This window comes from Cupriavidus sp. 05T41 (assembly GCF_056396525.1).
Window position 1 is genome coordinate 52816 of the sequence record NZ_JBFTLQ010000007.1, and the last position, 54207, is coordinate 107022.

At 65.1% G+C, this 54207-nt stretch carries 60 protein-coding genes, 5 tRNA genes and 1 pseudogene (2 of these 66 cut by a window edge); 27 read left to right on the top strand and 39 right to left on the bottom strand.

The window, feature by feature from the left end; translation table 11 throughout:
• Window positions 1-224: the 3' end of a SulP family inorganic anion transporter gene (locus AC1DKV_RS06210; protein WP_441616250.1), read on the top strand. 1624 nt of this gene lie to the left of the window's left edge; 224 of the gene's 1848 nt are visible here — the last part of the coding sequence; its start codon lies beyond the left edge, outside the window; it ends in the stop codon at window positions 222-224.
• A 122-nt stretch (window positions 225-346) separates the two neighbouring features.
• Here AC1DKV_RS06210 and AC1DKV_RS06215 read toward each other — a convergent pair whose 3' ends face one another.
• Complete coding sequence (locus AC1DKV_RS06215) at window positions 347-610, bottom strand: DUF1488 family protein (protein ID WP_441616252.1); 264 nt, start codon at window positions 608-610, stop codon at window positions 347-349.
• Between the two features lie 266 nt (window positions 611-876).
• Between AC1DKV_RS06215 and AC1DKV_RS06220 the strand changes: the two genes are divergently transcribed.
• Window positions 877-952 (top strand) — tRNA-Lys (locus tag AC1DKV_RS06220).
• Between the two features lie 411 nt (window positions 953-1363).
• Here the strand turns inward: AC1DKV_RS06220 and AC1DKV_RS06225 are convergent.
• Both AC1DKV_RS06225 and AC1DKV_RS06230 read right to left on the bottom strand, forming a co-directional pair.
• Complete coding sequence (locus tag AC1DKV_RS06225) at window positions 1364-2752, bottom strand: 8-oxoguanine deaminase (RefSeq protein ID WP_441616254.1); 1389 nt, start codon at window positions 2750-2752, stop codon at window positions 1364-1366.
• Between the two features lie 150 nt (window positions 2753-2902).
• Window positions 2903-3811 (bottom strand): LysR substrate-binding domain-containing protein, encoded by a 909-nt coding sequence (locus AC1DKV_RS06230; protein WP_441616256.1) that lies wholly within the window; start codon window positions 3809-3811, stop codon window positions 2903-2905.
• A gap of 301 nt (window positions 3812-4112) precedes the next feature.
• On the opposite strand from AC1DKV_RS06230, the gene AC1DKV_RS06235 reads away from it, so the two are divergent.
• From AC1DKV_RS06235 to AC1DKV_RS06255, 5 genes are all read left to right on the top strand, one after another.
• Complete coding sequence (locus AC1DKV_RS06235; protein WP_441616258.1) at window positions 4113-5444, top strand: DUF2252 family protein; 1332 nt, start codon at window positions 4113-4115, stop codon at window positions 5442-5444.
• Window positions 5445-5596: 152 nt separating this feature from the next.
• A tRNA-Lys gene (locus tag AC1DKV_RS06240) sits at window positions 5597-5672 on the top strand.
• 428 nt (window positions 5673-6100) lie between these two features.
• Window positions 6101-7075 (top strand): Bug family tripartite tricarboxylate transporter substrate binding protein, encoded by a 975-nt coding sequence (locus AC1DKV_RS06245; protein ID WP_441616260.1) that lies wholly within the window; start codon window positions 6101-6103, stop codon window positions 7073-7075.
• Window positions 7076-7375: 300 nt separating this feature from the next.
• Window positions 7376-7738: a hypothetical protein gene (locus AC1DKV_RS06250; protein WP_441616262.1), complete on the top strand. Its 363-nt coding sequence runs from the start codon at window positions 7376-7378 to the stop codon at window positions 7736-7738.
• A gap of 167 nt (window positions 7739-7905) precedes the next feature.
• The gene (locus AC1DKV_RS06255) at window positions 7906-8079 is read left to right on the top strand and encodes a hypothetical protein (RefSeq protein WP_441616263.1); all 174 of its coding nucleotides are present in this window, start codon (window positions 7906-7908) and stop codon (window positions 8077-8079) included.
• 84 nt (window positions 8080-8163) lie between these two features.
• Here the strand turns inward: AC1DKV_RS06255 and AC1DKV_RS06260 are convergent, their stop codons facing one another.
• Entirely contained in the window at window positions 8164-9675 is a 1512-nt protein-coding gene (locus tag AC1DKV_RS06260) for an acetyl-CoA hydrolase/transferase family protein (protein WP_441616265.1), read from the bottom strand.
• Between the two features lie 372 nt (window positions 9676-10047).
• Here AC1DKV_RS06260 and AC1DKV_RS06265 point away from each other — a divergent pair, with 372 nt between their 5' ends.
• Both AC1DKV_RS06265 and AC1DKV_RS06270 read left to right on the top strand, forming a co-directional pair.
• Window positions 10048-14943, top strand: a complete 4896-nt coding sequence (locus AC1DKV_RS06265; RefSeq protein WP_441616508.1) for an NAD-glutamate dehydrogenase — start codon at window positions 10048-10050, stop codon at window positions 14941-14943.
• Between the two features lie 147 nt (window positions 14944-15090).
• On the top strand, window positions 15091-15684 hold the full coding sequence (locus AC1DKV_RS06270) for a DUF2939 domain-containing protein (protein ID WP_441616267.1): 594 nt from the start codon (window positions 15091-15093) through the stop codon (window positions 15682-15684).
• A gap of 3 nt (window positions 15685-15687) precedes the next feature.
• Here the strand turns inward: AC1DKV_RS06270 and AC1DKV_RS06275 are convergent, their stop codons facing one another.
• The 9 genes from AC1DKV_RS06275 to AC1DKV_RS06315 form a co-directional block, all read right to left on the bottom strand.
• Complete coding sequence (locus AC1DKV_RS06275) at window positions 15688-15942, bottom strand: hypothetical protein (RefSeq protein ID WP_441616269.1); 255 nt, start codon at window positions 15940-15942, stop codon at window positions 15688-15690.
• Between the two features lie 233 nt (window positions 15943-16175).
• Complete coding sequence (locus AC1DKV_RS06280; protein WP_441616271.1) at window positions 16176-16544, bottom strand: hypothetical protein; 369 nt, start codon at window positions 16542-16544, stop codon at window positions 16176-16178.
• 74 nt (window positions 16545-16618) lie between these two features.
• The gene (locus AC1DKV_RS06285) at window positions 16619-16870 is read right to left on the bottom strand and encodes a hypothetical protein (protein ID WP_441616273.1); all 252 of its coding nucleotides are present in this window, start codon (window positions 16868-16870) and stop codon (window positions 16619-16621) included.
• A gap of 73 nt (window positions 16871-16943) precedes the next feature.
• A complete protein-coding gene (locus tag AC1DKV_RS06290) occupies window positions 16944-17186 on the bottom strand; it encodes a hypothetical protein (RefSeq protein WP_441616275.1) in 243 nt (80 codons plus the stop codon).
• 32 nt (window positions 17187-17218) lie between these two features.
• A complete protein-coding gene (locus tag AC1DKV_RS06295; RefSeq protein WP_441616277.1) occupies window positions 17219-17500 on the bottom strand; it encodes a hypothetical protein in 282 nt (93 codons plus the stop codon).
• 249 nt (window positions 17501-17749) lie between these two features.
• The gene (gene andAa, locus AC1DKV_RS06300) at window positions 17750-18970 is read right to left on the bottom strand and encodes an anthranilate 1,2-dioxygenase system ferredoxin--NAD(+) reductase (RefSeq protein WP_441616279.1); all 1221 of its coding nucleotides are present in this window, start codon (window positions 18968-18970) and stop codon (window positions 17750-17752) included.
• On the bottom strand, window positions 18960-19271 hold the full coding sequence (andAb, locus tag AC1DKV_RS06305; RefSeq protein WP_441616281.1) for an anthranilate 1,2-dioxygenase ferredoxin subunit AndAb: 312 nt from the start codon (window positions 19269-19271) through the stop codon (window positions 18960-18962). Before andAb ends, andAa begins: the two co-directional genes overlap by 11 nt.
• A gap of 97 nt (window positions 19272-19368) precedes the next feature.
• On the bottom strand, window positions 19369-19842 hold the full coding sequence (locus tag AC1DKV_RS06310) for an aromatic-ring-hydroxylating dioxygenase subunit beta (RefSeq protein WP_441616283.1): 474 nt from the start codon (window positions 19840-19842) through the stop codon (window positions 19369-19371).
• Window positions 19843-19845: 3 nt separating this feature from the next.
• Entirely contained in the window at window positions 19846-21102 is a 1257-nt protein-coding gene (locus tag AC1DKV_RS06315; protein WP_441616285.1) for an aromatic ring-hydroxylating dioxygenase subunit alpha, read from the bottom strand.
• Window positions 21103-21249: 147 nt separating this feature from the next.
• Between AC1DKV_RS06315 and AC1DKV_RS06320 the strand changes: the two genes are divergently transcribed.
• A complete protein-coding gene (locus tag AC1DKV_RS06320; RefSeq protein ID WP_441616287.1) occupies window positions 21250-22152 on the top strand; it encodes a LysR family transcriptional regulator in 903 nt (300 codons plus the stop codon).
• A gap of 31 nt (window positions 22153-22183) precedes the next feature.
• Here AC1DKV_RS06320 and pdxR read toward each other — a convergent pair whose 3' ends face one another.
• The gene (pdxR, locus tag AC1DKV_RS06325) at window positions 22184-23710 is read right to left on the bottom strand and encodes a MocR-like pyridoxine biosynthesis transcription factor PdxR (protein WP_441616289.1); all 1527 of its coding nucleotides are present in this window, start codon (window positions 23708-23710) and stop codon (window positions 22184-22186) included.
• A gap of 113 nt (window positions 23711-23823) precedes the next feature.
• Between pdxR and AC1DKV_RS06330 the strand changes: the two genes are divergently transcribed.
• Window positions 23824-24561 carry an NAD-dependent epimerase/dehydratase family protein gene (locus AC1DKV_RS06330; RefSeq protein ID WP_441616291.1) on the top strand — a complete coding sequence of 246 codons (738 nt, stop codon included), beginning with the start codon at window positions 23824-23826 and terminating at the stop codon, window positions 24559-24561.
• 280 nt (window positions 24562-24841) lie between these two features.
• A complete protein-coding gene (locus tag AC1DKV_RS06335; protein WP_441616293.1) occupies window positions 24842-25075 on the top strand; it encodes a DUF2188 domain-containing protein in 234 nt (77 codons plus the stop codon).
• Window positions 25076-25224: 149 nt separating this feature from the next.
• Here AC1DKV_RS06335 and AC1DKV_RS06340 read toward each other — a convergent pair whose 3' ends face one another.
• Window positions 25225-25509, bottom strand: coding sequence for a hypothetical protein (locus AC1DKV_RS06340; RefSeq protein ID WP_441616295.1), 285 nt, complete (start codon window positions 25507-25509; stop codon window positions 25225-25227).
• 634 nt (window positions 25510-26143) lie between these two features.
• On the opposite strand from AC1DKV_RS06340, the pseudogene AC1DKV_RS06345 reads away from it, so the two are divergent.
• From AC1DKV_RS06345 to AC1DKV_RS06355, 3 genes and pseudogenes are all read left to right on the top strand, one after another.
• Window positions 26144-26410: pseudogene (locus AC1DKV_RS06345) on the top strand (SOS response-associated peptidase family protein); the annotation flags it as partial.
• A gap of 499 nt (window positions 26411-26909) precedes the next feature.
• Complete coding sequence (locus AC1DKV_RS06350) at window positions 26910-27545, top strand: type II TA system antitoxin MqsA family protein (protein WP_441616297.1); 636 nt, start codon at window positions 26910-26912, stop codon at window positions 27543-27545.
• A complete protein-coding gene (locus tag AC1DKV_RS06355) occupies window positions 27514-28062 on the top strand; it encodes a hypothetical protein (protein WP_441616299.1) in 549 nt (182 codons plus the stop codon). Before AC1DKV_RS06350 ends, AC1DKV_RS06355 begins: the two co-directional genes overlap by 32 nt.
• Before the next feature lie 86 nt (window positions 28063-28148).
• Here AC1DKV_RS06355 and AC1DKV_RS06360 read toward each other — a convergent pair whose 3' ends face one another.
• From AC1DKV_RS06360 to AC1DKV_RS06370, 3 genes are read right to left on the bottom strand one after another with little or no spacing between them, the layout of a single operon-like run.
• Window positions 28149-28661: a DUF2514 family protein gene (locus AC1DKV_RS06360; protein ID WP_441616301.1), complete on the bottom strand. Its 513-nt coding sequence runs from the start codon at window positions 28659-28661 to the stop codon at window positions 28149-28151.
• A complete protein-coding gene (locus AC1DKV_RS06365) occupies window positions 28658-29128 on the bottom strand; it encodes a glycoside hydrolase family 24 protein (RefSeq protein ID WP_441616303.1) in 471 nt (156 codons plus the stop codon). Before AC1DKV_RS06365 ends, AC1DKV_RS06360 begins: the two co-directional genes overlap by 4 nt.
• Window position 29129: 1 nt before the next feature.
• The gene (locus AC1DKV_RS06370) at window positions 29130-29540 is read right to left on the bottom strand and encodes a hypothetical protein (protein WP_441616305.1); all 411 of its coding nucleotides are present in this window, start codon (window positions 29538-29540) and stop codon (window positions 29130-29132) included.
• 123 nt (window positions 29541-29663) lie between these two features.
• Between AC1DKV_RS06370 and AC1DKV_RS06375 the strand changes: the two genes are divergently transcribed.
• Window positions 29664-30281, top strand: a complete 618-nt coding sequence (locus AC1DKV_RS06375; protein WP_441616307.1) for a hypothetical protein — start codon at window positions 29664-29666, stop codon at window positions 30279-30281.
• Here the strand turns inward: AC1DKV_RS06375 and AC1DKV_RS06380 are convergent.
• From AC1DKV_RS06380 to AC1DKV_RS06395, 4 genes are read right to left on the bottom strand one after another with little or no spacing between them, the layout of a single operon-like run.
• Window positions 30241-30573: a hypothetical protein gene (locus tag AC1DKV_RS06380; RefSeq protein ID WP_441616309.1), complete on the bottom strand. Its 333-nt coding sequence runs from the start codon at window positions 30571-30573 to the stop codon at window positions 30241-30243. The two genes, AC1DKV_RS06375 and AC1DKV_RS06380, sit on opposite strands and share 41 nt — an antisense overlap.
• A 1-nt stretch (window position 30574) precedes the next feature.
• On the bottom strand, window positions 30575-31918 hold the full coding sequence (locus tag AC1DKV_RS06385; RefSeq protein ID WP_441616311.1) for a phage head spike fiber domain-containing protein: 1344 nt from the start codon (window positions 31916-31918) through the stop codon (window positions 30575-30577).
• Between the two features lie 12 nt (window positions 31919-31930).
• On the bottom strand, window positions 31931-32530 hold the full coding sequence (locus tag AC1DKV_RS06390) for a phage tail assembly chaperone (protein WP_441616313.1): 600 nt from the start codon (window positions 32528-32530) through the stop codon (window positions 31931-31933).
• A gap of 7 nt (window positions 32531-32537) precedes the next feature.
• Entirely contained in the window at window positions 32538-33272 is a 735-nt protein-coding gene (locus AC1DKV_RS06395; protein ID WP_441616315.1) for a phage tail protein, read from the bottom strand.
• On the opposite strand from AC1DKV_RS06395, the gene AC1DKV_RS06400 reads away from it, so the two are divergent.
• The 7 genes from AC1DKV_RS06400 to AC1DKV_RS06430 all read left to right on the top strand — a co-directional run bounded on the left by AC1DKV_RS06400 (window position 33273) and on the right by AC1DKV_RS06430 (window position 38075).
• On the top strand, window positions 33273-33449 hold the full coding sequence (locus AC1DKV_RS06400) for a hypothetical protein (RefSeq protein WP_477137510.1): 177 nt from the start codon (window positions 33273-33275) through the stop codon (window positions 33447-33449). It abuts the gene before it with no gap.
• A gap of 100 nt (window positions 33450-33549) precedes the next feature.
• Window positions 33550-33690 carry a hypothetical protein gene (locus tag AC1DKV_RS06405; protein ID WP_441616389.1) on the top strand — a complete coding sequence of 47 codons (141 nt, stop codon included), beginning with the start codon at window positions 33550-33552 and terminating at the stop codon, window positions 33688-33690.
• Window positions 33691-33782: 92 nt separating this feature from the next.
• Window positions 33783-34682: an ATP-binding protein gene (locus AC1DKV_RS06410; protein ID WP_441616391.1), complete on the top strand. Its 900-nt coding sequence runs from the start codon at window positions 33783-33785 to the stop codon at window positions 34680-34682.
• 30 nt (window positions 34683-34712) lie between these two features.
• Window positions 34713-35402 (top strand): 3'-5' exonuclease family protein, encoded by a 690-nt coding sequence (locus AC1DKV_RS06415; RefSeq protein ID WP_441616393.1) that lies wholly within the window; start codon window positions 34713-34715, stop codon window positions 35400-35402.
• 56 nt (window positions 35403-35458) lie between these two features.
• The gene (locus AC1DKV_RS06420) at window positions 35459-35962 is read left to right on the top strand and encodes a hypothetical protein (RefSeq protein ID WP_441616395.1); all 504 of its coding nucleotides are present in this window, start codon (window positions 35459-35461) and stop codon (window positions 35960-35962) included.
• 2 nt (window positions 35963-35964) lie between these two features.
• Window positions 35965-36288: a hypothetical protein gene (locus tag AC1DKV_RS06425; RefSeq protein ID WP_441616397.1), complete on the top strand. Its 324-nt coding sequence runs from the start codon at window positions 35965-35967 to the stop codon at window positions 36286-36288.
• Complete coding sequence (locus AC1DKV_RS06430; RefSeq protein WP_441616399.1) at window positions 36285-38075, top strand: DNA cytosine methyltransferase; 1791 nt, start codon at window positions 36285-36287, stop codon at window positions 38073-38075. The genes AC1DKV_RS06425 and AC1DKV_RS06430 overlap by 4 nt, the downstream gene beginning before the upstream one ends.
• Before the next feature lie 20 nt (window positions 38076-38095).
• Here the strand turns inward: AC1DKV_RS06430 and AC1DKV_RS06435 are convergent, their stop codons facing one another.
• The gene (locus AC1DKV_RS06435) at window positions 38096-38776 is read right to left on the bottom strand and encodes a hypothetical protein (protein ID WP_441616401.1); all 681 of its coding nucleotides are present in this window, start codon (window positions 38774-38776) and stop codon (window positions 38096-38098) included.
• 34 nt (window positions 38777-38810) lie between these two features.
• On the opposite strand from AC1DKV_RS06435, the gene AC1DKV_RS06440 reads away from it, so the two are divergent.
• Window positions 38811-39671 carry a DNA adenine methylase gene (locus AC1DKV_RS06440; protein WP_441616403.1) on the top strand — a complete coding sequence of 287 codons (861 nt, stop codon included), beginning with the start codon at window positions 38811-38813 and terminating at the stop codon, window positions 39669-39671.
• 14 nt (window positions 39672-39685) lie between these two features.
• Here the strand turns inward: AC1DKV_RS06440 and AC1DKV_RS06445 are convergent, their stop codons facing one another.
• Window positions 39686-39907: a hypothetical protein gene (locus AC1DKV_RS06445; RefSeq protein WP_441616405.1), complete on the bottom strand. Its 222-nt coding sequence runs from the start codon at window positions 39905-39907 to the stop codon at window positions 39686-39688.
• A gap of 171 nt (window positions 39908-40078) precedes the next feature.
• On the opposite strand from AC1DKV_RS06445, the gene AC1DKV_RS06450 reads away from it, so the two are divergent.
• Genes AC1DKV_RS06450 through AC1DKV_RS06460 form a run of 3 tightly spaced genes read left to right on the top strand, consistent with a single transcriptional unit; the run spans window position 40079 to window position 41405 of the window.
• Window positions 40079-40306 (top strand): DUF4224 domain-containing protein, encoded by a 228-nt coding sequence (locus AC1DKV_RS06450; protein WP_441616407.1) that lies wholly within the window; start codon window positions 40079-40081, stop codon window positions 40304-40306.
• Window positions 40303-40707, top strand: coding sequence for a hypothetical protein (locus tag AC1DKV_RS06455; RefSeq protein WP_441616408.1), 405 nt, complete (start codon window positions 40303-40305; stop codon window positions 40705-40707). The genes AC1DKV_RS06450 and AC1DKV_RS06455 overlap by 4 nt, the downstream gene beginning before the upstream one ends.
• Complete coding sequence (locus AC1DKV_RS06460; protein WP_441616410.1) at window positions 40704-41405, top strand: tyrosine-type recombinase/integrase; 702 nt, start codon at window positions 40704-40706, stop codon at window positions 41403-41405. The genes AC1DKV_RS06455 and AC1DKV_RS06460 overlap by 4 nt, the downstream gene beginning before the upstream one ends.
• 3 nt (window positions 41406-41408) lie before the next feature.
• On the opposite strand, the gene AC1DKV_RS06465 is transcribed toward AC1DKV_RS06460, so the two are convergent.
• From AC1DKV_RS06465 to AC1DKV_RS06535, 15 genes are all read right to left on the bottom strand, one after another.
• The gene (locus AC1DKV_RS06465) at window positions 41409-42347 is read right to left on the bottom strand and encodes a toll/interleukin-1 receptor domain-containing protein (protein WP_441616412.1); all 939 of its coding nucleotides are present in this window, start codon (window positions 42345-42347) and stop codon (window positions 41409-41411) included.
• Between the two features lie 162 nt (window positions 42348-42509).
• Window positions 42510-42586: transfer RNA gene (locus tag AC1DKV_RS06470), tRNA-Pro, on the bottom strand.
• A gap of 56 nt (window positions 42587-42642) precedes the next feature.
• Entirely contained in the window at window positions 42643-43077 is a 435-nt protein-coding gene (locus AC1DKV_RS06475) for a MerR family transcriptional regulator (protein ID WP_441616414.1), read from the bottom strand.
• A gap of 136 nt (window positions 43078-43213) precedes the next feature.
• Entirely contained in the window at window positions 43214-43627 is a 414-nt protein-coding gene (locus tag AC1DKV_RS06480; RefSeq protein WP_441616416.1) for an integration host factor subunit alpha, read from the bottom strand.
• Window positions 43628-43695: 68 nt separating this feature from the next.
• On the bottom strand, window positions 43696-46143 hold the full coding sequence (gene pheT, locus AC1DKV_RS06485) for a phenylalanine--tRNA ligase subunit beta (RefSeq protein ID WP_441616418.1): 2448 nt from the start codon (window positions 46141-46143) through the stop codon (window positions 43696-43698).
• Window positions 46144-46213: 70 nt separating this feature from the next.
• On the bottom strand, window positions 46214-47257 hold the full coding sequence (gene pheS, locus AC1DKV_RS06490; RefSeq protein ID WP_441616420.1) for a phenylalanine--tRNA ligase subunit alpha: 1044 nt from the start codon (window positions 47255-47257) through the stop codon (window positions 46214-46216).
• 320 nt (window positions 47258-47577) lie between these two features.
• Window positions 47578-47934 carry a 50S ribosomal protein L20 gene (gene rplT, locus AC1DKV_RS06495; protein WP_092595867.1) on the bottom strand — a complete coding sequence of 119 codons (357 nt, stop codon included), beginning with the start codon at window positions 47932-47934 and terminating at the stop codon, window positions 47578-47580.
• Window positions 47935-47962: 28 nt separating this feature from the next.
• Window positions 47963-48160, bottom strand: a complete 198-nt coding sequence (gene rpmI, locus AC1DKV_RS06500) for a 50S ribosomal protein L35 (protein ID WP_006575466.1) — start codon at window positions 48158-48160, stop codon at window positions 47963-47965.
• Between the two features lie 169 nt (window positions 48161-48329).
• Window positions 48330-48851: a translation initiation factor IF-3 gene (gene infC, locus AC1DKV_RS06505; RefSeq protein WP_081651578.1), complete on the bottom strand. Its 522-nt coding sequence runs from the start codon at window positions 48849-48851 to the stop codon at window positions 48330-48332.
• 45 nt (window positions 48852-48896) lie between these two features.
• Complete coding sequence (gene thrS / locus AC1DKV_RS06510; protein ID WP_441616423.1) at window positions 48897-50804, bottom strand: threonine--tRNA ligase; 1908 nt, start codon at window positions 50802-50804, stop codon at window positions 48897-48899.
• Between the two features lie 385 nt (window positions 50805-51189).
• Window positions 51190-51266: transfer RNA gene (locus AC1DKV_RS06515), tRNA-Val, on the bottom strand.
• A 97-nt stretch (window positions 51267-51363) separates the two neighbouring features.
• Window positions 51364-51440: transfer RNA gene (locus tag AC1DKV_RS06520), tRNA-Val, on the bottom strand.
• Window positions 51441-51461: 21 nt separating this feature from the next.
• On the bottom strand, window positions 51462-53684 hold the full coding sequence (locus tag AC1DKV_RS06525; protein WP_441616425.1) for a RelA/SpoT family protein: 2223 nt from the start codon (window positions 53682-53684) through the stop codon (window positions 51462-51464).
• Between the two features lie 16 nt (window positions 53685-53700).
• The gene (locus AC1DKV_RS06530; RefSeq protein WP_441616427.1) at window positions 53701-54063 is read right to left on the bottom strand and encodes a RidA family protein; all 363 of its coding nucleotides are present in this window, start codon (window positions 54061-54063) and stop codon (window positions 53701-53703) included.
• Window positions 54064-54126: 63 nt separating this feature from the next.
• Window positions 54127-54207: the final stretch of an alpha/beta fold hydrolase gene (locus tag AC1DKV_RS06535; protein ID WP_441616429.1), read on the bottom strand. 804 nt of this gene lie beyond the right edge of the window; only the last 81 of its 885 coding nucleotides appear in the window; its start codon lies beyond the right edge, outside the window — the gene reads right to left on this strand; it ends in the stop codon at window positions 54127-54129.

Sequence of the window (54207 nt, forward strand, 5' to 3'; positions counted from 1 at the left end):
ACCAGACCGGATTCGCGGCCAAGCTGGGCGAGGAACATATCTTCTCCACCAAGCGGCAGGCCCTGCACACCATCATCGCGCGGCTGGATCCGGCGGTGTGCCGTGAATGCCGCGCGCGCGTCTTCGAAGAATGCGCAAGCCGCCCGGGCGGGTCGCTTACCCAGGGGAGAGCCGGCATGAACCGCGAGGACACACCAGAACCAGCGCGGGAACGCGCAGCTTGACGACGATCGGGGATGGAAAGAGAAACGCCGGAGAGAACCCGGCGCCAGGCGGCTAGAAGCCGCAAACACGTGAAGCGGGCGCCCGGGATCGGACCGATGACCGGCCCGGACTGAAACCCGCTTCAGAGCGGCGCCACATGGGCGCGCTTGACTACCACCGGCTGGGCAGCGCCCTGCTCGATCAGCACCACCGCGGCACGTTCGATGGTCTCGCGCCCGGCGCGGAAAGCCTCTTCCAGCGACAGCACCTGGTCGGCGCTGAAGCCTTCCCACAGCGCCTCGCGCGTCACCACGCAAGTCACCGGTTGGCCATCGACCATGGCGTGAAATAGCAAGCCTTCATTGTTGATATCGTAACGCTCTTGCTCTTGGAATTTGATATCCATCGGTAAAGCCCTCCATTGCAAGTGATAATCCATCCTAACATGGGTCGGCCCGACTCGTCCGCAAAGGCCTACGCTTAGCGCGCCCCCAAGCAAGACTGAAGAGCCCGCGAGGAGTTCCCGTGCCATGCGCGGGCCTCTTTGGCCAGCGTTGCCCGCTCACGTCGCGCCGAATCGATCGCATGAAGGCCGCATGCGGTCCGCACGCAGGAAAAGATCACCAAACATTTGACAAACTCAAAAACGATGATAGAATCTTTTTCTTCGTTGGGGCGTTAGCTCAGTTGGTAGAGCAGCGGACTCTTAATCCGTAGGTCGAGTGTTCGAGTCACTCACGCCCCACCAGCGAATTCAAAAAGCCGGAAGCAGAAATGCTCCCGGCTTTTTTCATTTGTCGATACAACCCGGTGGATCAAACTCGGCGGATACGACTCGGCGGACACCCACCCGGCGGATGCTGCCCGCGTGGTCCGTCCATCCGGTGATGGCCACCCGTATTGATATCGCATCAATGTGACACCTGTCATCGGCACCATCGGCCGCCAGGGCATCCGTGCACGCCATCCTCCCGAAGAGCCATTCCGAAGGGCAAAAAAAAGCCCGCGCATCAGCGCAGGCTCGGGAAGGGTCAGGGGCGTTCGGGGAACGTCCCGGTGACAAGTTTGAATACATTGGAGACATGGCGCTGCCCCACTCGAGTGGGGTCGCGCGCACCCGGCAATCCGGCGTGTGTCGCGCCGCGCCTGCGGCACAGGCTCAGGCCGCCTCGCCCGCGCGCTCGAACAGCGTGCGCGCCAGGCTGCGGTGCCGCGCGAGCACGCGCGGCAACTCGACGCTCAGCAGCTCTCCGCCGCGCACCACGACCCTTCCGTTGATCACACTGGTGGCGACATTGCCGGGCGTGCAGAACACCAGCGCCGCCACCGGATCGTGGCCCGCGCCCGCATAGGCCACCGCATCCATGTCGAAGGACACGAAATCGGCCGACATGCCTGGCGCCAGCGCGCCGATATCGTCGCGGCCCAGTACCCGCGCGCCGCCCAGCGTGGCGATCTCCAGCGCTTCGCGCGCGCCCATGGCCGCCGGCCCGTAGCCTACCCGCTGCAACAGCATCGCCTGGCGCGCCTCGCCCAGCATGTGCGCGCCGTCGTTGGAGGCGCTGCCGTCCACGCCCAGGCCCACCGGCACCCCGGCGTCGCGCATCGCCCGCACCGGGGCAATGCCCGAGGCCAGCCGCATATTGGAGCACGGGCAATGGGCCACGCCGGTGCCGGTCCGCGCGAACAGTGCGATGCCCTCGTCGTCGAGCTTCACGCAGTGCGCGTGCCACACGTCGGCGCCGACCCAGCCGAGCTCCTCGGCGTACTGCGCGGGAGTCAGGCCGAACTTCTCGTGCGAGTAGGCGATGTCGTTGTCGTTCTCGGCCAGATGGGTATGCATCGACACGCCATAGCTGCGCGCCAGCAGCGCCGACTCGCGCATCAGGTCGCGCGAGACGGAAAACGGCGAGCACGGCGCCACCACCACGCGCAGCATGGCGTGGCGCGAGGCATCGTGATATTGCTCGATCAGCCGCCGGCTGTCGGCGAGAATGGCGCGCTCATCCTCCACCACCGAATCGGGCGGCAGGCCACCCTGGCTGCGGCCCACGCTCATCGAGCCGCGCGCGGCATGGAAGCGCATGCCCATCTCGCCCGCGGCGGCGATCGAGTCATCCAGGCGCGCGCCATTGGGGTAGAGGTAGAGATGGTCGCTGGTCGTGGTGCAGCCCGACAGCATCAGCCCGGCCATCGCGGTGCGCGTCGAGACGTCGATCATCTCCGGCGTCAGGTGCGACCAGAGCATGTAGAGATTGCTGAGCCAGGCGAACAGCTCGGCATCCTGCGCCGCCGGTACGGCGCGGGTCAGGCTCTGGTACATGTGGTGGTGCGTGTTGACGAGGCCGGGCGTCACGACGTGGCCACGCATGTCGAGCACCTCGGCGCGCCCCTGGTCGATCAGCTGGCGATACTGCGGCGGCAGGTCCGCGCTGGCGCCCACCCATGCGATCGCCGGGCCTTGCGCCACCAGCGCGCCGTCCGCAATCTCGCGGCGCTGAGCGTCCATGGTGACGAGCACATCGGCGTGGAGCAGGATCAGGGTCATGGCGCAATCTCCGGTTCGGGAACAAGGCAGGCCCGCGCAGTCTACGGCGCGCGCCGCGCCCGGCAAAGCATCGAATTTCGCCCACGCTGTGCGCAAAAAGAGCACAGCGCCGGCCGCGCCCGGGAAGGCACCAGAAAATGCCTGAAGGCGCTAGCGCGCAGCGTCGAACACGGCCGCCAGGCCCGCGCCGATGCAGTCCGCCATCAGGCCGGCTGCCGCGCCGAGCGGATTGCGCGCGCGCGCCACCAGCCGCAAGGTCTGGCGCGGCAGGTTGCCATCGCGCAAGGGCAGCCATGCCAGCGCGCCGCGTGCCCGCTCGTCCAGCACATCGAGCGGGTTGAGCAAGGCGATGCCGGCGCCGAGCATGACCAGGCTGCGCATCAGCGCCGTCGACGTGGTCTCCGTCACCGGCGACACCGCCAGCCCCGCGCGCGCGAAGCCCTCGTCGAGAATGCCGCGCAGCGACATCGACGGCGCCGGCAGGATCACGGGCCAGGCCAGGCATTCGGCCAGTAGCGCCGACGGCTGCGCCGCCAGCGCGTGGCCGGGCTGCACCACCACCCCGATCGGCCAGTCGCTGCCGGCGAGGATGCGGAACGCCGCCACATCCGGCATGTCGTAGCCCAGGCCGAGATCGGCATCGCCACGCTCGACGGCGCCGACGATCTCCGCCACCGGAAGATCGAGCAAGCGCACCAGGATGCCCGGATATTGCTGGCGAAAGCCATGCACCAGCGATGGCATCAGCGAACCGGCCAGGCCCGCCGTGGTGGCAACCGTGACTTCGCCCTGGCGCACGCCCTTGACGGCCTCGATCCGGCTGCGAAGCAGTTCGTGTTCGCGCAGCGTCTGCCTTACGTGCGCCAGCACCATCTCTCCCAGCGGCGTGAGCCGCAGGCGCTTGTTGATGCGTTCGAACAGGGGCGCGCCCAGCTCGGCCTCCAGGTCCAGGATCTGCCGGTTGATCGCGCTTGGCGCCACATGCAGGTGCAGCGCGGCCTGGCGGATCGAGCCGCGGCTCACCACCTCGTCAAGGTAGCGCAGGACTCTGGCGTGCATGCAGGACTCTCCGGTCTGGATCTGGGCGGGAAGGCGGGAACGAGCGCATTGTAGCCGCTGGCCCTCCCGCTCCCCGGCATCGCCGGCAGGGCGCCCCCCCCACTCCGTCGGCGTTGCGCTGACACGTTTGTCGGACAGCGCCCGCATGCCAGGGGCGGCTGCGCACGGGACAATGGCTGCGCATCCCGGCGGCATGGAGTACGCTGCCTTGAAGGATACGGATGCCGGCGCCGGCCGCCGGCGCAAAGGTGCGGCCCGCTCCGCCCGATCGACTCCTGCGGCGCCCGGTGCGCCGACCGCCATGACCGCCAAGACCAGCAAGCCGAAATCCGCCCACGGGGCCGGTGCGAAGCACAACGCAAAGCCGGCTGCCAAGGCGCTGCGCAAGACAGCGCGGAAACCCGCGGCCAAGCCCGCCAAGCCCCGGCCTCCCGCCGCCGACAAGCGCGAAGACGTCTTGCTGCGCTGCCGGAACCTGAAGATGGCGCGCTCCGCCCACGCTTACGTGCGGGGCAACACGCGCAAGTTCTACGAATGGCTGGAAGCCAAGCAGCCGCACACGCTGCCCGAAGGCCCCGCGATCTGGATCTGCGGCGACTGCCACGTCGGCAACCTCGGCCCGGTCGCGGACATCCAGGGCGACGTCGCCATCCAGATCCGCGATCTCGACCAGACCGTGATCGGCAACCCGGCGCACGACCTGATCCGCCTGGCGCTGTCGCTGGCCACCGCCGCGCGCGGCTCCGACCTGCCCGGCGTGATCACCGCGCGCATGCTGGAGAGCCTGGTGGTCGGATACGAGAGCGCCTTCGACAATCCGGACGCCGCGGCCGGATTGGTATCGCGCCGGCCCGCCGCGGTGCGCACCGTGATGCGCCTGGCGCTCGGGCGCAAGTGGAAGCATCTCGCACGCGAGCGCCTGCAGGACACCACGCCGGCCATCCCGCTCGGCAAACGGTTCTGGCCGCTCGCAAAGGACGAGCGCGAAGCGATCCGCGCACTGTTCGAACGGCGCGAGATCGCGCACCTCGCCACGCTGCTGACCTCGCGCGACGAGGGCGCGCGCGTGGAGATGGTAGACGCGGCCTACTGGGTCAAGGGCTGCAGTTCGCTGGGACGCTTGCGCTACGCCGTGCTGCTGTCGGTAGGCAGCCAGGACAGCCCGAGCCCCGAAGTCTGCCTCATCGATATCAAGGAAGCCGTGAAGGCAGCGGCACCGAGCTACCCGAAGGTCAGCATGCCGCGCGGCAACGGCGAGCGCGTGGCCGAAGGCGCGCGACATCTGTCGCCTGCGCTGGGCGACCGCATCGCCTGTTCGACCCTGCTCGACAGATCGGTCTTCATGCGCGAACTGCTGCCGCAGGATCTCAAGCTGGAGATCGACACCCTGCCACAGGAAGAGGCCAGCCGCGTGGCGATGTACCTGGGCGAGGTGGTAGGCAACGCCCACGCGCGGCAGATGGACCTCTCCACCCAGCGCGCCTGGCTGGCCGAACTCGCACGTAACCGCTCGAAGCAACTCGATGCGCCATCATGGTTGTGGACCAGCGTGCTGGATCTGATCGCCAGCCACGAGGTGGGCTACCTCGAGCATTGCCGCATGTTCGCACTCGATCAGGCCACGCGCGCCTGAGCACGCGCGTCGCCGCCGTCGACGAGCCGCGCGCCGGGACACGGCGAGGCCAGGCGGGGCGATCCGCAACTGCGCCTGCAATGAGACCCGAGACAAAAAATCATCGAACGTTTGACAAACTCAAAAACGATGATAGAATCTCTTTCTTCGTTGGGGCGTTAGCTCAGTTGGTAGAGCAGCGGACTCTTAATCCGTAGGTCGAGTGTTCGAGTCACTCACGCCCCACCAGCGAATTCAAAAAGCCGGAAGCAGAAATGCTTCCGGCTTTTTTCATTTCCACCCCTGGCATTGTTTCGAGCCCCTCCCTTCGCTCCTCGCTCGCACATTTCCCCATTCTTCCTTGTTCGCATCGCCCGCCAGGCGCATGCGCCTCGCATGCCGGATGCCCGGATGGCAAGCTGATACCGGGTTGATACCGATTCCGCCGGCCACGCTTTCACGGTTGAATTGCGCCTGAAGCACATCGCGGAACATGGTTCCGCATTACGGAACCATTCCGGTCGCTTCGCAAAACCCGTGGCAGCTTGCGCCCGCTGCCCGGGACCTCGCGGCAAGCCGGCAGGGCAGCAAACAAAAACGACGGGACAGCCGGCGCAGACCGCCACGCCCGCACCCTGGCCGGACCGCAAGCAGACCTAGAATCTTCGGAGCCTCTCTTGAAAGCAGTCTTGAAAGTCAGTAGCGCAGCTTGTCTGGTCCTCGTTGGCCTGTGCCAGGGCGCCTTTGCACAAACCTACCCCACCAAGCCGATCCGCCTGATTGTTCCGTTCGCCGCGGGCGGCACCACCGACATCGTGGCACGCTCGGTAGCCGACGGCATCGGGCGCGAGCTCGGCCAGCCGGTGGTCGTGGAAAACCGTGGCGGCGGCGGTGGCGTGATCGGCGCCGACGCGCTGGCCAAGTCCGCACCGGACGGCTACACGCTGGGCATCGCCACGGTCAGCACCATGGCGACCAACCCGGCCACCAACGCCCGCAACCCCTACGATCCGCTCAAGGACTTCGCGCCGATCACCAACCTGGTCAACGTGCCGAACGTGCTGACGGTCAATCCGAAGGTGCCGGCCAAGACCCTGCAGGAATTCGTCGCGCTGGTGAAGGCCAATCCCGGCAAGTACAGCTACGCCTCGGCAGGCAAGGGCAGCATCTCGCATCTGGACGGCGAGCTGTTCAAGTTCCTGACCAAGACGGACATGGTCCACGTTCCCTATCGTGGATCGGGCCCTGCCCTGAACGATACGCTGGCGGGCCAGGTCAGCGGCCAGTTTGACAACCTGCCGTCCTCGATGCCCCATATCCAGGCTGGCAAGCTGCGTGCCCTGGCGGTGGCCGCGCCCAAGCGCGTGGAAGGCCTGCCTGAAGTGCCGACCTTCGCCGAAGCCGGCATGAAGGACATGAACAATATGGCCTGGTACGGCCTGGTGGCGCCCGCCAACACGCCTGCGGCCATCGTCGCCAAGGTGCATGACGCCGCCGTGAAGACCCTGCAGGATCCCAACGTCAAGCGCCGCCTGGCTGAAAGCGGGGCCTACCCCGACGGCAATACGCCGCAGCAATATGCCGCCCAGATCAAGCGTGAACTGGAACTGCGCAAGAAGATCGCGCACGACCAGAACATCACGCTCGAGTAAGCACCGGGCGAATCCGGCCATCCCCGGCCGGATTCGCTGCATGCCCGCTCTGCGCCCGGGCCCGTGCGGGCCCGCGAGGTGGCCTTTCCGCCGCCTCCGCCGCCCTGCCACGCCCGCCCTCCCTGCCATACCTGTCCGCGCTTGATCTAGCGCACGATTCCTGCCTGTATTCGATGTTTCAATACAGGGGGAAGAAAGATTGACTTCGCAGGGTCCTCCCGAGTCGGTAAAGTAGCCGGGTCAGACAAGCAGTTCTACGGCCATGCCCCCTGCCCGTGGCCAATACTCACGAGGATGAAAATGCGCAACAAGACCGTATCCGCCCTGATCATTGCAGCCATGACCGCCTTTGGCGGCGCGCAACTGGCGCATGCCCAGAAGAACTACACCGATGGCGGCGACCTGTATGGCGGCAGCCATACCAACAAGGTGGACCCCAACAAGAGCGCCGCCAAGTCGGGCAAGTTCGACCCCTATACCGATGGCGCCAAGAAGTCGACCAAGTCCAGCCTGAACGCGGACGGCACCAAGGGCGCCAAGAAGAAGGCCGATCCCTACACCGATGGCGCCAAGTCCGGCAAGTTCGATCCGTACTCGGATGGTGCCAAGTCGGGCAAGCCCGATCCCTACACCGACGGCGCGAACGCCGCGCCCAAGCAGTAAGCCTGCCTGCCCGCCTCCGGCGGGCATTGCCGCGGTTGGTGCGCTAGCGCACCGTCCGCGCGCGCTGCCGGCAGCAGCATCGGTACAGCACACCGCAACTGCAACGCCCGCTTGAAACGCCGCCATGCGGAAGACGCCGCACGGGGAAACGCGGGATATATCCCGGCATGAAACAGATAGCCGCCGACAGCCTCGGGCGCTGCGCGGCTTCATGCTTCCGGTACCGCCTTTCATTGCTTGCCAGTTATTGCACCCATCTCCTTTCGGAGACCATCATGCTAGACGTGCTGATACTCATGGCTTCCTCCCTGGTGCTGGCGGTACTGATCTTCAAGGGATAGGAATACTTCGGGAAATTCCCGGCCCCGCGGGGCCGGCGGCAGATGGGGAAGGCACGGAGGCGGCGCGCGCATCTTCCCGCCGGATCACGCTGCTGCCCGCGTGCCGACGCCACCCATGGTGCCTTCCTCGCGGAAGCGGGCGTGCCATGCCAGCGCTTCTTCGATCAGGTGCGGCGTATGCCCGCCGCGCCGTCCGGCACGCGTCACATAGTCCTGCAGCAAATCGCGGTAGAGCGGATCGGCGCAGTTGGCGATGATCTGCCGGGCCCGTTCGCGCGGCGCCAGGCCGCGCAGGTCGGCAAGGCCGTGCTCGGTCACGATGATGTCGACATCATGCTCGGTGTGGTCGACATGCGAGACCATGGGCACGATGCTCGAGATCGCACCGGCCTTGGCCACGGACTTGGTGACGAACACCGAGATATGCGCGTTGCGCGCAAAATCGCCCGAGCCGCCGATACCGTTCATCATATGCGTGCCACCCACATGGGTGGAATTCACGTTGCCGTAGATGTCGCACTCCAGCGCCGTGTTGATGGTGATCAGGCCGAGCCGGCGCAGCACCTCCGGATGGTTGCTGATCTCCTGCGGGCGCAGGATCACGCGCGCCTTGTAGCGCTCCAGGTCCGCCAGGAAGCGCGCATAGACGGGGCTGCTCAAGGTGACCGACGATGCCGAAGCAAAGCTCAGCCGCCCGGCGTCCAGCAGTTCGATGGTGCTGTCCTGCAGCACTTCCGAATACATCTTCAGGTCGCGGAACGGCGAATCGATCAGGCCGTGCAGCACCGCGTTGGCAATGGTGCCGATGCCGGCCTGCAGCGGCTGCAGCGCCGGCGCCAGCCGGCCCGCGCGAACTTCATGCAGGAGGAAATCGTTCAGGTGCCCCGCGATCTGCCGGGTTTCCTGGTCGGGCGGCAAGGCGTTGGACGGGCTGTCGTCCTTCTGCGTGATCACGATCGCCGCGATCCTGGCCGGGTCCACCGGGATATACGGCAGGCCGATGCGCTGCTCGGCCGCGATCAGCGGGATCGGCTGGCGGTACGGGCGCGGCGTGGGCAGGTAGATGTCGTGTAGGCCTTCCAGCCCGGCCGGCATATTGAGATTGATCTCGACGATGACCTTGCTGGCCAGCATGGCAAAGCTGGCCGAATTGCCCACCGAAGTGGTCGGCACGATGCCGCCGGTTTCGGTGATGGCGACGGCTTCCACCACCGCCACGTCCACCGGCGCGATCTGGCGGCCGCGCAGCTGCTCCACGGTCTCCGACAGATGCTGGTCGATGAACATCACTTCGCCCGCATTGATCTTGCGCCGCAGCGTCGGATCGACCTGGAACGGCAGGCGCCGCGCCAGGACATTGGCCTCGGACAGGATCTTGTCGGTGTCGTTGCCCAGCGAAGCGCCGGTCATCAGCGTGATGCGAAGCGGCTCGGTTTGCGCGCGCCGGGCCAGCGCTTCGGGCACGGCCTTGCAGTCGCCCGCGCGGGTGAAGCCGCTCATGCCGACGGTCATGCCATCGCGGATCATCGCTGCCGCGGCTTGCGCCGGCATGACCTTGCCGAGGAGGCTGTCCAGCCGGATTCGTTCCTTGTACATCTTATGTCTCCATGAAACCTGTCCCGGCAGATTGCGGCGTGGCACTAGCCGCGGCAGGACCTGGCGCCCTGCCCTGCTAGCGTCTCCTACCGGCCGGTAAGGTGCAGATAAGCAGTGTAGCCAGAGCAGACATATTCCATCACCGATATAAAATCATGAAAACCAGTCGCAAAATTCATAGAACCTCCAGCGCCGCCGGACCTTGTCCGATCATCGCGCATGTGCCTCGCACTTGGCGCGCGGCCCGCTTCTTTATGCTCTACAGTAGTTAGCAAGCTCATGCCGCCCCGCAGATGGCGCCGCCAGAATGGCGCCGCGCGGGATACCGCCGGCATGGACCTGCCAAAACTCAAGCCGTCTGGGGGAGACACCATGCTGGCGGAAAGCGAAACGCGACTGGCCCAGTTGCTGGCCGACCTGATGCAATTCGCCCAGGGCCGCCTGCCCGGCGAGATGTTCGTCAAGGTGGAGCCCTTCCTGCGGCACTACTACGACCTGACCGACACCGAAGACCTGCTGCAGCGCGACGTGGCCGATCTCTACGGCGCGGTGATGGCGCACTGGCAGACCGCGCAGCGCTTCGTGCCCGGCAATGCCCGGCTGCGGGTGTACAACCCCAACCTGGAGCAGCACGGCTGGCACTCCGACCACTCGGTGGTCGAAATCGTCAACGACGACATGCCCTTCCTGGTGGACTCGGTCACCATGGAGATCAACCGGCTCGGGCTGGCCCTGCATTCGGCCATCCATCCGGTATTCCTGATCTGGCGCAGCGCCGACGGCACCATTGCCAGGGTCGGCCTCGGCGGCGAAGGCGACGCCGGCGACCTCGCCGCCGGCAACGGCGCCGCCTCCGGCCCGCGCCTGGAATCCTTCATTCATTTCGAGGTAGACCGCTGCGGCGACGCCGCCACGCAGGAAGCCCTGCGCAGCGGCATCGCGCGCGTGCTGGGCGATGTGCGTGCCGCGGTGGAGGACTGGCCCGGCATGGCGGCCACCGCGCGCACCACCGTGGAGATGCTGGCGCAGGGCCCCGAAGGCAGGCAGCCGGAGACGCAGGAGGCATGCGCCTTCCTGCAATGGATGCTGGACGATCACTTCACCTTCCTCGGGCAGCGCGACTACGAACTGATCACCCGGGACGACCGCTTCTACCTGCGCGGCGTGGCCGGCTCCGGCGCCGGCATCCTGCGCGAGAGCCTGCGCCCCGAAGAAGCCGGCGCGCTCACCGAACTGCCCGCGGCCGCCAGCAGCGTGATCGAAGGCAGCTCGCCGATCTTCGTCACCAAGGCCAATTCGCGCGCCACCGTGCACAGGCCCGGCTACCTCGACTACGTCGGCGTCAAGCTCAGCGACGCCAGCGGCAAGATCACCGGCGAGCGCCGCTTCATCGGCCTGTACACCTCCAGCGCCTACATGACCTCCAGCGCGGAGATCCCGCTGGTGCGCCGCAAGTTCGCCAATATCCTGGCGCGCGCGGGCTTCCTGACCAAGGGCCATCTCTACAAGTCGCTGGTGACCATCCTCGAGCAATACCCGCGCGACGAGCTGTTCCAGGCCGACGAAGACGAGCTGTTCGACATCTCCCTGGGCATCCTGCGCCTGCAGGAACACCAGCGCATCCGCCTGTTCGTGCGCCGCGACCGCTTCGACCGCTTCGTCTCCTGCCTGGTGTTCGTGCCGCGCGACAAGTACAACACCGACCTGCGCCAGCGCATCCAGAAGCTGCTGATGACCGCCTTCCACGGCAATAGCTGCGAGTTCACGCCCCAGCTGTCGGAGTCGCCGCTGGCGCGCATCCAGCTGATCGTGCGCGGCGAGCCGGGCACCATGCCCGAGGTCAACCCGGACGAACTGGAGGCGCGCATCGTGCAGGCCGCGCGCCGCTGGCAGGACGACCTCGCCGCGGCCTTGCTGGACAGCAACGGCGAAGAACAGGGCAACCGGCTGCTGCGCCGCTACGGCGACTCGTTCCCGGCCGGCTACCGCGAGGACTACCCAGCCCGCACCGCGGTGCGCGACATCGAACTGATGGAAGCCGCCCAGGCCAGCGGCAGCGTGGCAATGAACCTGTACCGGCCGATCGAGGCCGCGCCCGGCGCGTTCCGCTTCAAGGTCTACCGCGCGCGCGAGCCCATCGCGCTGTCGCTCAGCCTGCCGATGCTCGAACACCTCGGCGTGCGCGTGGACGAAGAGCGCCCCTATCTGGTGGAGCCGAGCGGCGCGTCGCCGGTGTGGGTCCACGACTTCGGGCTCGAGATGGCCGACGGCGTCGCCGCCGGCGTCGACCTGGGCGCGGACATCGCGCGCATCAAGGCGCTGTTCGAGGACGCCTTCGCGCGTGCATGGAGCGGCGAGATCGAGAACGACGATTTCAACCGCCTGGTGCTGCGCGCCGAACTCGCCGCGCGCGACGTGACCATCCTGCGCGCCTATGCGCGTTACCTGCGCCAGGTCGGCTCGACCTTCAGCGACGCCTATATCGAGCGTGCCCTGACCGGCAATCCGGCGATCGCCGCACAACTGGTGGAACTGTTCGTGGCGCGCTTCGACCCCGCCACGGAAACCGGCCGGGCGGCGCGCTGCGAGAAGCTGCTGCACGCCATCGGCGCCGCGCTGGACCAGGTGCCGAACCTGGACGAAGATCGCATCCTGCGGCTGTTCCTCGGCGTGATCAACGCCACGGTGCGCACCAACTACTTCCGCCATGGCGCCGACGGTGGTCCGCGCCCCTGCCTGTCGTTCAAGTTCGACCCGTCCAGGGTGCCAGGCCTGCCGGAGCCGCGCCCGATGTTCGAGATCTGGATCTACTCGCCGCGCGTCGAGGGTGTGCACCTGCGCGGCGGCCCGGTGGCCCGTGGCGGCCTGCGCTGGTCTGACCGGCGCGAGGACTTCCGCACCGAGGTACTGGGCCTGATGAAGGCCCAGATGGTCAAGAACACGGTGATCGTGCCGGTGGGCAGCAAGGGCGGCTTCGTGGTCAAGCGCCCGCCGCTCGCCACCGACCGCGACGCGGTGCTGCAGGAAGGCGTTGCCTGCTACCAGACCTTCCTGCGCGGCCTGCTCGATGTGACCGACAACCGCGTCGCCGGCACGCTGGTGCCGCCGCCCGAAGTGGTGCGCGAGGACGGCGACGATCCCTACCTGGTGGTGGCCGCCGACAAGGGCACCGCGAGCTTCTCCGACTACGCCAACGCCATCTCCGCCGAGTATGGCTTCTGGCTGGGCGATGCGTTCGCCTCGGGCGGCTCGGTCGGCTATGACCACAAGAAGATGGCCATCACCGCGCGCGGCGCCTGGGAATCCGTCAAGCGCCATTTCCGCGAGATGGGCGTCGATATCCAGTCCACCGATTTCACCGTGGCCGGCGTCGGCGACATGTCCGGCGACGTGTTCGGCAACGGCATGCTGTTGTCGCCGCATATCAAGCTGGTGGCGGCGTTCGACCATCGCCATATCTTCCTCGATCCCTCGCCCGACCCGGCCGTCAGCCTGCGCGAGCGCCAGCGCATGTTCGCGCTGCCGCGCTCGAGCTGGGCCGATTACGACATGAGCCTGGTCTCCGCCGGCGGCGGCCTGTTCCCGCGCACGGCAAAGACCATCGCGCTCACGCCCGAGGTCCAGGCCTGCCTCGGCATCAGCGCCACGGCGCTGTCGCCGGCCGAGCTGGTGCACGCGATCCTGCTGGCGCCGGTCGACCTGCTCTACAACGGCGGCATCGGCACCTACGTCAAGTCCAGCCACGAGACCCACCTGCAGGTGGGCGACCGCGCCAACGATCCCGTGCGCGTCAACGGCGCCGAGCTGCGCTGCAAGGTGGTGGGCGAAGGCGGCAACCTCGGCTTCACCCAGCTCGGCCGCATCGAGTTCGCCCTGAACGGCGGGCGCATCAACACCGATGCCATCGACAACTCCGCCGGCGTGGACTGCTCGGACCACGAGGTCAATATCAAGATCCTGCTGGGGCTGGTGGTAGCCGATGGCGAGATGACCGAGAAGCAGCGCAACAAGCTGCTGGCGGAAATGACCGACGAGGTCGGCCTGCTGGTGCTGGAGGACAATTACTACCAGACCCAGGCGCTGTCGGTGGCCGGCCGCTGCGCCGCCGCGCTGCTCGACCAGGAAGCGCGCCTGATCCGCTGGCTCGAACGCGCCGGGCGCCTCAAGCGCGCGCTGGAATTCCTGCCCACGGATGACGAAGTGGTGGAGCGCAAGGCAGCCGGACTGGGGCTGACATCGCCCGAACGCGCCGTGCTGCTGGCTTACAGCAAGATGTGGCTGTACGAGGAACTGCTGGCCTCGGCCCTGCCCGAGGATCCGCTGGTGGCGAGCCTGCTGCCCGCGTATTTCCCGCAGCCGCTGCGCGCGCGGCATGGCGAAGCCATGCTGCGCCACCCGCTGCGGCGCGAGATCCTGTCCACGCACCTGACCAACACCCTGGTCAACCGCATCGGCGCCACCTTCGTGCACCGAATTCTGGAAGAAACCGACGCGCGCCCCGCGGACATCGTGCGTGCCTGCCTCATTGCGCGCGATGTCTTCGGCCTGGATCCGCTGTGGGCCGAGATCGATGCGCTCGACAACCGCGTCGACGATGAGGTGCAGGCGCGCATGTTCGCTGCCGTTGGCCGACTCCTGGAGCTCGCCAGCCTGTGGTTCCTGCGCCACCCGCAAGCCACCCGTGTGGGCGGCGGCGAAAGCGCCGGCTACGCCCAGGCCGCCGCCTGGCTCACGCCGCAATTGCCGGCGCTGCTGGCCGCGCCGGAAGCGGCGGCGCTGGCCGAACGGCGCCAGGGCCTGAGCCAGGCCGGCGTGGACGACGCACTGGCATTGCGCGTGGCCGCCGGAGAAATCTCCGCCGCGGCGCTGGATATTGCGGACGTGGCTGCCACCACGCAACGCGACCTGGCGCTGGTGGCCGCCGTCTATTTCGCGCTCGATACGGAATTCAGTTTCGGCTGGCTGCGCGAGCGCGCCCAGGCCCTGCCAGCCGACAGCCACTGGGACCTGCTGGCGCGCACCACCGCGCTGGAAGACCTGGGCCGCCTCAAGCGCGCGCTGACCGTAAGCGTGCTGGCGCAACCGATCGAACTGGATACCGTGGAGAAGCTGGTCGAAGCATGGCGCAGCGGGCGGCAGGGGCAGATCGAGCGCTTCTCGCGCATGCTGGCGGACCAGCGCGCGTCGGGCGCGGCCGGCTTGTCGATGCTGTCCGTGGCCATACGCGAGATCGGATTGCTCGAGCGCAGCCAGGCTGGCGTCTGCTAGGCGACAGGAGATCACGGCACGCGGTGGCGAGCACGGGGGCTGGATAAGGGAACTGGAGCGATGCGCCGGCGTCCGGGGACCACGGTCGCCATCAGGCCATCAGGGAATCAGGCAATCGCCACCGCGGAGGCGCCAACCGGATACGCGATGAACAGATCCCTCAAGGCGGCGATCGTTGCGGCGATCGCCGTTGCCGCCACCAGCTATGCCAGCCCGTACTGGACGCTCTACCAGATGCGCACCGCCATCGAGACGCGCGACGCCGACAAATTCTCACGTTACGTGGACTATCCTGCCCTGCGCGAGAGCCTGAAGGGGCAGCTGACCGCCTCGCTGCAGCAGAAGCTCGGCAACGCGCCTGTGCTGCGCGATACGCCGCTGGCCGGCATCGGCCAGGCCATCGGCCTTGCCGTCATCAACACCATGATCGACACGATGGTGTCGCCGGCCGGCGTGATGGCGCTGATGGCCGGCGAAAAACCAGCCGCCGCGCCGCCGCGCGCCGCGCCCTCCGCATCCGCGCCCGCTCCGCAACCAGGCGAGACGGGCAAGCAGGAAAAGCCGGATGCCGCCAAGGATGCGCTCAGGTACGCGCTGTCCTACCGCGGCCTGAACGCCGTCGAGGCATCGGCCACCAAGGACAACGGCGAACGCATCGTCATCGGCCTGACGCGCACGGGGCCCTGGACCTGGAAATGGAGCAGCATCGCGCTGCCGGAATTCGCCAAGCCCGGGCCCTAGGCTTCAGCGGCCCCATTTCGCCTCGAGCAATACCGCCGCCTTGATCGCCGCGACGGTGTCTTCCTCGGTCTTGAAATCGCCCAGCAGGCGCTTGGACTTGCCGCTCAGCACGGCCGCCTGCAACGCCTTTCCGGAGGCTCCGGACGTACCCGGGCTCCAGCAATAGCGTGCAGTCCAGGTGCCGTCCTGCAGGCGCTCGGCCACCCAGATGACGCGAAAATCCTCGAACACAACCCCGAAAGGTTCGTCTTCGTCCATCACACATACCTCCACTGCTCGCGATCGCTCCCCTCGGACACCGTGGCCTGCGCATGCGGCCGGTGCCGGCGTCGCCCGGACGGAATCGGCTCCGGCGCGGGCAATGCGTCGCCGTCATGCGGCGAACTGTTCGTGCAGGGCCACAGCGCCCCCGGTTTTCGCGTGATGCTAGCACGCGGCGCGGGCCTTCTGCCACCGCGCCGGCCGCCTGCGGACAACCGTTGCGACGCCTCTCAGGCCGCCGGGATATCGTGCGTGCCGCGTGCCAGGAGATCGTCCGGGCCGTCGCCCAGCACGCGTGGGCGGCGAGGCTGCAGCTCCAGCCCTAGACGGATCAGCAGCTCGAACGCGTCGGCCAGCAGATGCTGCTGGCGCGGCAGGAGGCTGGCATAGGGCATGTCATAGATAGACTGGTGAGCACCGCGCGTGCCCTTCAGGCCGCGGTCGCGCGCCATATCGGACAGGAGCGCGGCAAAGCCGTGCAAGTCTTCGGCGGCCAGGGCTGAATTGAGCACTGCCGCCAGCACGTTGGGCGGCGAAGAACCCCAGCCCATGGCGTCGGAGTTGGCCGCACCGTCTTCGGAAGCATCGAATGAGTTCATACCCGCATTAACGACCGCGAGACGCCGCCATGTAGGCCATGACGCAAAACTTCTGGCGACTGGTGCGCCGGCGCTCAATCCGCCGCATAGGCAACATGGTCCACCGTCGCGTCGATCAGGCGGCATGCGCGCGCCTGGGCCCGGTCCGCCACCTCCAGCAGCCCGCCTTGTTCATGCCCCACCCACGATTGCAGCGGCGAGGGGTTGCGCACCTCGCCCTTGCCCTCGCGCACGATCGAAGCGCTCACAAGGCAATCGCGCTCCTGCTGCTGCACCGAAATCAGGACCACGTAGCCGCGATAGTGCAGCGTTCTCGATTCACTCATGATGTCTCCCCCGTTGCAGCCATCGTAGCATGCCGCAGCGCAGCGACGACACCCCGCACAGGGAGGCTCCGGCTCAGGCACGCTCCTGCGGCCGGTCGTGCGGACGCCGGCCCATGCGCCAGACATTGGGCGGATCGCCATGGGCGGCATTCTGGAACATCCACGCGCCGCACACCGTACAGCGCCAGGGCCGGTCAACCCAGCGCGAATTGATCTCCATGCCCAGCGCGCCCGCGCCGGACGCGGCCAGGTTTTCATGCGGCTGCACGGAGACCGGCGCGCCGACGAGCAGATGGCAGGGATCGCAAGCCTGCATGCATTACTCCAACAAGGCCGTTTCCGGCCGGATCACGAATCGCCGCCAAAGGGATCGGCTTCGGCCCGGGCCGGGAGTTCCGCCAGGTCGAATTCGTCGCGCGCCTTGTCCACCACGGCGCGGATGCCCTTCTCGTACCCCGCGGCGTTGCCGAATCCCTTCATGTCCCAGTTGCGCCCGCGCGCATCGCGCGCGTGCGGCTGCGGCGCGGGCACGCGGATCTTCGCGCCGTCCTCGATGATGTCGTCGATGCGCTGGATGCGCCGGCTCACCTCATCTTGCAAGGCGCGCGCGGCGCGCTCGCGTTTGGCCATTGTCCACTCCTGTCACTGCGCCTGGGAAAAAAATCGGGGAAACGCGGGAAAACGTGGAAAACGTGGAAAACGTAAAAACACGTGGAAAAACGCAAAACCCGCGTAAGCGCCAGGGCACAAACGTCTCATCGACAAGACAATGAAGCGGCCTGGCGCCAGAGTTGATTGTAGAGTCAGCGCCTTGCCACTACAAACCCGATCGGCCCGCATGCGTGGCCGGGCAATGGCGCAGCCCGCCCGCGCACGGCCTCACAACAAGGTACGCAATGGCGTGGCGGCGTCGGCGATGCGGGCCCTGTCCAGCACTTTTCCCGCGGCGATCAGGCGGCGGCAGGCGGCAATATCGCGGCCACCATTCACGCTGGCGACGGCTTCGAGCTTGTCGTCTTCGCCGAACGCCAGGACGCTGAACGACGTGCCGGCCGGGTTACCGCGCACCGTGATGGTTTGGCGAGCGCCGAAGACGCCGAGCGTCTGCAGATTGCAGTCGTATTGATCGGACCATAGCCACGGCGTTTCGGCGTAGCTTGCCTCGCCCCCCAGCATGTTCGCCGCGGCGACGGCCGGCTGGTTTTCCGCGACCTGCCAGGACTCGATGCGAATGTGCCGGCCCAGCAGCGGATTGAAGTGGTTCGTCACCTCGCCCGCCGCAAAGATCGAGGGATCGCTGGTGCGGCATTGCGCGTCGACCAGCACGCCATTGTCGGCGGCAAGCCCCGCGGCCTGCGCCAGTTCCAGGTTCGGCACCACGCCGATGCCGACCACGACCGCATCTGCCTCGATCTCGCCGCGATCGGTTTCGACCATAGCCGTGCCGCGCGCCCCGCACCGGATGCCAAGCGCCTGCGTTGCCACGCGCATCTCCACCCCGCGCGCCGCATGCAGGGCAAGCATGAAGGCGCTCACCTGCGGCGGCATCGAGCGCTGCAGCAAGCGGCCGGCCGGCTCGACCAGCGTTACCTTGCAGCCGCGCGACACGGCCGCCGCGGCCACTTCGAGTCCGATGAAGCCGCCGCCCAGGACGACAATCCGCCGCCCCGCCGCCAGCGCCGCGCGCAATCCGCGCGCGTCCGCAACCGTGCGCACGTAGTGCACCGGCGCATCGCCGGCCACGGGGCCGGAAAAACGCCTGACGCGCGACCCCGTCGCCAGCAGCAGGCGCGCGTAGCCGATCCGCGAGCCGTCGTCGAGCCGCACTTCGCGCGCGGCGCGGTCGATCGCCTGCACACGCACGCCGAGCCGCATTTCGATGCGCTGCTGCACATACCAGTCCGCCGCACGGATGAAGGCCCGCTGCTCGCCAGCGTCGCTGGTCAGCGCATCCTTGGACAACAACGGGCGGTCATACGGCAGTTCCGGCTCGTCGCCGAGCATCAGCACGCGCACGCCGGGCGAGATCTGCCGCAACGACTCCGCCGCGCGCCGCGCCGCGTGCCCGGCGCCCACGATCACCATCGCTTCATTCGACATGGATCTCGACGCTCCCCTCGTTGACGCGCACCGGGTAGGTGCGCACCGCTTCGGTGATCGGCGCGCAGCGCGGCGCACCGGTACGGATGTCGACCAGGCCCTGGTGCAGCGGGCACTCGACGCAATCCCCATCGACGAAGCCCTCCGACAGCCGCGCGTGGCCGTGCGTGCAGAGGTCATGGATGGCGAACAGGCCCTGCGCCAGGCGGAACACGGCGACAGGCTGCTGCCCCGCCACTACGGCAACGGGTTCGCCTTCGACGAAATCGTCGGGAGAGCCGACGGCATACCACTGGGTCATTGAATGTCTCCCTCAGGATGAATACACAGAGTGAATACACGGAGCCCGCATGCAGGCTCCGGGATGGCGGCGGGCCCTCGCTTCCCGGCCCGCCAGCTCAGATCGGATAGATGATCGAGTTGGGGATCATCTCGCTGTCGAACACGCACAGCCGCGATTCGAACTTCAGCCCCGCGCCGGTCAGGCGGATCACATCGATATAGCGGCCTACGTTGAACACCGTCGACAAGCCGTCCGGCTTGGTGCGGAACACCGCATAGTTGGCCTCCGACTCGATCCGCTGCGCGTCAGCCTTGAGGATGCGCGGCATGCCGACGACGTGCCGCTGGTAGTACGGATCATGGAAGATGGTCTCGGTGGCCCCATAGATACGATCCTTGAGCATGCCGCGGCTCTCGAACGACAGCGTGGCCAGCGGCAGGCCTCGCTCGTGGTTCTCGCGCGGCTGGAGCTTGTACACGCAATCCTCGGTAAAGAACTCCGGCCAGGCTTCCCACGTATTGCTGTCGAGGGCCGCGGCGTAGTCCGCATAGAGCGCCAGTACCTTGGCATAGGTTTCGAAGTCGAGCATGGTTCAGGCCTCCATCACGCGGCGCCAGTAGTCGTACATGCCGCGGATCAGCGTTTCGGTCACCATGTGCTCCGTATCTCCGATCTCCCGGCCGCCCAGTTCCGCCAATGTGTGCTGCTGCGGCTTCTGCTCGAAGCCCTCCTGCGAGAACTCGATGACCTCGCCGTCGTCGGCCGACACAAAGCCGGCGGGACCGAACAGGTTGGCTTGCCGCAGGCGGCGGCGCGTCATCTCGGCGTCGTCGTGCTCGAAACCGAAATGGGTCCAGACGAAGTTGAATGCGCCGTGCCCGGCGGGCTGAATATGCCGCGTGGATACCGAGTTGACCTGTTGCTGCACGATCAGGCTGGGAAACAGGGTCATCATGACCGCCGTCGGCGCGCCCCACCATGCTTCATGCACGACGTCGAGGAAGCGGTCGTCGTGCAGGCTCATCTGCTCCTTGAAACTCGACACGCCCGCCGTGACGTCGCTCTTGCCGGCGCTGCCGCGCGTGGAGATCATCGCGGCATGCCGGAAATGCTCGTCCATTTTCAGCTGGGACCGGTTGTCGGCGCGCCAGAGCCCGAACGTGACGAACCACGTGTGCAGCAGCCCGGGGTGGTAGGGATCCTTGATGTTCTCCTGCATCAGCTTCCAGTTGCCCGGAATCCGCTGGCGGCTGTACCCGAGGATGGTCAGCTTGCGGCCATCGAAGACGCGATCGAAGTACGCGAGGATCGTCGGGCCGAGATACGCCTCCAGCGTGGGCATGTCGTGATCGAACGAGGCGAAGATCACCCCGTTGCGGCGCGCCACGCTGAGCCTGGTCAGGCCGTGCTGCTTCGGATCGAAGTCGGGCGGCATGCCACCGTTGACCTTGCCGTCGAGCCGCACCCCGCGCCGGAACGGCACGCCGACCAGGTTGCCCTTCAGATCGTAGTTCCACTGGTGATACGGGCACGTGAAGTCCTTCCGGTTGCCGAACTTCTCGCGACAGAACTGCACGCCGCGATGCGCGCAGACGTTCTCCACCACATGGACTTCGCCGTCCGCGGTGCGGCTCACTATCACCGACCTCTCGCCGATCACCGTGCGCTTGAAGTCGCCCGCCGCCGGGATCTCGGCCTCGAGCCCGACATAGCACCAGTGGCCCGAGTAAAAAAAGCGCTCGAGTTCGCGCTGGTAGATGGCGTCGTCGGTATAGGCCTGGAACGGCACGCGGCTCGAGCCGTCGTCCTGCCATCCCGCCTTGCTGAATACGAGAGGTTGCTCGCTCATCGCTTTGTCTCCATGGTGGGGTCGCGTTGTTTGTGGGTATCTTGCCGCCGCTGGTAATATTAATAAATGGAAGAAAGGTGATATGCGATATCACCTGCAGTGATAAGACTGAAACACACCCACCCACCCACACCCCAACACACACCCATGGACCTGCGGGAAATCGACCTGAACCTGCTGGTGGTCTTCAACGAACTGCTGCAGGCGCGCCGGGTATCGGCGGTGGCGGATTCGCTCGGCACCTCCCAGCCCGCCATCAGCAATGCCCTGAACCGCCTGCGCAAGCTGCTGGGCGACGAACTGTTCCTGCGCACGTCCAGGGGCATGGTGCCCACGCCCTATGCGGAGAGCCTGGCCGGACCGATCAGCGACGCGCTCGCCGCCATCCACCAGACGCTCAATGCAAGGACCACGTTCAATCCCGCCTCGAGCACGCGCGCGTTCACGCTGGCGATGACCGACATCGGCGAGATCTATTTCCTGCCCGAACTGATGAAGACGCTGTCCGCTGTCGCGCCCGGCGTCACCATCAGCACCGTGCGCAATCACACGGTCAATCTGCGCGAGGAAATGGAAAGCGGCCGAGTCGACCTGGCGATCGGCTTCCTGCCGGACCTGAAGGCCGGCTTCTTCCAGCGGCGCCTGTTCCGGCAGCGCTATGTCTGCCTGTTCCGCCGAGGTCATCCGCTCGCGCGCGAAGGCATGTCGCTGCGCGCGTTCAGCCACGCGGAGCACGTGGCCATCGTGGCCGACGGGACCGGCCACGGCGTGGTCGACGAAGTCATCCAGCGCGCGGGGGTGGCGCGCAAGCTGCGCCTGCGCGTACCGCACTTCGTCGCGCTCGGCCATATCCTGCAGACGAGCGATATGGTGGCGGTGGTGCCCGAAGCCTACGCGAACCGCACCTTGCAGCCGTTCGGGCTGGAAACCGCGCCCAGCCCGGTCAAGATCCCGGACATCGTGATCAATGTGCTATGGCATGCGAAGAACAATCGCGAGCCGGGAAACCAGTGGCTGCGGCAACTGATCTTCGACGGGTTCTCGCGATAGCGTGGGGGGGGCGGGCCGTCGCGTCGCGGCACTACGTCCGGCCCGGCTTCATGCGCGCCAGCACCGCCGCAAGCGTGCGCGCGCCGGCGTGGATCTTCGCGGCATCGACCGAGGCGAACCCCAGGACCAGGCCCGGCGGCGCGGGCCGCTCGACCGCGTAGTACGACATCGGACGCACTTCGAGGCCGGCTTCGGCGGCCAGCCGCGCCACCATCGCGTCATCGGTGCCGGGCGGAAGGAACGCGGGCGCATCGAGGCCCGCCAGGATCGCGGGCAGATGCAGCGCGCCATGCAGGTGGCGGTCGGCCGCGATGCGCAGCGCCTGCGCGCGTTCGCCGTACAGCAAGCGCATGCGCCGCATGTGCCGCCCGAAATGCCCGTCCGCGATAAACGCGTGGAGCGTGGCCTGCGGCTCCAAGGGAATATGCCGCGCGGTCAGCGACAGCGCACGCGCAAACGGCGCGACGAGGTGATCGGGCAGCACCGCATAGGCGATGCGCAACGCCGGAAACAGGAGCTTGCTGAAGGTGCCGCAGTAGATCACGGAGCCGGCCTGGTCGAGGCTCTTCAATGCCGCCAGCGGCGGGCCTTCGAAACGGTACTCGCTGTCGTAGTCGTCTTCGATGACGATCGCTCCGGCCGCGCCTGCCCAGGCGAGCAGCGCCAGGCGCCGCTCGAGCGCGAGCGGCGGCCCGAGCGGCGCCTGCCGGCCCGCGGTCACATAGGCCATGCGGGCACCAGGCGCGCTTGCCCGGCCGGCGGCGACATCCAGGCCGCCCGCGTCGACCGGTATGCCGGCCACGGCCGCGCCCGCAGCCTCCAGCACCATGCGCGCGCCGGGATATCCCGGGTCCTCCATCCACACCGCGTCGCCGGGGTCGAGCAGCAGCCGGGCGGCGAGGTCGAGCACCTGCTGGACGCTGCCCACCATCAGGATATTGTCGGCGGTACAGGCAATCCCCCGGGCAACGCGCAGATTGTCGGCGATGGCCTCGCGCAGCGGCCGATAGCCCTGTGCTTCGCCATCGCCCAGCAGCGCACCGTGCCCCTGGCGCGCGCGTTTGGCGGCAATGCGCGCCCAGATCTCGGACGGAAAAGCGCGGAGATCGGGTTGACTCAGCCGGAACGCGGGCGCCTGCAGCGCACGCCCCTCCACGCGAAACGGGCTGCGCGCAAGCCGTTCGCCGCGCATCGACAATGCGGCGGGCAGCGGCGCGGACGATGCCGGCGCACCGGCACCGCCCGAGCGGCGGCGCAGGTCGTCCGCGCGCACGGCCGGCGCCGGGCGCCGCTCGGGCAGCTCGGCCGCAACGAAGCTGCCCCTGCCGACCCGGGCCGACAGATAGCCCTCTGCGGCCAACTGCGCGAACACGCCGATCACCGTGCCGCGCGACACGCCGTAGCGGCTCGCGATGTCACGCGTGGGCGGCAGCCGCGCACCGGGTGCGAGCCTGCCCGCCAGGATCGCGCTGCTGATCTCGGTGTACAGCCAGCGCTGCAGCGACGCACCCTCGGGACGCGCCGCGATTGCCAGCTCGATGTCTTTCGCGTGTCGCAAGAGCTCCCCCCTTGGTTTGAATTGGTACAGTTAAAAATCCCGAGAATGGATCTTTCTCCAGACCAATATCACTCCTATGCTCCTGCAGCAAGACCCATCCCTGGAGCATCTCCATGACCCAAAGCGTATTCCTGGCTGGCGCCACGGGCGTCATCGGCACCGTACTCGCGCCACTGCTGCTCGAAGCCGGATACATCGTCCATGGCAGCACGCGGCGCGCGGACCGCGCCAAGGCACTTGAAGCGGCCGGTGTGATCCCGGTGATCGTCGATGTCTTCGACGCGGCGGCGCTGAGCGCAGCGTTCAAGCGCATCCGCCCCGCCGGCGTGATCCACCAGCTCACCGACCTGCCGCGCGGTCTCGATCCATCGCAGATGGCGCAGGCCGTGGTCAACAACGCGCGCATCCGCGATGAAGGCACCCGCAACCTCGTGGCGGCGGCCAGGGCAGCCGGCAGCAGCAGCCTGGTCGCGCAAAGCATTGCGTGGGCCTACCGGCCCGGCACCCGCCCCTGCGGCGAAGACCATCCGCTCGACACCGACGCGCAAGGCAACCGGCGCATCAGCGTGCGCGGCGTCGCAGCGCTCGAAAAGCACGTGCTGGAGGCGTCCGGCCTCACCGGCACGGTGCTGCGCTACGGCCAGCTCTACGGGCCCGGCACGGGCGCCGGAGAACCATGGGGTACCAGTCCGCTACACGTCGCAGCGGCGGCCAGCGCGGCGCTGCTGGCGCTGCGGCAGTCGCCGGGCGGCATCTTCAACATCACCGAAGACAACCCGGAAGTCAGCAACGACAAGGCCAGGCGCGTGCTGGGCTGGTCCCCCGAACAGTGCGCCCCGTCGAGGCACTGACCGGCACGCTCCGCCGCGGCGAAAGAAGGGTTACACCCGATTCCGCCCACTAGATGCTGCGAAGCACAATGAACTGATGCCGGGTGTCAGCCAATCCCGGCACGCTGTTGACGCCACCGGGCTTGCGAGGGCCCGGCGGCTTTTCTTTTCCGGTGCGCTGGCACGCAGGCGCCCGTTCCAGGCTTGTTAGCCACCTGTGCTGGTGCCGTTGTCGGGTGCGGCCTACTATCGCTCTTGCCAGGTATCGCCTACAACGGCAGTACCGCACTGGGAGACTGCCATGGATTCAAAGCCGCAACGCAACGTACATGTCATCCCGCATGCCGACGGATGGGACGTGGTCCATGAGGGGGCAAAGGGCGAAAGAGCGCACTTCCTCAGCCAGGAAGAAGCCGTGGATGCGGCCACCGAGATCGCAAAGCGAGACAAAGTGGAATTGCTGGTACACGGCCAGGACGGCCAGATCCGCATGCGCAACAGCTACGGCCACGACCCCAGGAGCGTCAGGGGGTGATCCTGTCCCGGCTGCCGGCATTTCACAATCGAGCACGACGATGACGATCGCTTGACGGTCGCCTGACGATCGCCTGACGATCGCCCTATGCGCCGTTGGCCAGCCCGCGGGCGTCCAGCAGCCAGACACAGGCGGCTCCCGGGACGATCTCAGGGATTGCCGGCCTTGACGCTGCCAGCCAGGTCGCCGGCACCGGGATCTGCCCGGCCTTCGTCGATCAGCTTCTCGGCGTAGTCGCGCGCGTGGTGCCACGCTTCGCCTTCGGAGAAGTACTGCCCGGGCACGCGTTCATGCTCGAATATCTTCACCGCGGTGCCATCGGGCGCTTTCGCGCAGATCGTCACTTCGCCCTGCCATGGCCCGCCGATTCCCAGCGACGTCGCGGCCGCGTCATACCAGTGATCCCTGTAGTAAGTGAAGCCTTGGAGATCCATTGCCTTCTCCGGTCGTTCAAGACCATCGTAGCATGTGCAAACGGTATCGGAGACTCGCTTCGGGCAGCCAGCGGCATGAAGCTCCACCCCGCAGATCGCAAGTCCACCAAAGCGGAACGCGTTCGCGCCGCGCCGAGGGCGGGCCACGATCTCTCTGCATCCGGCATACCGAGCCCCAGGGCTGCGCACACTCCATCCAACGCATCCGACGTGCATGCCGGATATTCGCGACCGGACATCGAGCCCTGCAGGTGGCAGGCGCGCATGCCGACCGTGCGACCACCGAGGGCTAATCAAGCAGCGCGACGTCCCGGTTTCCAAGGTCCGCCTTCACCTTCCTGCCGCGTGATATTGGATGTCATCCAAATAAGCCGCTGGAAATCGCTGCCCTGCGCAGAAAAGAAAAAACCCGCTAGACGTTAATCTAGCGGGTTTTTTTGATACTGGTCGGGGCGAGAGGATTTGAACCTCCGACCACCTGCACCCCATTTCTATACGCAAACATTACGGATCAATGGGTTAGGCGATTTCGTCTAACTATCTGCTTAAATTTTTGGCATGACGGCATGCGGCTTTCCGGGTGGAATCCGGGGCAAGTTAGACGGATTTCGCTCGATTTTCGGCAGACGAGCCCGAGTTTGCGATCGCCGGCCTGTGGCGCGACTGGGTCGAAGAAGGCGGCAGCCAGCTGTTCAGCTTCACCATGCTGACCATCTATTCGGACAAGCACCCGCTGATGAACCGCTTCCACGCCCCTGGCAAGGAAAAACGGATGATCGTGATTGTGCCCCGCTCGGAGTGGGATGACTGGCTGACCTGCCGATATCCGGAGCGGGAGCGCAGCTTCATGCGGCCCTACCCGCCGGAGCTGATGGTTGCGGAGGCGGCGCCGCGGGCGTAGCCCCCCAACTTGTAACGTGGTGTAACATTGCGGCACCCCTTGCGCACGCCCATGACAACCACCAAAATACCCCCGCAACTTACCACTGTGGTAAATTACTGGCCAGAGCAACCCACGGTTGCGCCGGTTACCGATGCGCAGCGTGCCCTTGGACACACCCCCATCTACAAGCTCGCGGCCTTACAAGAGTCAATTAAGTCACCTAGAGATCTTGTTTTGGCCACTCGAAAATGCAGAGAGGACGTGGCTGCAGAGCTTTTGTGGACGGTAACAGACGTTCATCGGGAGTTACTTGGACTAGTCTCTGGTGAGTATGTGAACTCCGCCTGGTGTCAGACTGGCTCGAAGTGGTGGTGTCCCTGCGACGCATACGTCGTGAAGCAATGCGAGACTGGAAACGAGGGGCAGTATAAAGACGTTTATCTAAAATTTGGCCTGGGTCCAACCGGTAAACTATTGCTAGTCGTGTCATGTCATCCAGCAATTTATTAGGACAAACATGAAACAGCACGAATGCCCCGCGTGTGGCGAACACGCCCTTCGAGAACTGCGGCAGCACGCGTCGTTTGAGTTTGAGGGCAAGGCGCTCGCATACTGCAGCCTTGCAACTGAGTGCCAAACCTGCGGCCTCGAATTCGTCGATGATGAGCAGTCGAAGACGAATAAGCGAGCGGTGGTTGCCGCACGATCTGCGGCCCTTCGAATTCCGTCGACTCTAGCACTCAGAAATTGGCGGAAAAAATGGGGGCTTAACCAGCGGCAAGCGGGAGAGTTGCTAGGCGTCGGACCGACAGCATTCTCGAAGTACGAGAACGATGATCTTGTTCCCTCCGCCCCAACAGCCCGACTTTTGTATCTTGTCACTCAGAGTGACATTGCTGTACAGAAGTTAGCGGCCCGCTATGAAATTGACTTACCTGTCGAAGGCCTGGAGGCAAGCGCCAGTGTGTCGCACCAGCCGGTTGCTGCTGAGGAAAAGACTAGTGATCGCATCCGCCACCTAGCTCAACCAACAGCGCAGAACCGCGGAGAATCAAGTCAACGCTCTGTGTGGAGCGCACAGTTCCGTAAGCAGCGAGTCTCTGTCACACGTAGGAAATTGTATGAAATTACGCCTGAAGGAATTAGCCTTTGATAAGGTAAGCGTCGAACTTTCTGATGAGTTTGACCGCGAGGCGTATGAGGGCGGACGTCATCGAGCACCTCTCGCCAATGACTTCGAAGGCGCGGACATTCACTTTGGATTCAGCGCGCGCATTCTTGAAATGGAAGATGCGGGGAAGGGTTTCGACGAGCATCATATCCCGATCGATGTCGACTTGCTGATTGAGGGGAAACCGAAAAGCGAGAGTCAGTTCCCATATCAATTTTCAATTCAGGCATCCGGTCTCTTTGTGCTATTTGAAGCGGATGAGACCTCAGAAGACGAGAAGATTCGCTTCGCTCAGGAGCGCGGCGTACGCCCCCTCCTAGCTGCAATCAGAGAAATGCTTGCGAGCATCACATCGCGATCATATTGGGGAAGCATCTTGATTCCGGAGGTCAACCTTTCCATGATGGTCCGGAAAGCGTTTGATCTAGAAAGATCAAACACCGATGGGCATAGAGTCCGAGAGATCGCTGACGACACAACTAGCCGAACCGTTGCCTGATGATGACGATGACCGCCCTCCTGGCAAGCGAAAAAGTGCCGCCACGGCAATCCATCACGGCACCACGCTCTCAAGGGCAACCCAACTTAGTGCGCCAGCTGTAGTGTCGCTCTCAGCGAGTCATAGGCGCGCTCGCAGGCCTGCCCTGCGATCCGGGCGGCGTCAGCGTACCCAGCCAGGATTCCCGCGCGCTGGTCAGCCCGGCTGAGCACGTCGGCAAGCACTCCGAGGGGATAGTCGGCTGCCGAGCCTGCGCCGGCAGCGGCGGAATTGCCGGTGGCGCGACTGGCGGCGAGTAGCTCGGCGACCCGCTGGCGCACGCGGCTAGAAACATCGTTGGCAGCAGCAGCGTCAGCGCGCGCGCTCTCCAGATCCTTCGTCGCAGCATTGGCAATCTCCGTTTGTGCCGCGGTGCGGCGTTGTTCCTCGATGCGCGCGTCGTCCACTGCCTTGACCTGGGCGCGTGCCGCATCAAGACGCACCTCCGCCAGCTCAGCGCGCGCCGTGTCGCGCTCGCCTCTGTAGACCCAGACCGCCCCGCCGGCCAGCGCCAGCGCGATCGCCGCTACGGCACATAGGACTTTCGTTTGCACGCTCATGCCAGCACCCCGCCCGCCTGGACATACACTCCGCGCAGATAGTCGAGCGAGTGCTCGTTCTGGCCATAACCCGCGCCCGGCAGGCTGGCCCAGATGTTCCGCACGCGCGACACTGCCTCGTCGAAGCGGCCGGTAGCGATCAGCTGCAGCGCCAGGCGCTCGCGAATCTGCTGCACGGCGATGCGATCCTGCGACGCCGGGCTGAAGTCCCGCAAGCCTAGCAGCTTCTTGTACGGATCGAAGTACCGCGCCAGCAGCTGGTACCTGCCGGCCGCCGTCGAGGACAGCCCTGGACGGATCTGCACCAGGCGGCGCGGGTGATCCCCGTAGCTGCTGAACAGCATCGGCGCCGCCGGCGTGCTGCCCACCAGCACGTTGTAGCCGTTGTCGGACTTGGCCAGCAGCCTGCGGCCCAGCTCGGACACGGCGAGGGTGTCGAGGAATGGCCTGATGTTCGGAGTGTCCATGTCAGCCATGCTTTCCCCCCGCTACTGCGTCGCGCACGTCATCGACCACCTCGGCCAGATCCTTGTCGCGCCGACGCTCAATGAAGTTGAACAGCCAACGTACCACCGCCCAGCCCGGCAGCCCGCAGCCGAAGACGAGGCCGAACAGCGCCACCAGGCCAATGTAGTCGCCAGTCCAGGCATGCAGGCCAAAGTGCTGGACCACCGCCGCCCCGCCGCCGACGCTCGACACCACGGTCGAGATGAGGGCGACGGCCCATTCCGCCGTGCTGCGCGGGCGCATCATGATCATGACGACGATGGTCGCCAGGCCACTCGCGCCTGCGGCCACGCCGGCGGTGCCACCGATGGCCTTGAATGCGGCGGCGCCCGCCGCGCCCGCTGCGGCACTGCCGCTGATTGGTTCGGACATATGGATCCCCGGAAATGAAAAAAACCGCCCTAACAGCGGAATGAAGAAAGCGATTGAAGGCTAGTTAGAATTGCGATGTAACGGGCCCGGATCAACCGCAGACAAATGGATGGGAGATATGGAGTGAACGAGCACAAAAAATCCACACCGAAGTTGCACTCCGAGAGGATTACGGTAACCAAGGCGGAAGCGGCTGAGCGGCAGCTCGTGATGGCAATCGATTTGTGGTTTCACGATAGAGACATCCTCGCGGTCCACACCCTTGCGTCAGCGGCCTACCACATCCTGCGCAAGCTGAACAAACATCGGCAAACGGGGTTCGTAGGTGCCCGCGACGCGCTGGTGTCACTCGGGAAATCCAAAGCCGAGCAAACCGAAATTGCGGACGTACTGAACCACCCGGCGAATTATCTAAAGCACGCCGACCGTGACGCGGACGAGTTGCTTGACTACAACCCCGACATGACTTTTCTTCTCTTGGTCGAGTGCTCTCAATCCCTTCAGTCATTGAACGGGCGCCATCCGCCTGAATGCAACGCTGTAATGATGTGGCTAGCTATTGCCTATATAAAGGTCTTCAACAAACGCCACCCCATCTTTGTTGCGACTGAGGGCCCCGTTGAGGAACTCACAAGGGACGGCATTCCCCCAAAGCTGGAAATGCTCGAACTGGCCCGAACCGCAGGGCGAAAGGAAGAAGCTACGCCCACACCCGATATGGCGTCCCCGGCACAGGGGTAACAACGAATCCGGCCAGCGCTGCCTGCTCGCCGACGGTCAGTGGCCGCTCCAGCCGCAGATTCACATGCCAGCCGGGCAGCGCCGTCGGCGGCGTGACCACGTTGCCCTCGGCATCCCACTCGCCACCCTCGTAGATCCTGCCGATGGTCGACAGGTTGACGCCCTCGGCCGGGACGCGGCGCGGCTCGTCGTCCTCGTCCTCGATCTCGATCGTCAGGCCAGCTGCCAGCAGCGCGGCTCGCGTGGTGTCGCGGTCGGGGCCGCGCAGGTAGTAGTCGTGGAACATGGGCACCTCAGATGGACAAGGACGGCAGGGCAGCATCGGCCCCCGGCGTTGGCAGGATGGTGAGTCGACGCATACACGAGCCGAGCGCGTCATCAAACTTCCCGAGCACCAACCGGGACAGGCCCGGCACAGGCGTGTAGGCGATCGACGAAGTGGCCGCACCGTTGACGGACATCGCCACATCGGTAGCACTCAGACGCATTGCGACCTTTGCAAACGAGCCGGCTGCAGGGAGCACCGGGAAATAGCTCAGGCCCGGACCATCGACGCCTGCCGTACGCGGCTGGAAAGTCAGGCGACCATTGGTGTTGTTCACGAATAGCCCAGCTCGATTTGCCGAAGTTCCAGCGTCGAACTGGAAGAGCCCCGGCCATTTCCCGCTGACTAGCGGAGGCACGATGAATTCAGCAATGACCGTGCAACTGGCAGGGTTGATGCCGACCGCCGAGAGAACGGTGCTGATCGCACTGTCGGCGGCGCGCGTCGTGGCGACGCCAGCTGTCGCTATCGGGGACCCCACGGACGCGGCCTGCTCCAATAGGAGCAAGCCAATCCTCAGCGTGAAATCAACGGCGAGCCCGCTGGAATATGTGAACACGGTACCATGACGCACGAAGCCAATGTCCGAGCGATTCGTCACGCGCACGGTCCCCTGCCCGGCCTGTCCAACGGTCCCCGTTGTAGGGACGGTGAACAGCGGGCCGTCGACGGTCCCTAGGAACGATCCGCCCGAGTTGTGCTGATAGAGCCCGTACTTGACGCCGATTCCACTGAGAGAGCCCGCGATCAACCGCATGAAGCCGGATACTGCCCAGGACTGGCCGTTGATGGCCGCAGCGTTCGCGTTGTCCGGATAGAACGCGCCGATTGTGTCGCCTGTGGTCCCTTGCCAACGGATGTCGATGCACGCCATACCATCCTCGACAACCGTGCCAAGGATCGTTCGCGTCAGGCCCAACAGGCCAGCAGTGTTCCAGTTGGTCGGCAGCGTTCCGGGCGAGCCAGCCACGGCACCGGCCATGGTGTTATTGCGAATCGCGTTCGTCCGCTGCTCTTCCATCAACAGCCCGCGCGCGGCAAGCGTGATCGGGTCATAGTCGAAGCGCGGGGCGTTGGCGGCCGACTGCACCAGCAAGCCGCCGGCGCTGAAACTCCAGCCGGCCGACGCGCGAGTGAAAGCGACGACATCAGAGAGGGGTGCGTTACCGAGCATGGTGCCGTTCCAGATCTTGTAGAGCTGATTCACGAAGTCGAGGGACATCGAGCCCTCGGCGTTCAACTGTGCGAGCCCCTGTGCCGCGCGACGCTGCATCATCTGCACCGCCGCGCGCTCTCGCTGCGCCTGAGACATCCTCGCCATGGGTCAGGGCTTCACCGGCCAGACGGTGTCGCGCGGGAAGCCGGCCTGCGCCGTCAGCGCGCGCAGGGCCTTGCGGTACTGGCTCAGCGCCTTCAGCAGCGTCTCGTCCGCCGGCTCCAGCTCGCCGAGCACGAAGCCATCCATCAGCGGCGCGATCCGGCCATCCGCCTCGACCAGCAGGGCATCGCGCTGGGCGCGCGCGGCGGCGGCCAGCTGCTCCGTCTCGAGCGCAACGTCGAGAGTCCATTCCTCGTCCACCCACTTGTGCGCGGGCGACGGCGGCGGCCCGTCGGTCAGGAACGGCGGTAGATCGCCCAGGCCGGAATACTCGGCGCCCAGCTGGAACAGCGAGCCGTCGGCCGTGCGATACAGCGGCACGGCGCGATAGTCGGGCGCCAGCGTCCAACTGCCTTCCGGCCAGTTCTGCGGCGCGTGGCCGGCGGCGTCACGGTAGATCGGTACCGCGCGCTCGGTGCGCGCCGGCGGCGGGGTCGGCGTAGCCCAGCCCGACACGATCGGATCGTCTTTGTCGAGAGGGTTCTCGTCGGCCAGGCCGTTGCACAGGAACTCGCCCGTGGCGGGGTGATAGTTGAAGATTTCCATGGGTTCCTCAGTACTTGATGCAGGCCAGCAGGCCAACGTTGCGCGGCCGGATTTCGCTGCCGGCACCCACAAACCCCTGCACGCCGCCGGAGAGCGCCGAGCCAACAGAGCCGGAAGCGGTAGTGCCGACAGCTGCGGTGCGGAACGTCGCGCTGAGCACGGCGGTGCCGTACAGAGGCGACACGCCTGCGCCGCTCGCATACAGCGGGTAGACGCCACTACCGTCCATCGCGAGCGGCAACAGATGGTTGTGGTCGCGCAGCTGCATGTCCTGCCAGCTGCCGAACGTGCGGCCCGAGTCGGCACCGCGGCCATCGTCCCACCCGCGCAGGAACTCGCCCCGCAGCTCGGGGAGGTTGAAGGTGGTCGAGCCGTCCCCGGCGCCGAACGTCGTGCCGATCTCCGCGAACAGGTCCGCGAAGGTGTTGCGCGACACGGCACCACCGTTCGCCTTCAGGAAGCCCGAGGGCGCCGCGCTCTTCGAATGGAAGACGATCGAGCCGGGCAGTAGGTGCCCGAAGTTCTGCACGCCCAACAGCCCGATGGTCACCCAAGCGGTGTTCCCGGCGTTGCGCATGCGCATGAGGCCCGCGCCCGTGTCCGCCCAGAACTGGTAGGGATAGGTCGTTGTGGGCGCCGACGAGCCGGACTGTTGCGACGCCTGCGCTTGTAGCGCGCCATTCAGGTCGGCGCGAAACGACGCCCCGGCCTGGTTGTCGATCACCAGATCGTTTTGAGACATGTGGCCCTCTCGAAGTTAGTAGCCGACGGCATCACCGAGCAGATCCGGATGCTCGAGCGCCAGCGCGACAAGATCCGCGCGCAACTGGCGAAGCGCATCAAGGAAATCAACGAGCAGATCCAGTCGCTGCAGGCCATCGAGTACACGCCGGCCGAGTCCGTCGCGAGCCCGCTCTGATGGATCGCGCCCGCATCGACCGCAACAACCGCGCGCTGGCCGTGGCCTTCTGGCTTGCCGTCGGTTACGCCACGGTGATGGCCGCGAAGGAGCTGCTGGCGTGATCTACGACCCTCGCTCAAACGCACTGCTGGCGGTCGCGAAGTGCTCGAGCGGCAAGCAATGGGCCGGTGCCATCGGCTTCGGCCTGGCCGCCGGCATCGTGTGGTGGCTCACCGTCGCGCTCGCTGCAGGAGGCTGACATGGACGACGGCGGCATCCAGTACTGGCAGTCCCTCGGCCAGCAAGAAGAGGCAGAGGCAGCTCCCACCCAATCCAACCAGGAGACCAATCATGGCATTCACGAAAGCAGTGCGGAAGAAGGCGAAGCTTCGCCTGGCACTGACCGGCCCCTCGGGCTCGGGTAAGACGCTCGGCGCGCTGATGATCGCGCGTGGCCTGGGCGGACGCGTCGCATGCATCGACACCGAGAACGGTAGCGCGTCGCTCTACAGCCACGTCGCCGACTTCGATGTGATGGAACTCGCACCGCCGTTCACCCCGGAGCGCTACATCGCCGCCATCCGCGAAGCCGAGAAAGCAGGATATGACGTGCTGATCGTCGACTCCACCACACACGAGTGGAGCGGTTCCGGCGGCATCTTGGAGCTGGTCGATCAGGTCGCATCGGCAAAGTTCCGCGGCAACTCGTGGAGCGCCTGGAACGAGCTGACGCCCCGCCACCGCGCTTTCATCGACGCCATGCTGCAGTCCCGCATGCACATCATCGCGACAGGCCGCAGCAAGACCGAGACCGCGCAGGTGGAAGAGAACGGCCGCAAGAAGGTGGCGAAGCTCGGGATGAAGACCGAGCAGCGCGACGGCTTCGAATACGAGTTCACCGTGGTCCTCGACATCGTGCACGACGGTCACTACGCCAATGCATCCAAGGACCGAACGGGCCTGTTCCGCGGCGACGCCAAGCCTATCAGCGAGGAAACAGGGAAGGTGCTCGTTGAGTGGCTGGAAAGCGGTGTCGAGCTGCCGGAGCCGTCCGCAGATGCCGCGCTGCCCCAGGACACCGTCGACCTCGATGACGCACTCCTGACGTTGCGTGAGTGCGCCAACCTGGACGAATTGAAGACCGTCTTCGGCACGCTCTGGCCCAAGGCTACTGCAGTCCAGCGCAACGACATCAAAGCGTCCTACGACAAGCGCAAGGCCGAACTCGAACCCCACGCCGAAGCGGCGTAACCCTTCCCCTCAAGTCAGCGGATTAGAACCATGATCATCACCATCGACATCGAGACCATCCCCGCGCAGCACCCCGCCGTGCGCGCAGCCATTGCCAAGGACATCACGCCGCCCGGCAACTATAAGAGCGCGGAGACCATCGCCAAGTGGGAAGCCGAAAGCAAGCCGGCTGCCGTCGAAGAAGCCTGGCGCAAGACGTCGTTCGATGGCGCCCTCGGCCACCTGGCTGTGATCAGCGTCGCGTTCGACGATTACCCGCCCGCCACGTTCCATGCGTCGGAGCCGACCGTCGACGCCGTGGTGGCGCAAGAGAGGACCGTGCTGCAGGCGTTCTTCAAGTACCTGAACGAGAACTACGATCCGAGCCGCAATCGTCCGCCGTGCTTCGTCGGGCACTACGTGACTGAGTTCGATCTGCGCTTCATCTTCCAGCGCGCGGTGGTCTTCGGCGAGCGCCCGCCAGCGTTCATTCCCTTCCACGCGAAGCCGTGGGATGAGACCGTGTTCGACACGATGACGCGCTGGGCCGGCGCGCGCGGCACGGTGAAGCTGGACAAGCTGTGCCAGGTCTTCGGCTTCTCAGGCAAGGGCGACATCGACGGCTCCAAGGTCTGGGACTACGTCAAGGCCGGCCGTCTGCCCGAGGTGGTTGAGTACTGCGCCGACGACGTCGCGCGCGCTCGCTCCGTCTACAAGCGGCTCACGTTCCAAGCAGCCTAAACGCCCCCTTTGGCCGGCGCGTTCCCGGCCCTTCCCTCCCACCACCGGAGCCCAGCATGCTCGAACTCGAAAACCAACTCACCAAGATCCTGCACATCAACACGCGCAACGAGAAGCACGGCGACGACAACGTGCTGGGCGTGGACCTGAAGCTCCAGGCGCGCGTATCGAACGACCTGCTCGCGCAGTTCTCGCCCACGCTGAAGGCCTCGTTCTATCACAAGGAAGAGTCGGTGCAGGGCAGCCTGGTGACCGATGCCGGCTACCTGCCGAACCTGAAGAATCCGGCGCTGGGCACGGTGAAGTGGGACGGCAACTGGGAGCACCAGAAGCTGACCATCCTGAGCGGCGTGCGCGCTGAGGATGACATCGAACTCGACGACGCCAAGGTCAACAAGCTGTCGTTCGACTTCCAAGAGGGCGGCACCGTCTTCATCAACTTCCGCGTGCAGGCACACCCCGACGAGACGACCACCGCGCGCATTCTCCAGCTGCTCGGCCAAGAGGTGCACATGAGCCTCTCCTACGACGAGCCCGAAGAGCTGAAGGAAGCGGCGTAACCATGAACTGGCCCCTACGCACCCCGGTCCGCGCGGCCGACCGACTGAACGGCGACGTCGTCGATCTCGCGCGCGACTCGTCCGACCTGAAGCGCCAGAACGCCGAGCTGCGTCAGCAGCTGGCCGAGACGCGATCGCTGCTCGACGTGGCGCGCGAACGCAACCTGGTGCTGAGCACTCGCATGCAGCAGATCGAGCGCCTGGCGCACTCGCTGAAGGCCGGCGCGGCCAAGAACCCGATGCAGGCGCTCTCGCGCTGGGTGAAGCACGGCCCGGAGTCGGAGCTGCTGGCAACGCTCACAACGAACAACAAGGACAAGGCATGATCCGCCGCGAGTACAAGACATTCGGTTTCTGCTGCGGCCTCGGCGGCGGCGCCAAGGGTTTCAAGAAGGCCGCTTCGCAGGTCGGCAACATGGTCGCCACCTGGAAGTGCATCGGCGGCATCGATGTCGACCCGGCAGCTGCCCGCGACTTCGAGAAGCTAGTGGGCGTGCCGTGCACGGTGATGGACCTTTTCACGCGCGAGATGTTCACCGCCTTCCACGGCAAAGAGCCGCCGGCGGGCTGGCGTGAGGCGACGCCGAATGACATCAAGCGCGCAGCGGGACACGAGCGCCCGAACTGCGTGTTCATCTCGTCGCCGTGCAAAGGCGCGTCCGGCCTGCTGTCGGAAGCGCTGAGCCGCACGCCGAAGTACCAGGCGCTCAACGAGCTGACGCTGCGCTGCGTCTGGCTGATGTGCGAGGCATGGAAGGATGATCCGGTCGAGCTGATCGTGTTCGAGAACGTGCCGCGGCTGGCGACGCGTGGCCGGCATCTGCTCGACCAGATCAACCAGATCCTGCGCCACTACGGCTATGCCGTGAACGAGACCACGCACGACTGTGGCCAGTTGGCCGGTCTGGCGCAGAGCCGCAAGCGGTTCTTGCTGGTCGCGCGGCACATGGAGAAGGTCCCGGCATTCCTGTACGAGCCCCCGCTGAAGCGCCTGCAGGGTGTCGGTACGGTGCTCGGCCGCATGCCGATGCCTGGCGCGCAGCCTGGTGGCCCGATGCATCGCGTTCCGTCGCTGCAGTGGAAGACCTGGGTGCGATTGGCATTCGTGGAGGCCGGTAGCGACTGGCGCAGTCTGAACAAGCTGGAGGTGCAAGACGGCCACCTGCGCGACTACCTGATCATGCCGGAGCGCCGCAACGGCGCGCTGGGTGTGCTTGGCTGGCAAGAGCACGCCGGCGCGGTGGCGGGCGAATCGCTGCCCAGCAATGGGACGTTCTCGATCGCGGATCCGCGCGGCCCGGCGAACGCTGCGCAATACCAGCAGTACGGCGTGCTGCGCTGGGCAGAAGCATCCGGCGCCATCACTGCCGGCACGAACCCTGGCCAGGGCACGTTCAGCGTCGCCGATCCTCGCCACGCAGGCCCGGCCAAGCACAACAACGAGTTCCGCATCGTGCCGTGGGCTGACGCTGCCGGCGCGGTCACCAGCGCGCACGGCACCGGCCAGTGCGTGCAGGATCCGCGCGCGTCGACGGGCTTCGAAGGCAAGGGCAAGTACCGGATCACAGGCTTCGACGAGCCGGCCGGCACGGTCATCGCGCGCAGCGACACCGGCCAGGGCGCATATGCCGTGGCCGACCCGCGCCCAGGCATGCGCCGCGAGTCGGGCGACCACTACCTGACCGGCGGGCACTACGGCGTTGTGGCGTGGGAACAGCCGAGCGGTGCAGTGTCAGCAGCTGCCGGCCACGACAACGGCCGCTGGTCGGTGGCGGATCCGCGCATCCCCGCGGTGAACGACAAGCTGGTGGCGATCATCCGCGCGCTGGATGGCACGTGGCACCGCCCGTTCACCACGCTGGAGCTCGCTGCGCTGCAGTCGCTGATCGAGCCCGAGGAATATCTCGAGTTGGATGGTCTGAGCGATCAGGCCTGGCGCGAGCGCATCGGCAACGCCGTGCCGCCGGACGCCGCGCAGGCGATCGCCGAGGTGATGGGCACCACTCTGCTGCTGGCAGAGACGGGCGAGACGTTCATGCTGTCGGCCACGCCGGTGTGGGTGCGCTCGGTGGCTGTGGCGCTGTCGGTGTCGCAGCAATCGGAGGTTGTATGAAGATGCATGCCGCATTCGGTTCAATCAAGATCTCCCCAGACCTCCTGACCATCCGGCATAGGGGCACTCAGTTCCGAAGCCGCCTCACATTCTCGGTTTGCCACCGCCAGCAAATTCCCAGCATCATGTGCCGCATTTGCCCAATGCTCAATGCGGTCAACCCGGCCGCTCGGACTCTGCGCAAGCGCGTGCGCGGAACGGTCGAAGAGCCACGCGTTTCGCCCCATGTCTCGCTCGACATATCGCAACAGAGCCCCCGCCCGTGCAATCCTGTGAGCGCAGCGATTTGGAAGCGCAACCAGGGCTGCGAGATCGCTGTGGGTGAGATCAATATGGGCCAACTGGATGTGTTCTTTGATGACGTCGTAGGTATTGCTGTACTTGTCCTTGGGATCGTCATAGAAGTCCAGAAGTGCAGTCGCGAAGGAAATCTCTCGAATAGCAACCGAGATGCTCACACTGGCACGCGCAGCAACCAGATTGGCCTGATCGGCCGCTGCTCGGCGCCTCCGCTTCCCATCAAGAAGGGATATAGCGAGGGCTGTGAACACAGCGCCAATAGTGCCCAATGCCGTGAGGATGTCCCAAGCATCCTTCTCCGGCTTGAAAGTGAACTTCCATGCGGTGGCAATAGCGATGCCGCCAAAGAGGCCACCCAGAAGGCAGCCGATGATCACACGGCTATCGTCACGCAGGTTCACGATCACCCCTCCATTTTTTGGAGGGCATCGTAGCATGACGGTAACCCGCCCCGTCCTCCGGTATCACGGCAGCAAGTTCCGCCTGGCGCCGTGGGTGATGAGCTTCTTCCCGGCGCACAGTTGCTATGTTGAGCCGTACGGTGGTGGCGCCGGCATCCTGCTGCAGAAAGAGCGCGTGCCGGCCGAGTGCTACAACGATCTCGACGGCTTAGTGGTGAATGTGTTCCGCGTGCTACGCGACCAGGACAAGGCGCTCGAGCTGCAGCGACGGGTGTCGCTTACACCTTTCTCGCGCGAGGAATTCGACTGGTCCTATGAGCCGGCCGTCGACGACATCGACAGCGCGCACAAGTTGATCGTCCGCTCGTTCTTCGGCCACGGCTCCGACAGCGCCACGCGCGGGTGCCGCACCGGTTTTCGGTCGAAACTAACCGACGGCCGCGGCCTGCCGTCGGCAGAGTGGATGCGCTGGCCCGATGCCATCCCGACCTTCACGCGGCGCCTGCAGGGAGTACTGCTGGAGAACCGAGACGCGATCGAGGTGGTCGCCCGCATGGACAACCCTGGCACGCTGATCTACGCGGACCCGCCCTATGCGCACACCACCAGGTCGGCAATCCAGGGCAGATCGGCGAAGACGCACGGGTACCGGCACGAAATGACCGACGACGACCATCGCCGACTGGCCGCAGTACTCCGCCGCTCGAGCGCGATGGTAGTGCTGTCCGGCTACCCCAGCAGCCTCTACGACGACGAGTTGTTTCCCGACTGGGAGCGCCACGAGCGCCGGCATATGGCCGACGGCGGCCGCGCGCGCACCGAAGTGGTCTGGCTCAACCCGGCATGCTCGTCCGCGATCGAGCGGCAGCGTGCGCAGATGGAATTGATCGCATGACGCGCGCTACTCATTCAAGGCCGCTTGTCTTCACCAGGTGCGGGCGGAAGGTACGAGAGCATCTCCGTCAGGAACGCTTCCTCGACATCATCGTACTCAGGCGTGCCACGCACGCAGTCCTCTGGGTTCTTCAACCCCTTCGCCTTGCGGATCGCGCGAACGGAGTCTTCGAAGTTGCGGGCCTCTTCCCGAAGGGGATGGTCGTAGGGGAGTTCATGGAGCGGCTTGGAAGTCATGCATCCGTTGACGGCCGCATTCCCGAATACTTGAGATGTAGTAAGCGCCATTTATCCCGAATTATTCAAAATCGATAATTAGCAACCACATGCGTATCTGCCAATGAAGTGAGTATGGAAGCAGCAGCGCGCTCTATTATCGAAACAACCCGGCAGGACTGGGAGAAGCGGATGGAATCACTGACCCTAAGCAAAGAAGAGATCATCGAGGCCACCGGCTACCGGCGCGCCGCCGAGCAGCTGGAGGCGCTCAACAAGGCCGGTATCCCGGCGGACCGCCGTCCCGATGGCAGCGTGCGCGTCTGGCGCCACCACATCATGGGTGTCGGCAGCCAGCCGGCGCAGAAGCAACAACGCCGCCGCGGCCCCGAACTCGCGTCGGATAGGAAGGCAGCATGATCGGTCGCCGGAAAAAGGCCTCGCCGCTTCCCTCGCGCGTCTATGAGAAGCACGGATCTTGGTGGTTCGTGGACATCAAGCGGAAGTGGCACAAACTGTGCCGTGTCGAGGAGGGGCTAACCAAGCTCTACACGGAGCTGGCGCGGTTCAGCCGGGAGGCCGATGCCAAGCCGACGAACAACATGCCGGCGCTCATCGATGAATGGCTGGTGCAGAAACTGCCGAAATATGCTCTGGGCACGCGCGAGGAATATCGGCGCATGGCCACCTTCCTCAAGGCCGAATTCGACCGAGAGTGGATGCCTGAGGACGTGAAGCCGCGGCATGTGGCGCGATTCCTCGATAAGCACTTTTCCACCAAGCCGAACGCCAGCAACAGTACCGCGCCCTGCTCTCGGTGATCTTCACCTATGCCGTGCGCAAGGGGCTGTGCGATCGAAACCCGGTTCGGGAGGTGGCCGGAGCCAGCGAAGGCAAGCGGGATCGCTATATCACGGACGCCGAGCTGGACGCTGTCCGGGCCGCGGCGCAGATTGGCAAGGACGGGAAGTCGACGCCATCCGGCCTGGCCATCATGGCGCTGATCGACCTGGCATATCAAACGGCCCAGCGCATCGGGGATTTGCTCGAGCTGAAGTGGTCAGACGTGAGCGACGAAGGCATCCTATTCCACCCGGCCAAGACGGTGAATAGCAGCGGCGTGCGGATGCTCGTAGAGATGACTCCCGAGTTACAAGCCACGCTGAACATGGCCAAGGGCGGCAAGGTGAAGGCGATCGGCCCCGTGATCAGCACCCAGACGGGCGGCAAATTCACCTATAGCGGCGCCCAGACGGCCTGGAAGCGAGCATGCCAGCGGGCGCTGGAGAGCTATGAGGCTAGCTGCAAGAATGTGGGGAAAGAGCCTGATGCATTACACCTGACGGGTATGCATTTCCATGACCTGCGGGCCAAGGCACTAACTGACAAGGGAAGAACGGAGGGTGCCGCAGCGGCCCAAGCACTCGGTGGGCACACTACGGCTGAGATGACGGCGCACTACACGAAGGCTCGGACACTAGAGCGAGTCACGCCGGTATCGAGAACTCGAATGAACTAGGGCTCAACGACCTGCCTTCCAGGCTACACGTTCCATCTTTATAGGAATGGCTCGCAGGATCTCGTTGATGATCTGGTGGTACTGAACATCTTTATGGAGGTACTGCTCCATCATTTCGATCACTGCCCCCTTCTTCCCGTCTTCAGTTTGCATCAACAATGGAACTATGGCGAAGCGATCACCCTTTTTTCGCTTCTCGGCCATTGCATGGTCAACCTCCGTCGCCAACCAATCTTTATCTTGGAAATGCGGAGTCACGAAAAACACTGCAGCACATGAAGACACCATACCCTCTTTGATTGCGCGCTCGAGATTCGCTCCGGCGGGCATCATGTCCTCATCAAGCCAGGGGTCTAGTCCAATCTCCCTAAGCGTCTTCGCTACGTCCCGGACGATCCCCTTGTCGATAGACTTATGGCTAAGAAAGATCCGCTTCGGACGATCCTGCTCAACTTCTGCCACGTATCTCTCCTTTTCTGCTTCGAACAAGATTGCAGCAGCCTCTTGAACCACACGGACCGCCCGTCCATCGCCTTGCACTGAAAACTCGATGCCCGGCAAAGCGATGACCTTAGGTACGATGAATGAGATTTGCTGCATGACCCGCAGGAAATCCTCGGGCAGTTCCCCTACTCCGAGCAGCGTAGCAGCGTCATCTACCACACCCAGACACGCATCGGCTAGGCCGATCTCTGCCAGCGGACCGGCAATATGCGTCGGAATATGACGTGATGAACCGCCCGAAACGACGAGGAGAGAACCTTGATCACCAAAACAAAAGATCAGATCCCGTTTATGGAGGGGAATGTAGCCTCGCGCTATATCCGGGTGACCACCCAGCATTTGATCCAGATGGCGTTCGATTTCGGCGAGGGTGTCCGAGTAGGGACGAAAGACAACGGTACCAAAGACTTTCGCGTGCGTGTAGTCGGTCCAAGACATCGAGTACCCCTGCTATATGCAGTACATAACAGATCGCCGCAAACCAACCCATACGTCAGCCAACCGGACGGCCGGGATGGCTCGTTGGCAGCCAAGTTAGACAACGCTGCTCAAGTTAGACAAAAGGCCTAGCGAGTAAAACCCGCTAGGCCTTCTTAATACTGGTCGGGGCGAGAGGATTTGAACCTCCGACCACCTGCACCCCATGCAGGTACGCTACCAGGCTGCGCTACGCCCCGAAAGAAAAAGATTATAGCAGAAGCAATTCTCAGCTGGCTAGACCTTAATGCACTTTTTATTCGTGCCGCGCGATCTGCCTGAGTTGCGCGAGCAGGTGCTGGACTTCCACCAGCTCATTGCGCAGGTTGTTGATGTCGAGCGAGAAGACCGGTGCCTCGTCGGCCGGCACCGCTGCGACCACTTCCTGCTCGTCTTCGGCGGGCGCATGGCTTTGCTGGCGGCCTTCGTCGAGGCGATTGCGCGCGCCGTTGATGGTGAAGCCCTGCTCGTACAGCAGATCGCGGATGCGACGGATCAGCAGGACTTCGTGATGCTGGTAGTAGCGCCGGTTGCCGCGCCGCTTGACGGGCTTGAGCTGCGTGAACTCCTGCTCCCAATAGCGCAGCACATGCGGCTTGACAGCGCAAAGCTCGCTGACTTCGCCGATGGTGAAGTAGCGCTTGGCGGGAATCGGCGGCAACGAAATGCGTTCGCTGGGTCTTTCCGACATACGGTGAATGGGCGGGCTTCAGGCCGTGCCGGCAGTGGTTGTGGTGTCCGCGCAGGCAGGCACGCGGACGTGCGAGCCGATGCGGATCGGCAGATAGCTGGACAGGATAGCGACTGGCCGTGCTGCTGGCAAACGATCAGCCCGGCACCGCCAGGCCGGCGCGCTCTTCCACCAGGCCCTTGAGCTTCTGGCTGGCGTGGAAGGTCACCACGCGCCGTGCGGTGATGGGAATGATCTCGCCGGTCTTGGGATTGCGCCCGGGGCGTTGCGGCTTGTCTCGCAACTGGAAGTTGCCGAAGCCGGACAGCTTGACGCTGTCGCCATGTTCCAGCGCTTCGCGAATCACGTCGAAGAAGGCCTCGACCATGTCCTTGGATTCGCGCTTGTTGAGACCGACCTGGTCGAACAGCATTTCGGCGAGTTCGGCCTTGGTGAGCGTGGGTACCTCGGCTGCGCGGGCGTCGGAGGCCTCGTCATCGAGAGATGCTGCCTGCCGGTCGCCTGCCTCACCCATTGCTGCGGCCATGAGATGCGCGTGTCGATCGTTCATTGTCATTCAGTGTGCGATCCGCCCGGATGCGGAGGTCCGGGCGCTCCATTGTCATGTCAGCTGGTGGATCAGCCGCGCAGCCGCGCCTGGAATGCGGCGCCTGCGGCTTCGACCATGCAACGCACCGCGCTGTCGACGGTTTCGTCCTGGAGGGTCGCCCCAGTATCTTGCAAGGTCAGGCGGAACGCAAGGCTTTTCTCGTCCGCGCCGATGGCCGCCGAAGCCGCCTTCGGGCGGAATTCGTCGAACAGCACGAGGCTCTGGCAGTAGCGGCCGTAGCCTTGTTTTTCCAGGGCATCGCGCATGGCGTCGAGCAGGTCCTGCACGCGCACGGGCTGCTTCACCACCAGCGCCAGGTCGCGCACGGCGGCCGGGAACTTGGAGATTTCGGTGTAGCCCGGCAGCCCTGCTTCGCGCAGCGCCTGCAGGTCCAGCTCGAACACCACCGGCGCCTGGCTGAGCTCATACTCCTGCAGCCAGCGCGGATGCAGTTCGCCGATCACGCCGGCCACCTTGCCGTCGATCACCACTTGCGCGGCCCGGCCCGGATGCAGCGCGGGATGCGAGACCGGCTCGAAGCGCGCCACGCGCGGATGCAGCAGCGCCTCGACATCGCCCTTGACGTCGAAGAAGTCCACCGGGCGCGTTGCCACGCCCCATTGCTCTTCAGAGGCCGGGCCATAGGCGATGCCACCTGCCACCATCGGCTGACGATAGCCGGCCACGGTCAGTCCGCCGTCCGCCACCGATGCATCGCGATGGAACACGCGGCCCACCTCGAACATGCGCACGCGCGCGGCCTTGCGGTTGAGGTTGTAGCGCACCTTGTCGAGCAGGCCGCCGATCAGCGTCGAGCGCATCACCGCAAGCTGGCTGGCGATCGGGTTGAGCAGGCGGATCGGATTGTCGTTGCTGGCGAAGTCGCGTTCCCACTTCTCTTCGACGAAGGCGAAGTTGATCACTTCCTGGTAGTCGCGCGCGGCGATCGCGTGGCGCACCACGTGGGTGGAGCGGCGCGCCTCGTCGGTCGGGCGCATCTCGCTCTCGGCCACCGGAGGACGTGCCGGGATGCGCTCGAAGCCGTAGATGCGGGCCACTTCCTCGATCAGGTCTTCCTCGATCTCGATGTCGAAGCGGTAGCTCGGCGGCGTCACCACGAACACCTCGCCATCCGCGCCCTGCTCGCGCGTGAAGGAGAGCTGCAGGCGCTGGAACACGTCGGCGATTTCCGCCGGCGACAGTTCGATGCCGAGCACGCGCTCGGCGCGCGCCACGCGCAGATGCACCGGCTTGCGCTGCGGCAGGTTGACGACCTGGTCGTCGACCGGGCCGGCCTGGCCGCCGCAGATGTCGAGGATGAGCGCGCTGATGCGCTCGATGTGCTCGACCGTGGTGGCGTAGTCCACGCCGCGCTCGAAGCGGTGTCCGGCATCGGTCGCGAAATTGAAGCGGCGCGAGCGGCCCTGGATCGCTTCCGGCCACCAGAAGGCGGCTTCGAGGTAGATGTTGGTGGTGTCGAGCGTGACCGCGGTGCTGTCGCCGCCCATGATGCCGGCCAGGCTCTCGATTTCCTTGTCGTCGGCGATCACGCCGACCTGCTCGTCGAGTTCCACGGTATTGCCGTTGAGCAGCTTGAGCTGTTCACCCTTGCGGGCCCAGCGCACGTCCAGCCCGCCGTGGATCTTGTCCAGGTCGAACACGTGCGACGGGCGGCCCAGTTCGAGCATCACGTAGTTGGAGATGTCCACCAGCGCCGAGATGCTGCGCTGGCCGGCGCGCTCGAGGCGCTGGACCATCCATGCCGGCGTGGCCGCGCGTGCGTTCACGCCGCGGATCACGCGGCCGGAGAAACGGCCGCACAGGTCGGGCGCCGACACCTTGACCGGCAGCTTGTCGGCCAGCGTCACTGCGACCGGCTTCATCTCCGGCAGCGTCAGCGCCGCGCCGGTGAGCGCGGCGACTTCGCGCGCCACGCCGTGGATCGACAGGCAGTCCGCCTTGTTGGGCGTGAGCTTGATGACGAAGACCTGGTCATCCAGGTCCAGGTACTGGCGGATGTCCTGGCCGATCTTTGCATCCTCGGGCAGGATCATCAGGCCGCCGTGGTCTTCCGACAGCTTGAGCTCGCGCGCGGAGCACAGCATGCCGAAGCTGTCTACGCCGCGCAGCTTGCCCACCTTGATCTCGAACGGCTTGCCGCCCGCCTCGGACGGCGGCAGCACCGCGCCGACCAGCGCGCACGGCACCAGGATGCCGGGCGCCACGTTGGGCGCGCCGCACACGATCTGCAGCGTCTCGCCGGTGCCGGCATCGACCTGGCAGACATTGAGGCGGTCGGCGTTGGGATGGCGTTCGGTGGAGAGCACGCGGGCCACCACCACCTTGTCGAACGGCGGCGCGACCGGACCGACCTCTTCCACTTCGAGCCCGGCCATGGTCAGGCTGTGCGAGAGCGCATCGGTGGAGATCTTGTCGGGATTGACGAAACTGCGAAGCCAGGATTCCGAGAATTGCATGGCGCTTCTGATCCGGTAAGTATTCTGTTCTGTTGAGTCGGTGACGTAATGCTCGGACGCGTGCGCGGCCTCAGGCGAACTGGCGCAGGAAACGCGCGTCGCCTTCGAAGAACAGGCGCAGGTCGTTGATGCCGTAGCGGAGCATGGTCAGGCGTTCGAGGCCGGAGCCGAAGGCGAAGCCGATGTAGCGCTCGGGGTCCAGCCCCATGTTGCGCAGCACGTTCGGGTGCACCTGGCCCGAGCCGGAGATCTCCAGCCACTTGCCCGCATTTTTCCCCTCCTCGAAGGCCATGTCGATTTCCGCCGACGGCTCCGTGAACGGGAAATACGACGGGCGGAAGCGCACCTGGATGTCATCGCGCTCGAAGAACTTGCGCAGGAAATCTGCGTAGACGCCCTTGAGGTCGGCAAAGCTCACGTCCTCGCCGATCCACAGGCCTTCGACCTGGTTGAACATGGGCGAGTGCGTGGCGTCGCTGTCGACGCGGTAGGTGCGCCCCGGGCAGATCACCTTGATCGGCGGCATGTCGCGGCCCTTGTACTTCTCCACGTGCATGCGCGCATAGCGGACCTGCATCGGGCTGGTGTGGGTGCGCAACAGCAGGAGCTTGTCCTCGCTGTCGCGGCCGTCCACGTAGAAGGTGTCCTGCATCGAACGGGCCGGATGGTTGTCCGGATTGTTCAACGCGGTGAAGTTCATCCAGTCGGTCTCGATCTCGGGGCCGTCGGCCACGTCAAAGCCGACCGAGCCGAAGATCTGCTCGACGCGTTCCCAGGTACGCATCACCGGGTGCAGGCTGCCGCGCGCCACCGCGCGGCCGGGCAGCGTCACGTCGATGGCCTCGGCGGCCAGCCGCGCGTTCATCAGTGCATCGGCCAGCGCCTGGCGGCGCGCGTTCAGCGCGGCTTCGACCCGCTGCTTGGCCTGGTTGATGCGCGCGCCTTCGCTCTTGCGCGTTTCCGGGTCGAGCTTGCCGAGGCTCTTGAGCAACTCGGTAAGCGCGCCGGTCTTGCCGAGAAAGCGGGCTTTCTCGTTTTCCAGCGTGGCGTTGTCGTTGGCGGCGGCGAAGGCGGCCTGGGCGTCGGCGACGATTTGATCCGGATCCAGAGACATGGCGGCGGTCGGCGATAGATTTGGCGTCCGGGTCACGCGGGGCCCGGGCGTGGGGTTGGCACTAAGTGCGATGTAGATGCCGGGCCCCGCGCGGCACCGGGCGGCGCGGAGCTCGTTTCGGATGCCGTCTTGCCCACCGCGCTTCGCAGCCCGGCGTAGCACACGCAAAAACGGCATTCGAAATAAAAACGGGGCTCGGTGAGGAGCCCCGTTTCTTGCAGGTCCGCCGGAAGTCGAGTCCGGTGGAGATGCTGTCGACCTTGCGGTCGGTGCTTGCCCCCGGCCTGCCACGCGGTTAGCGCGGCAGGCCGGAGCCGGCATCAGGCAACGGAGGCTTTCACCTGGTTGACGATGGCGGCAAAGGCAGGCTTGTCATGGATAGCCATGTCCGACAGCACCTTGCGGTCCAGTTCAATCGAGGCCTTCTTCAGACCGTTCATGAACACGCTGTAGGTCATGCCATGCTCGCGCGTAGCAGCATTGATACGCGCAATCCACAGAGCGCGGAACACGCGCTTCTTGTTGCGGCGATCGCGGTACGCGTACTGGCCAGCACGCATGACCGCCTGCTTGGCGATACGGTAGACGTTATTGCGACGGCCGCGGTAACCCTTGGCAGCGTCAATGACTTTCTTGTGGCGGGCCCGTGCAGTGACCCCACGCTTTACTCGAGGCATGAAATGCTCCTTTCGTTTTCGTTAGGGGTTATGCGTAAGGCATCATTGCGCGAACGGACTTCAGGTTCGTCTCATGGACGTCCTGGGTGCCGCGCAGTTGACGCTTATTCTTGGTGGTCTTCTTGGTCAGAATGTGACGCTTGAAGGCCTGGCCACGCTTGAACGAACCATTCGGACGCGCAGTAAAGCGCTTGGAAGCGCTTTTCTTGGTCTTCATCTTCGGCATGAAAAACTCCAGCTCTTTGACATGCATGCAGGTGGCCGGCTAGCGCCGACGCTTGCATAACCCGCATCCACTTATTGTTGCGCGAGGCCGCGAGCGGCCATCTGCGCTGCATTCGCACGCCGCCACGCCCGGCGGAATTCTCCACCGGGCCGCGGCAACGCGCAGAATCTTACTTCTTCTTCTTGGGAGCCAGCACCATCACCATCTGGCGCCCTTCCATCTTCGGCATCTGCTCGACCTGGCCGACTTCTTCCAGATCCGCCTTCAGGCGTTCGAGCACACGCGCGCCGATTTCCTGGTGCGCCATCTCACGGCCGCGGAAACGCAGCGTGATCTTGGTCTTGTCGCCGTCTTCAAGGAAGCGCTTAAGGTTGCGCAGCTTGACGTTGTAGTCGCCATCATCCGTACCCGGCCGGAACTTGACTTCCTTGACCTGGATGATCTTCTGCTTCAACTTGGCGTCGTGCGCGCGCTTGGCTTCCTCGTACTTGAACTTGCCGTAGTCCATGATACGGGCAACCGGAGGCACCGCGGTCGGCGCGATCTCCACCAAGTCCAAGTCCTTATCCTCAGCCAGGCGAAGCGCGTCCATGAACTTGACGATGCCGAGTTGCTCATTATCAACCCCGACCAGGCGCAATTCGGGTGCGCTGATTTCGCGATTGATGCGATGACCTTTGTCTGTAGCGATGTTGCGTTACCTCAAGAAGACAAAAAACAAGCCGTGCTCATCCCATCAGGCTTTGCTGGCAACGTCCTGTTGCAGACGCTCCACAAACGCGGAAACAGGCATCACACCCAGATCCGCATTGCCACGGGCACGCACGGCCACTTGATTGGCATCCCGCTCCTTGTCGCCCACCACTAGCAGGTAGGGAATCTTCTGAAGGGAATGCTCGCGGATTTTATACGTAATTTTCTCGTTACGCAAATCCGCCTTAGCCCTAAATCCTTGTTTTTGCAGAAGTTGCACGACGTTTTCGGCATATTCTGCCTGTGAGTCGGCAATATTCAGCACTACGACCTGATCCGGCGCCAGCCAGGCTGGCAGCGCGCCCGCATGGTTTTCCAGCAGGATGCCCAGGAAGCGCTCGAAGGAGCCCAGGATGGCCCGGTGCAGCATCACGGGACGCTTGCGCGAATTGTCCTCGGAGACGTATTCCGCACCCAGGCGCTCCGGCAGCACCAGGTCGAGCTGCAGCGTACCGCACTGCCACGAGCGGCCGATGGCATCCTTGATGTGGTATTCGACCTTCGGGCCGTAGAAGGCACCCTCGCCCGGCAGTTCTTCCCACTCCACGCCACAGGCGCGCAACGCCAGCCGCAGGCCTTCCTCGGCGTGATCCCACACCTCGTCCGAACCGGCGCGCTGCTCGGGGCGCAGCGACAACTTGACCGCCACGTCCTTGAAGCCGAAGTCGTCGTAGACGGAGAAGGCCAGCTCGTTGAAAGCCTTGGCCTCGGCGACGATCTGCTCTTCGGTGCAGAAGATATGCGCATCATCCTGCACGAAACCGCGCACGCGCATCAGGCCGTGCAGCGCGCCCGAGGGCTCGTTGCGGTGGCAGGCGCCGAACTCGGCCAGGCGCAGCGGCAGGTCGCGGTAGGAGCGCAGGCCGTGGTTGAAGATCTGCACGTGGCCGGGACAGTTCATCGGCTTGATCGCGTAGTCGCGCTTCTCCGACTCCGTGACGAACATGTTCTCCTTGTAGTTCTGCCAGTGGCCCGACTTCTCCCACAGCGAACGGTCCATCACCTGCGGCGTGCGCACTTCCTCATAACCGGCCTGCGTCAGGCGGCCGCGCATGTATTGCTCCACCGCCTGCCACACCTGCCAGCCCTTCGGGTGCCAGAACACCATGCCAGGCGCCTCTTCCTGCAGGTGGAATAGGTCGAGCAGCTTGCCCAGCTTGCGGTGGTCGCGCTTCTCGGCTTCCTCCAGCATGTGCAGGTAGGCTTCCTGGTCTTCCTTCTTGGCCCAGGCCGTGCCGTAGATACGCTGCAGCATCTCGTTCTTGGCGTCGCCGCGCCAGTAGGCGCCGGCCACCTTCATCAGCTTGAAGACCTTGAGCTTGCCCGTGGAAGGCACGTGCGGGCCGCGGCACAGGTCGACGAACTCGCCTTCGCGGTACAGGCCGATTTCCTGGTCCTGCGGAATCGAGGCAATGATCTCGGCCTTGTACTTCTCGCCCATCGACTCGAACAGCTTCACCGCCTCGTCGCGACTCCAGACCTCGCGCGTCACCTTCTCGTCCTTCTTGGCGAGCTCGGCCATCTTCTTCTCGATGGCAACGAGGTCCTCGGGCGTGAAGGGGCGCTTGTAGGCGAAGTCGTAGTAGAAGCCGTTCTCGATCACCGGACCGATCGTCACCTGCGCTTCCGGATACAACTCCTTGACGGCGTAGGCCAGCAAGTGCGCCGTCGAATGGCGGATCACGTCGACGCCGTCGGCGTCCTTGTCAGTCACGATGGCCAGGCCGGCGTCCTGCTCGATCAGGTAGCTCGTGTCGACCATGCGGCCGTCCACCTTGCCGGCCAGGGCCGCCTTGGCCAGGCCGGCGCCAATGCTCTGCGCCACTTCTGCGACCGTCACCGGGCCGGGAAACTCGCGGCGGGAACCATCCGGCAGCGTGATTGCGATCATCTTGCACCTCATCAGGAATCCGCCCGCCGGTCTCGTTGTCTCGGCAAGCGGATGAAAAGCATCTTGTAGCACCGGGCGACCATGCATCGGCACGGGCCAGGCAGCGGGGACTTTCACCCGGTCGGATCCACCGGGGACCGGGCAGCATATCAGGCAGCTAACGAGCGACAGACGAAAAAAAACGCAGCCAAGGCTGCGTTATTCTCAATTCAACCCCGGACGATCCGGGATCAAGGCGCACCTCGACTACTGTCGCTAATTAGCGGTAGTAGTTCGCGATGTCTTCATCATGGCGCCTTCCATTCCTGTGAACGGGTTGAACCGGGTACTGCGATACTGCGTTTGCTGCTGCTTACTGCCAAGCTACTTCTTGCTGCAATGCTTTTGGTAGGCTCGATTGGACTCGAACCAACGACCCCCACCATGTCAAGGTGGTGCTCTAACCAGCTGAGCTACGAGCCTACTGCCACACTACTGCCGCCTTACTTCATTACTTCATTACTTCTTTTTCTGCTGCACGCTAGTGCACTACCAGAATTGCTTACCACTGCGAATTCATTGGTAGGCTCGATTGGACTCGAACCAACGACCCCCACCATGTCAAGGTGGTGCTCTAACCAGCTGAGCTACGAGCCTAGCGAAAGCGCGAGTATAGCATCACTTTCTTTTCGCCTGCAAGACCCCTGCCACGTCTTCTATCAATCCGAGTGCGCGCTGCAACTGCGTCGCCTCCGACACCTCGGCCGTGAACTGCATGCGCGCCACGCCCTTGCTCGACAGCGTCTTCACGCCGGTAACATTGATCTTCTCGCGCGACAGCACTTCGGAGATATCGCGCAGCAGGCCTTGCCGGTCGACTGCCTCCACGTGGATGTCCACCGGATACACCGCATCGCTCTTCTTGCCCCACTCGGTCTGGATCACGCGCTCCGGCGCGCGCGCCGAAAGCTGGCAGAACGTGTGGCAGTTGCGGCGGTGAATGGAGACGCCGCGCCCGCGCGTGACGAAGCCGACGATATCGTCCGGCGGCGCCGGCTTGCAGCACCTGGACATCTGCGTCATCAGCGAGTCCACGCCCACCACCAGCACGCCGCTCTTGGCGCCACGCGCCACGCTGGTGGCGCGGCTCTTCTTGGTGACGGCCTCTTCCTCGCTCAGCGCGGTGACGGGCCCCGCGCCTTCCGGATGGCGCAGGGCCTGCTCCACATGGCGCAGGCTGAATTCTTCCTTGGCGACGGCAGCGAACAGGTCGTCCGGCGTCTTGAAGCCAAGCCGCGTGGCCAGGTCGTCGAGGTTGACCGCGGTCTTGCCTTCGCGCTGCAGCGACTTGTCGATCAGCGCCCGCCCCTGCGAAATGGTCTCCTGCGAGTCGAGCGCGTTGAACCAGGCCCGCACCTTGGCCCGCGCGCGCGGCGCGGCAAGATAGCCGAGCTCGGCGTTGAGCCAGTCGCGCGACGGCCCGCCCTGCTTGACGGCGATGATCTCCACCGTCTGCCCGTTCTTGAGCGGCGTATTGAGCGGCACCATGGTGCCGTCCGCGCGCGCGCCGCGGCAGCGGTGGCCCAGGTCGGTATGCAGGTAGTAGGCAAAGTCCACCGGCGTGGCGCCCTGCGGCAGCGCGACCACGCGCGCCTGCGGCGTCAGCACGTAGATGTGGTCGTCGATGGCGGCGTGCTTGAGCTGCTCCCACGATTCATCGTGCGCCACCGAGTGGTCGGCGTCGTCTTTCCAGGCCAGCAGCTGGCGCAGCCAGGCGATCTTCTCGTCGTAGCGCTCGCTGGCCGAGAACTGGCCGCTATAGCCCTTGGAACCGGCCTCCTTGTAGCGCCAGTGCGCCGCCACGCCGTACTCGGCGAAATGATGCATCTCCTGGGTGCGGATCTGCACCTCGAAGGCGCGCCCGTCGTCGCCGATCACCACCGTGTGCAGCGACTTGTAGCCGTTGGACTTGGGCCGGGAGATATAGTCATCGAACTCGCGCGGGATCGGCTGCCAGATATGGTGCACGATGCCCAGCACGGTGTAGCAATCCTTGATGTCGTCCACGATCACGCGGAAGGCGCGCACGTCGTAGAGGTCGGCAAAGTCGAGTTCCTTGCCGCGCATCTTCTTCCAGATGCTGTAGATATGCTTAGGCCGGCCCGTCACCTCGGCGCGGATGCCGGCCGTCTCGAGCTCGGATTGCAGCCGCGCGATGGCGCTGGCGATATAGCCCTCGCGCTCGATGCGCTTCTCGTCGAGCAGCCTGGCGATGCGCTTGTAGGTATCGGGCTGCTCGAAGCGGAATGCCAGGTCCTCCAGCTCCCACTTCATCTGCCAGATACCGAGCCGGTTGGCCAGCGGCGCGTAGATGTCCAGCGTTTCGCGCGCCACCCCGGGCAGCGGCTGCGCCTTGACCTGCGCCAGCCAGCGCAGCGTCTGCAGGCGCGAGGCCAGCCGCACCAGCACCACGCGGATATCCTGCGCGAAGGCAAGCAGCATCTTGCGCAGCGCTTCCACCTGTTCCTGGCGCGCGGCGATCTCGTCCTTGGTCGTTTCCGGCGCCCCGCTGTGGCCCACCGCGATGGCGCCGATGCGCAGCAGCTGGCGCACGCCCTTGACCAGCCGCGCGACTTCCTCGCCGAAGCGTGGCTCGATTTCCGCCTCGCAGCCAGGCACGAAGGCCGCCACCGCAAACAGGCACGCGGCGGCGCGCGCGGCATCGTCGACGCGCAGGCCGTCGAGCACCTTCAGCATGCCCTCGGCATGCGTCAGCACGGGCTCCCCGGTCGGCAGCAGCGCGGCGCTGCCGCGCTCGCGCACATAGGCCAGCGCCCGCTCCACCAGTCCGGCATCGGGCGTACCGGCAACCTGCCCGGTCAGGTCAGTCGACGTCACCATCTTGCAGCACCAGCCCTCACTTGAGCGCGGCGGTCACGACCACTTCGATCAGGTACTGCGGATTGGCCAGGCGCGCTTCCACCGTAGCGCGCGGCGGCGTGTGGCCCTGCACCACCCACTCGTCCCACACCTCGTTCATCTCGCCGATGTTGTCCACATTGGTAAGGAAGATCTGGCATGAGAGGATCCGGCTCTTGTCGCTGCCGGCTTCGTTGAGCAGCCGCTCGATATGGCCCAGCACCTCGCGGGTCTGGCCACGCAGGTCGGCGGCGGGATCGACTTCCGGCACCTGGCCGGCAAGGTAGACCACGCCGTTGTAGATCGCGTATTCGGACAGGCGCTTGCCCACGTGGGCGCGCTTCAGTTCATCGGTACTCATGGCAATACTCTGGTCTCTGATGCTTGGTTCATTCGCTTGAAAGGCGGCCGGCCCCGGCCGGCCTCAGGCCGCGCCCAGGAAAAACTGCTTGGCGATGGCCACCTGCGCCGGATCGATGAAGGTCGGCGCATGGCCCACATCCTG

Coding starts and splice junctions, on each gene's coding strand:
- andAb (WP_441616281.1), bottom strand. CDS start 19,271: ATGACCCAGTGGTATGCCGTCGGCTCTCCCGACGATTTCGTCGAAGGC.
- rpmI (WP_006575466.1), bottom strand. CDS start 48,160: ATGCCGAAGATGAAGACCAAGAAAAGCGCTTCCAAGCGCTTTACTGCG.
- AC1DKV_RS06355 (WP_441616299.1), top strand. CDS start 27,514: ATGAAATTACGCCTGAAGGAATTAGCCTTTGATAAGGTAAGCGTCGAA.
- AC1DKV_RS06425 (WP_441616397.1), top strand. CDS start 35,965: ATGAACTGGCCCCTACGCACCCCGGTCCGCGCGGCCGACCGACTGAAC.
- AC1DKV_RS06465 (WP_441616412.1), bottom strand. CDS start 42,347: ATGTCTTGGACCGACTACACGCACGCGAAAGTCTTTGGTACCGTTGTC.
- AC1DKV_RS06385 (WP_441616311.1), bottom strand. CDS start 31,918: ATGTCTCAGGCGCAGCGAGAGCGCGCGGCGGTGCAGATGATGCAGCGT.
- AC1DKV_RS06360 (WP_441616301.1), bottom strand. CDS start 28,661: ATGAGCGTGCAAACGAAAGTCCTATGTGCCGTAGCGGCGATCGCGCTG.
- AC1DKV_RS06320 (WP_441616287.1), top strand. CDS start 21,250: ATGGACCTGCGGGAAATCGACCTGAACCTGCTGGTGGTCTTCAACGAA.
- AC1DKV_RS06265 (WP_441616508.1), top strand. CDS start 10,048: ATGCTGGCGGAAAGCGAAACGCGACTGGCCCAGTTGCTGGCCGACCTG.
- AC1DKV_RS06310 (WP_441616283.1), bottom strand. CDS start 19,842: ATGCTCGACTTCGAAACCTATGCCAAGGTACTGGCGCTCTATGCGGAC.
- AC1DKV_RS06250 (WP_441616262.1), top strand. CDS start 7,376: ATGCGCAACAAGACCGTATCCGCCCTGATCATTGCAGCCATGACCGCC.
- AC1DKV_RS06215 (WP_441616252.1), bottom strand. CDS start 610: ATGGATATCAAATTCCAAGAGCAAGAGCGTTACGATATCAACAATGAA.
- AC1DKV_RS06450 (WP_441616407.1), top strand. CDS start 40,079: ATGGAATCACTGACCCTAAGCAAAGAAGAGATCATCGAGGCCACCGGC.
- AC1DKV_RS06410 (WP_441616391.1), top strand. CDS start 33,783: ATGGCATTCACGAAAGCAGTGCGGAAGAAGGCGAAGCTTCGCCTGGCA.
- AC1DKV_RS06230 (WP_441616256.1), bottom strand. CDS start 3,811: ATGCACGCCAGAGTCCTGCGCTACCTTGACGAGGTGGTGAGCCGCGGC.
- AC1DKV_RS06235 (WP_441616258.1), top strand. CDS start 4,113: ATGACCGCCAAGACCAGCAAGCCGAAATCCGCCCACGGGGCCGGTGCG.
- AC1DKV_RS06335 (WP_441616293.1), top strand. CDS start 24,842: ATGGATTCAAAGCCGCAACGCAACGTACATGTCATCCCGCATGCCGAC.
- andAa (WP_441616279.1), bottom strand. CDS start 18,970: ATGTCGAATGAAGCGATGGTGATCGTGGGCGCCGGGCACGCGGCGCGG.
- AC1DKV_RS06475 (WP_441616414.1), bottom strand. CDS start 43,077: ATGTCGGAAAGACCCAGCGAACGCATTTCGTTGCCGCCGATTCCCGCC.
- AC1DKV_RS06440 (WP_441616403.1), top strand. CDS start 38,811: ATGACGGTAACCCGCCCCGTCCTCCGGTATCACGGCAGCAAGTTCCGC.
- AC1DKV_RS06255 (WP_441616263.1), top strand. CDS start 7,906: ATGAAACAGATAGCCGCCGACAGCCTCGGGCGCTGCGCGGCTTCATGC.
- AC1DKV_RS06315 (WP_441616285.1), bottom strand. CDS start 21,102: ATGAGCGAGCAACCTCTCGTATTCAGCAAGGCGGGATGGCAGGACGAC.
- AC1DKV_RS06365 (WP_441616303.1), bottom strand. CDS start 29,128: ATGGACACTCCGAACATCAGGCCATTCCTCGACACCCTCGCCGTGTCC.
- pheT (WP_441616418.1), bottom strand. CDS start 46,143: ATGCAATTCTCGGAATCCTGGCTTCGCAGTTTCGTCAATCCCGACAAG.
- AC1DKV_RS06395 (WP_441616315.1), bottom strand. CDS start 33,272: ATGTCTCAAAACGATCTGGTGATCGACAACCAGGCCGGGGCGTCGTTT.
- pheS (WP_441616420.1), bottom strand. CDS start 47,257: ATGTCTCTGGATCCGGATCAAATCGTCGCCGACGCCCAGGCCGCCTTC.
- AC1DKV_RS06260 (WP_441616265.1), bottom strand. CDS start 9,675: ATGTACAAGGAACGAATCCGGCTGGACAGCCTCCTCGGCAAGGTCATG.
- AC1DKV_RS06430 (WP_441616399.1), top strand. CDS start 36,285: ATGATCCGCCGCGAGTACAAGACATTCGGTTTCTGCTGCGGCCTCGGC.
- AC1DKV_RS06290 (WP_441616275.1), bottom strand. CDS start 17,186: ATGCAGGCTTGCGATCCCTGCCATCTGCTCGTCGGCGCGCCGGTCTCC.
- AC1DKV_RS06270 (WP_441616267.1), top strand. CDS start 15,091: ATGAACAGATCCCTCAAGGCGGCGATCGTTGCGGCGATCGCCGTTGCC.
- AC1DKV_RS06275 (WP_441616269.1), bottom strand. CDS start 15,942: ATGGACGAAGACGAACCTTTCGGGGTTGTGTTCGAGGATTTTCGCGTC.
- thrS (WP_441616423.1), bottom strand. CDS start 50,804: ATGATCGCAATCACGCTGCCGGATGGTTCCCGCCGCGAGTTTCCCGGC.
- AC1DKV_RS06340 (WP_441616295.1), bottom strand. CDS start 25,509: ATGGATCTCCAAGGCTTCACTTACTACAGGGATCACTGGTATGACGCG.
- AC1DKV_RS06420 (WP_441616395.1), top strand. CDS start 35,459: ATGCTCGAACTCGAAAACCAACTCACCAAGATCCTGCACATCAACACG.
- AC1DKV_RS06480 (WP_441616416.1), bottom strand. CDS start 43,627: ATGAACGATCGACACGCGCATCTCATGGCCGCAGCAATGGGTGAGGCA.
- AC1DKV_RS06455 (WP_441616408.1), top strand. CDS start 40,303: ATGATCGGTCGCCGGAAAAAGGCCTCGCCGCTTCCCTCGCGCGTCTAT.
- AC1DKV_RS06530 (WP_441616427.1), bottom strand. CDS start 54,063: ATGAGTACCGATGAACTGAAGCGCGCCCACGTGGGCAAGCGCCTGTCC.
- AC1DKV_RS06350 (WP_441616297.1), top strand. CDS start 26,910: ATGAAACAGCACGAATGCCCCGCGTGTGGCGAACACGCCCTTCGAGAA.
- AC1DKV_RS06330 (WP_441616291.1), top strand. CDS start 23,824: ATGACCCAAAGCGTATTCCTGGCTGGCGCCACGGGCGTCATCGGCACC.
- AC1DKV_RS06370 (WP_441616305.1), bottom strand. CDS start 29,540: ATGTCCGAACCAATCAGCGGCAGTGCCGCAGCGGGCGCGGCGGGCGCC.
- AC1DKV_RS06285 (WP_441616273.1), bottom strand. CDS start 16,870: ATGAGTGAATCGAGAACGCTGCACTATCGCGGCTACGTGGTCCTGATT.
- AC1DKV_RS06390 (WP_441616313.1), bottom strand. CDS start 32,530: ATGGAAATCTTCAACTATCACCCCGCCACGGGCGAGTTCCTGTGCAAC.
- AC1DKV_RS06280 (WP_441616271.1), bottom strand. CDS start 16,544: ATGAACTCATTCGATGCTTCCGAAGACGGTGCGGCCAACTCCGACGCC.
- AC1DKV_RS06415 (WP_441616393.1), top strand. CDS start 34,713: ATGATCATCACCATCGACATCGAGACCATCCCCGCGCAGCACCCCGCC.
- AC1DKV_RS06295 (WP_441616277.1), bottom strand. CDS start 17,500: ATGGCCAAACGCGAGCGCGCCGCGCGCGCCTTGCAAGATGAGGTGAGC.
- AC1DKV_RS06225 (WP_441616254.1), bottom strand. CDS start 2,752: ATGACCCTGATCCTGCTCCACGCCGATGTGCTCGTCACCATGGACGCT.
- rplT (WP_092595867.1), bottom strand. CDS start 47,934: ATGCCTCGAGTAAAGCGTGGGGTCACTGCACGGGCCCGCCACAAGAAA.
- AC1DKV_RS06525 (WP_441616425.1), bottom strand. CDS start 53,684: ATGGTGACGTCGACTGACCTGACCGGGCAGGTTGCCGGTACGCCCGAT.
- AC1DKV_RS06445 (WP_441616405.1), bottom strand. CDS start 39,907: ATGACTTCCAAGCCGCTCCATGAACTCCCCTACGACCATCCCCTTCGG.